This window comes from Pseudomonadota bacterium (assembly GCA_039028155.1).
Taxonomy (GTDB): Bacteria; Pseudomonadota; Alphaproteobacteria; order SP197; family SP197; genus JANQGO01.
This window is the reverse complement of the sequence record JBCCIS010000025.1, coordinates 1-57,298: the sequence shown is the minus strand read 5'-3', so window position 1 is coordinate 57,298 and position 57,298 is coordinate 1. Positions and strand designations below refer to the sequence as shown.

The 57,298-nt window shown below is 63.1% G+C and carries 52 protein-coding genes (1 of these 52 cut by a window edge); 26 read left to right on the top strand and 26 right to left on the bottom strand.

From position 1 onward, the window contains the following. Nucleotides 1-347: the 5' portion of a TetR/AcrR family transcriptional regulator gene (locus tag AAF563_14430; GenBank protein ID MEM7122478.1), read on the bottom strand. It extends 247 nt beyond the left edge of the window; 347 of the gene's 594 nt are visible here — the first part of the coding sequence; the start codon lies at nt 345-347; the stop codon falls past the left edge of the window. 72 nt (nt 348-419) lie between these two features. Here AAF563_14430 and AAF563_14425 point away from each other — a divergent pair, with 72 nt between their 5' ends. The 3 genes from AAF563_14425 to AAF563_14415 all read left to right on the top strand — a co-directional run bounded on the left by AAF563_14425 (nt 420) and on the right by AAF563_14415 (nt 2,728). Continuing rightward, on the top strand, nt 420-866 hold the full coding sequence (locus AAF563_14425; GenBank protein MEM7122477.1) for a VOC family protein: 447 nt from the start codon (nt 420-422) through the stop codon (nt 864-866). A 104-nt stretch (nt 867-970) separates the two neighbouring features. Beyond that, nucleotides 971-1,960: an LpqB family beta-propeller domain-containing protein gene (locus AAF563_14420; GenBank protein ID MEM7122476.1), complete on the top strand. Its 990-nt coding sequence runs from the start codon at nt 971-973 to the stop codon at nt 1,958-1,960. 30 nt (nt 1,961-1,990) lie between these two features. Next, nucleotides 1,991-2,728, top strand: a complete 738-nt coding sequence (locus AAF563_14415; protein MEM7122475.1) for a class I SAM-dependent methyltransferase — start codon at nt 1,991-1,993, stop codon at nt 2,726-2,728. Between the two features lies 1 nt (nt 2,729). Here AAF563_14415 and AAF563_14410 read toward each other — a convergent pair whose 3' ends face one another. Both AAF563_14410 and AAF563_14405 read right to left on the bottom strand, forming a co-directional pair. Continuing rightward, a complete protein-coding gene (locus tag AAF563_14410; protein ID MEM7122474.1) occupies nt 2,730-3,980 on the bottom strand; it encodes a M24 family metallopeptidase in 1,251 nt (416 codons plus the stop codon). Between the two features lie 28 nt (nt 3,981-4,008). Further along, nucleotides 4,009-4,869 carry a phytanoyl-CoA dioxygenase family protein gene (locus AAF563_14405; protein MEM7122473.1) on the bottom strand — a complete coding sequence of 287 codons (861 nt, stop codon included), beginning with the start codon at nt 4,867-4,869 and terminating at the stop codon, nt 4,009-4,011. 103 nt (nt 4,870-4,972) lie between these two features. Between AAF563_14405 and AAF563_14400 the strand changes: the two genes are divergently transcribed. The 4 genes from AAF563_14400 to AAF563_14385 all read left to right on the top strand — a co-directional run bounded on the left by AAF563_14400 (nt 4,973) and on the right by AAF563_14385 (nt 8,863). After that, a complete protein-coding gene (locus AAF563_14400) occupies nt 4,973-5,899 on the top strand; it encodes a GNAT family N-acetyltransferase (protein ID MEM7122472.1) in 927 nt (308 codons plus the stop codon). A 90-nt stretch (nt 5,900-5,989) separates the two neighbouring features. Next, nucleotides 5,990-7,078: a Zn-dependent alcohol dehydrogenase gene (locus tag AAF563_14395; protein MEM7122471.1), complete on the top strand. Its 1,089-nt coding sequence runs from the start codon at nt 5,990-5,992 to the stop codon at nt 7,076-7,078. After that, nucleotides 7,075-7,608: an adenylate kinase gene (locus tag AAF563_14390; protein ID MEM7122470.1), complete on the top strand. Its 534-nt coding sequence runs from the start codon at nt 7,075-7,077 to the stop codon at nt 7,606-7,608. Before AAF563_14395 ends, AAF563_14390 begins: the two co-directional genes overlap by 4 nt. A gap of 100 nt (nt 7,609-7,708) precedes the next feature. Further along, nucleotides 7,709-8,863: a dipeptidase gene (locus AAF563_14385; protein MEM7122469.1), complete on the top strand. Its 1,155-nt coding sequence runs from the start codon at nt 7,709-7,711 to the stop codon at nt 8,861-8,863. Nucleotides 8,864-8,866: 3 nt separating this feature from the next. Here AAF563_14385 and AAF563_14380 read toward each other — a convergent pair whose 3' ends face one another. Continuing rightward, entirely contained in the window at nt 8,867-10,645 is a 1,779-nt protein-coding gene (locus AAF563_14380) for an AMP-dependent synthetase/ligase (GenBank protein ID MEM7122468.1), read from the bottom strand. 144 nt (nt 10,646-10,789) lie between these two features. Here AAF563_14380 and AAF563_14375 point away from each other — a divergent pair, with 144 nt between their 5' ends. Next, nucleotides 10,790-12,586: a M3 family oligoendopeptidase gene (locus tag AAF563_14375; protein ID MEM7122467.1), complete on the top strand. Its 1,797-nt coding sequence runs from the start codon at nt 10,790-10,792 to the stop codon at nt 12,584-12,586. A gap of 12 nt (nt 12,587-12,598) precedes the next feature. Beyond that, nucleotides 12,599-13,951: an AarF/ABC1/UbiB kinase family protein gene (locus AAF563_14370; protein MEM7122466.1), complete on the top strand. Its 1,353-nt coding sequence runs from the start codon at nt 12,599-12,601 to the stop codon at nt 13,949-13,951. Nucleotides 13,952-13,956: 5 nt separating this feature from the next. Here AAF563_14370 and AAF563_14365 read toward each other — a convergent pair whose 3' ends face one another. Both AAF563_14365 and AAF563_14360 read right to left on the bottom strand, forming a co-directional pair. Next, complete coding sequence (locus tag AAF563_14365) at nt 13,957-14,745, bottom strand: class I SAM-dependent methyltransferase (GenBank protein ID MEM7122465.1); 789 nt, start codon at nt 14,743-14,745, stop codon at nt 13,957-13,959. A gap of 108 nt (nt 14,746-14,853) precedes the next feature. Continuing rightward, entirely contained in the window at nt 14,854-16,161 is a 1,308-nt protein-coding gene (locus AAF563_14360; GenBank protein ID MEM7122464.1) for an APC family permease, read from the bottom strand. A gap of 189 nt (nt 16,162-16,350) precedes the next feature. On the opposite strand from AAF563_14360, the gene AAF563_14355 reads away from it, so the two are divergent. The 8 genes from AAF563_14355 (at nt 16,351) to AAF563_14320 (ending at nt 23,595) form a co-directional block, all read left to right on the top strand. Then, nucleotides 16,351-16,992, top strand: coding sequence for an MliC family protein (locus AAF563_14355; protein ID MEM7122463.1), 642 nt, complete (start codon nt 16,351-16,353; stop codon nt 16,990-16,992). Nucleotides 16,993-17,065: 73 nt separating this feature from the next. Then, nucleotides 17,066-17,596 (top strand): inorganic diphosphatase, encoded by a 531-nt coding sequence (ppa, locus tag AAF563_14350; GenBank protein MEM7122462.1) that lies wholly within the window; start codon nt 17,066-17,068, stop codon nt 17,594-17,596. 133 nt (nt 17,597-17,729) lie between these two features. Beyond that, nucleotides 17,730-18,176 (top strand): polymer-forming cytoskeletal protein, encoded by a 447-nt coding sequence (locus tag AAF563_14345; GenBank protein ID MEM7122461.1) that lies wholly within the window; start codon nt 17,730-17,732, stop codon nt 18,174-18,176. Continuing rightward, nucleotides 18,148-18,642: a polymer-forming cytoskeletal protein gene (locus AAF563_14340; protein ID MEM7122460.1), complete on the top strand. Its 495-nt coding sequence runs from the start codon at nt 18,148-18,150 to the stop codon at nt 18,640-18,642. The genes AAF563_14345 and AAF563_14340 overlap by 29 nt, the downstream gene beginning before the upstream one ends. A gap of 329 nt (nt 18,643-18,971) precedes the next feature. Continuing rightward, the gene (locus AAF563_14335) at nt 18,972-20,417 is read left to right on the top strand and encodes a sigma-54 dependent transcriptional regulator (GenBank protein ID MEM7122459.1); all 1,446 of its coding nucleotides are present in this window, start codon (nt 18,972-18,974) and stop codon (nt 20,415-20,417) included. A 14-nt stretch (nt 20,418-20,431) separates the two neighbouring features. Next, complete coding sequence (locus AAF563_14330) at nt 20,432-21,184, top strand: DUF1194 domain-containing protein (protein MEM7122458.1); 753 nt, start codon at nt 20,432-20,434, stop codon at nt 21,182-21,184. A 97-nt stretch (nt 21,185-21,281) separates the two neighbouring features. After that, entirely contained in the window at nt 21,282-22,928 is a 1,647-nt protein-coding gene (locus AAF563_14325) for a hypothetical protein (GenBank protein MEM7122457.1), read from the top strand. Then, a complete protein-coding gene (locus tag AAF563_14320; protein MEM7122456.1) occupies nt 22,876-23,595 on the top strand; it encodes a DUF3726 domain-containing protein in 720 nt (239 codons plus the stop codon). Before AAF563_14325 ends, AAF563_14320 begins: the two co-directional genes overlap by 53 nt. 2 nt (nt 23,596-23,597) lie before the next feature. Here AAF563_14320 and AAF563_14315 read toward each other — a convergent pair whose 3' ends face one another. Continuing rightward, nucleotides 23,598-25,343: a tetratricopeptide repeat protein gene (locus AAF563_14315; protein ID MEM7122455.1), complete on the bottom strand. Its 1,746-nt coding sequence runs from the start codon at nt 25,341-25,343 to the stop codon at nt 23,598-23,600. Nucleotides 25,344-25,756: 413 nt separating this feature from the next. On the opposite strand from AAF563_14315, the gene AAF563_14310 reads away from it, so the two are divergent. Beyond that, entirely contained in the window at nt 25,757-27,067 is a 1,311-nt protein-coding gene (locus AAF563_14310) for a DEAD/DEAH box helicase (protein MEM7122454.1), read from the top strand. Between the two features lie 199 nt (nt 27,068-27,266). Here the strand turns inward: AAF563_14310 and AAF563_14305 are convergent, their stop codons facing one another. Both AAF563_14305 and AAF563_14300 read right to left on the bottom strand, forming a co-directional pair. Further along, on the bottom strand, nt 27,267-27,980 hold the full coding sequence (locus AAF563_14305) for a hypothetical protein (protein ID MEM7122453.1): 714 nt from the start codon (nt 27,978-27,980) through the stop codon (nt 27,267-27,269). 342 nt (nt 27,981-28,322) lie between these two features. Continuing rightward, on the bottom strand, nt 28,323-28,892 hold the full coding sequence (locus AAF563_14300; GenBank protein MEM7122452.1) for a hypothetical protein: 570 nt from the start codon (nt 28,890-28,892) through the stop codon (nt 28,323-28,325). Between the two features lie 415 nt (nt 28,893-29,307). Here AAF563_14300 and AAF563_14295 point away from each other — a divergent pair, with 415 nt between their 5' ends. The 3 genes from AAF563_14295 to AAF563_14285 all read left to right on the top strand — a co-directional run bounded on the left by AAF563_14295 (nt 29,308) and on the right by AAF563_14285 (nt 35,726). Continuing rightward, nucleotides 29,308-31,386, top strand: a complete 2,079-nt coding sequence (locus AAF563_14295) for a DUF87 domain-containing protein (GenBank protein ID MEM7122451.1) — start codon at nt 29,308-29,310, stop codon at nt 31,384-31,386. Nucleotides 31,387-31,494: 108 nt separating this feature from the next. Continuing rightward, nucleotides 31,495-34,974 carry an indolepyruvate ferredoxin oxidoreductase family protein gene (locus tag AAF563_14290; GenBank protein MEM7122450.1) on the top strand — a complete coding sequence of 1,160 codons (3,480 nt, stop codon included), beginning with the start codon at nt 31,495-31,497 and terminating at the stop codon, nt 34,972-34,974. A 23-nt stretch (nt 34,975-34,997) separates the two neighbouring features. Beyond that, nucleotides 34,998-35,726 carry an SDR family NAD(P)-dependent oxidoreductase gene (locus AAF563_14285; GenBank protein MEM7122449.1) on the top strand — a complete coding sequence of 243 codons (729 nt, stop codon included), beginning with the start codon at nt 34,998-35,000 and terminating at the stop codon, nt 35,724-35,726. Nucleotides 35,727-35,739: 13 nt separating this feature from the next. On the opposite strand, the gene AAF563_14280 is transcribed toward AAF563_14285, so the two are convergent. Genes AAF563_14280 through AAF563_14270 form a run of 3 tightly spaced genes read right to left on the bottom strand, consistent with a single transcriptional unit; the run spans nt 35,740 to nt 38,099 of the window. Further along, complete coding sequence (locus AAF563_14280; GenBank protein ID MEM7122448.1) at nt 35,740-36,069, bottom strand: DUF1244 domain-containing protein; 330 nt, start codon at nt 36,067-36,069, stop codon at nt 35,740-35,742. Nucleotides 36,070-36,129: 60 nt separating this feature from the next. Beyond that, nucleotides 36,130-37,266, bottom strand: coding sequence for a carboxylate-amine ligase (locus AAF563_14275; protein MEM7122447.1), 1,137 nt, complete (start codon nt 37,264-37,266; stop codon nt 36,130-36,132). A 5-nt stretch (nt 37,267-37,271) separates the two neighbouring features. Next, complete coding sequence (locus AAF563_14270; protein MEM7122446.1) at nt 37,272-38,099, bottom strand: N-formylglutamate amidohydrolase; 828 nt, start codon at nt 38,097-38,099, stop codon at nt 37,272-37,274. 115 nt (nt 38,100-38,214) lie between these two features. Here AAF563_14270 and AAF563_14265 point away from each other — a divergent pair, with 115 nt between their 5' ends. Continuing rightward, complete coding sequence (locus AAF563_14265) at nt 38,215-39,507, top strand: glycerate kinase (GenBank protein ID MEM7122445.1); 1,293 nt, start codon at nt 38,215-38,217, stop codon at nt 39,505-39,507. A gap of 11 nt (nt 39,508-39,518) precedes the next feature. After that, entirely contained in the window at nt 39,519-40,922 is a 1,404-nt protein-coding gene (pyk, locus tag AAF563_14260) for a pyruvate kinase (protein MEM7122444.1), read from the top strand. 20 nt (nt 40,923-40,942) lie between these two features. Here the strand turns inward: pyk and AAF563_14255 are convergent, their stop codons facing one another. After that, on the bottom strand, nt 40,943-41,503 hold the full coding sequence (locus tag AAF563_14255) for a tetratricopeptide repeat protein (protein ID MEM7122443.1): 561 nt from the start codon (nt 41,501-41,503) through the stop codon (nt 40,943-40,945). A 378-nt stretch (nt 41,504-41,881) separates the two neighbouring features. Here AAF563_14255 and AAF563_14250 point away from each other — a divergent pair, with 378 nt between their 5' ends. Beyond that, the gene (locus AAF563_14250) at nt 41,882-42,181 is read left to right on the top strand and encodes a hypothetical protein (protein ID MEM7122442.1); all 300 of its coding nucleotides are present in this window, start codon (nt 41,882-41,884) and stop codon (nt 42,179-42,181) included. 241 nt (nt 42,182-42,422) lie between these two features. Here AAF563_14250 and glcF read toward each other — a convergent pair whose 3' ends face one another. The 9 genes from glcF to AAF563_14205 all read right to left on the bottom strand — a co-directional run bounded on the left by glcF (nt 42,423) and on the right by AAF563_14205 (nt 52,635). After that, the gene (gene glcF, locus AAF563_14245; GenBank protein ID MEM7122441.1) at nt 42,423-43,709 is read right to left on the bottom strand and encodes a glycolate oxidase subunit GlcF; all 1,287 of its coding nucleotides are present in this window, start codon (nt 43,707-43,709) and stop codon (nt 42,423-42,425) included. Nucleotides 43,710-43,715: 6 nt separating this feature from the next. Further along, nucleotides 43,716-44,930: a glycolate oxidase subunit GlcE gene (gene glcE / locus AAF563_14240; protein ID MEM7122440.1), complete on the bottom strand. Its 1,215-nt coding sequence runs from the start codon at nt 44,928-44,930 to the stop codon at nt 43,716-43,718. 15 nt (nt 44,931-44,945) lie between these two features. Beyond that, complete coding sequence (locus AAF563_14235; protein ID MEM7122439.1) at nt 44,946-46,433, bottom strand: FAD-linked oxidase C-terminal domain-containing protein; 1,488 nt, start codon at nt 46,431-46,433, stop codon at nt 44,946-44,948. Between the two features lie 147 nt (nt 46,434-46,580). Then, nucleotides 46,581-46,706, bottom strand: coding sequence for a type B 50S ribosomal protein L36 (gene ykgO, locus AAF563_14230; protein ID MEM7122438.1), 126 nt, complete (start codon nt 46,704-46,706; stop codon nt 46,581-46,583). 106 nt (nt 46,707-46,812) lie between these two features. Further along, a complete protein-coding gene (locus tag AAF563_14225) occupies nt 46,813-47,310 on the bottom strand; it encodes a GreA/GreB family elongation factor (protein MEM7122437.1) in 498 nt (165 codons plus the stop codon). Nucleotides 47,311-47,644: 334 nt separating this feature from the next. Continuing rightward, nucleotides 47,645-48,664, bottom strand: a complete 1,020-nt coding sequence (locus tag AAF563_14220; GenBank protein MEM7122436.1) for an NAD(P)-dependent oxidoreductase — start codon at nt 48,662-48,664, stop codon at nt 47,645-47,647. A 3-nt stretch (nt 48,665-48,667) separates the two neighbouring features. Then, nucleotides 48,668-49,924 (bottom strand): FAD-dependent oxidoreductase, encoded by a 1,257-nt coding sequence (locus AAF563_14215; protein MEM7122435.1) that lies wholly within the window; start codon nt 49,922-49,924, stop codon nt 48,668-48,670. Continuing rightward, complete coding sequence (locus tag AAF563_14210; GenBank protein ID MEM7122434.1) at nt 49,921-51,360, bottom strand: amidase; 1,440 nt, start codon at nt 51,358-51,360, stop codon at nt 49,921-49,923. Before AAF563_14210 ends, AAF563_14215 begins: the two co-directional genes overlap by 4 nt. Before the next feature lie 78 nt (nt 51,361-51,438). After that, a complete protein-coding gene (locus AAF563_14205; protein MEM7122433.1) occupies nt 51,439-52,635 on the bottom strand; it encodes a CinA family nicotinamide mononucleotide deamidase-related protein in 1,197 nt (398 codons plus the stop codon). A gap of 71 nt (nt 52,636-52,706) precedes the next feature. Here AAF563_14205 and AAF563_14200 point away from each other — a divergent pair, with 71 nt between their 5' ends. After that, nucleotides 52,707-53,654, top strand: a complete 948-nt coding sequence (locus AAF563_14200) for a phytanoyl-CoA dioxygenase family protein (GenBank protein ID MEM7122432.1) — start codon at nt 52,707-52,709, stop codon at nt 53,652-53,654. 10 nt (nt 53,655-53,664) lie between these two features. Here AAF563_14200 and AAF563_14195 read toward each other — a convergent pair whose 3' ends face one another. Continuing rightward, complete coding sequence (locus AAF563_14195) at nt 53,665-54,396, bottom strand: peptidase (protein ID MEM7122431.1); 732 nt, start codon at nt 54,394-54,396, stop codon at nt 53,665-53,667. Between the two features lie 145 nt (nt 54,397-54,541). Beyond that, nucleotides 54,542-55,030 (bottom strand): thioesterase family protein, encoded by a 489-nt coding sequence (locus AAF563_14190; protein ID MEM7122430.1) that lies wholly within the window; start codon nt 55,028-55,030, stop codon nt 54,542-54,544. Nucleotides 55,031-55,339: 309 nt separating this feature from the next. On the opposite strand from AAF563_14190, the gene AAF563_14185 reads away from it, so the two are divergent. Then, entirely contained in the window at nt 55,340-56,443 is a 1,104-nt protein-coding gene (locus tag AAF563_14185; protein ID MEM7122429.1) for an FAD-dependent oxidoreductase, read from the top strand. 67 nt (nt 56,444-56,510) lie between these two features. On the opposite strand, the gene AAF563_14180 is transcribed toward AAF563_14185, so the two are convergent. Both AAF563_14180 and AAF563_14175 read right to left on the bottom strand, forming a co-directional pair. Further along, nucleotides 56,511-56,993, bottom strand: coding sequence for an SRPBCC domain-containing protein (locus AAF563_14180; protein ID MEM7122428.1), 483 nt, complete (start codon nt 56,991-56,993; stop codon nt 56,511-56,513). 33 nt (nt 56,994-57,026) lie between these two features. After that, nucleotides 57,027-57,298 (bottom strand): alpha/beta hydrolase (locus tag AAF563_14175; protein MEM7122427.1); only part of this gene is annotated, 272 nt, incomplete at its 5' end.

Here is a 57,298-nt window from a genome sequence, read left to right as displayed (position 1 = left end):
GACGCCAGGATCGAGGTCACGCCGCGCCCGAGCGCGGACCCGAACAGCTTCGCGACCCCGCGCAGTTGCTGCTTCAACGCACGCAGCGGTTCCTGGGCGCGTGGTTTAGCCGATGACGGTTCGGCAGCCTCCATCAGTGCGGTCATGGCGACCTCGTAACGGTTCGCCCAGTAACGATAGATTGTCGGCTTGCCGACACCGGCGCGCTGCGCGATGCCTTCCATGGTGACGGCGGTCAGGCCGCCCTCCTCCATCAGCGTGCGGGTCGCCGACAGGATGGCGCGCCGCGCCTTTTCGCTGCGCGGCCTGCCGCGTTCACGGATGGCACCAGCTTGCGTCGACACCATGTTGACATACCCGCTTAATTACATAACGATACGTAACGTAATTAATTATAACCGGTTCGCGGGAGTAACGCCATGTCATCATCACCGGCACTGTCGCCTTACCTGGCGGTCAAGGACGCCGCCGCCGCGATGGACTTTTATCAGCGCGCGCTGGGCGCGACCGAACGGTTCCGTCTGACCGGCGCGTCCGGTGCGGTCAGCCATGCGGAGATGGCTGTGAACGGCGCGGTCTTCATGCTGGCCGACGAGCACCCTGATTTCGGCGCGCTGTCGCCCCACACCATCGGCGGCTCGCCGATCAAGCTACATCTGACGGTTGACGATGTGGACGCCGCCGCCACACGCGCGGAAGAGGCCGGCGCCACAGTCCTTCGCGCGCCCAAGGACGAGTTCTATGGCGAGCGGGTCGCGCAGATTGCTGATCCCTATGGCTACACCTGGTTCTTGGCACGCCAGATCGAGGATGTGTCGCCCGACGAGATGCAGCGGCGCTGGAGCGAGGCGATGAACGGCGCCTAACAAGGGGCGCTCGTTCTTGGGTTGAACGGTCGACCACACAAATGCAAATCTAAGTCTCGTCTGTCGAGCGCCAGTCCTGTCTTCTTAGGAGTGGAACCATATCAATGCGGATTATCGCAGTCGTCGTCGCCCTGTTGACGCTGACGCTCCCGGCGTTCGCGGACACCCTGATCGTGTGCAACAAGTACGAAGGCACCGTCAGCTTCATCGACCTAGAAACGGGAAAGGAAGTCGCGCGTCCCCAGACGGGACCGTCGCCTCACGAGGTCGCGCTGTCGCCGGATGGCGCGCGGGCGGTTGTCGTCTCCTATCTGGAAGACGGCTATATCGGCCGCGAGCTCAATGTCTTCGATGTCGCGACCGCCGAACTGGTCCAGACGATACCGCTGGTTGACCACCTGGCGCCCCACGGCATCAAATGGATCGGGGACACGGCAAGCGTGCTGGTCACCACCGAAGAGACCCGCGATGTCATCAAGGTGAATGTCGATGAAGGCGTGGTGACAGGCTCGGTGGCGACCGACCAGATTGGCTCGCACCTGCTGGCGCTGTCACCGGACTCCACCACCGCCTACGTCACCAGCCGCGGCTCCGACACCTTCAGCGTCATCGACGTCGCGCCGATGACCCTGGTCGCCACGGTCGACGCCGGCGTCGGACCGGAGGGCGTCGACGTCAGCCCGGATGGAGCCGAACTGTGGGTCGGCAACAATCAGTCGGAGAACATCATGGTCTTCGACACCGGCACGCTGGACCAGACGGCCGTCATTGATGTCGGGTTCTTGCCGATCCGCGTGCTGTTCCACCCCGACGGCATGGTGGTCGCGGTCGCCGACCTGCGCGGCGATCGTGTCGTGCTGCTCGATCCGGAAAGCCACAACGAGATCGCGGCGGTGGACCTGGCCCCGGTCAAGGCTTCCGCGCCGGCCTCGCTCCTGTTCTCACCCGACGGCGCCTTTCTCTACGCCGGCGCGCAGGACGGTGCCATGGTTGCCGAGATCGACACGGCCACATGGCAGGTCACCCGCACCTTCGAGGCCGGCGCAGGCTCCGACGGGTTGGCGATCAGCCCGGTCAATGTTGCCACGCCGTGACGCGGTCTTGAGGCGGCGAACGCCACCCTGATGGCCGAACAAGACGACATCTATGATCCGGCGTTCGTAAAGGGCGTGTTCGACCGTTGCTCGGAACGATACATCGCCTTCAGCTACGTCTGTTCCATGGGATTCACGGAGCGCTGGCGAAAGCAATGTGTCGGCTCGATGCCGATACCGGCCCTCGAGGCGCCGCAGGGTTACGACCTCATGGCCGGAACCGGAGAGGTGTGGCCTCACCTTCTAAAGCGGTTCCCCAAGATAGGCGCGATTACAGCCGTCGACATCTCCTCAGGCATGCACGTGCGCGCCATGGACCGCCTTCATCATCACCGTGCGCACAAGATTAGGTTTATCGAAGACGACGTGCTCGCAAGCGCGTTGCCAAAGGAAAGCGCGGAGTTCGTGATTTCGACCTTCGGCCTAAAGACCTTCGACCGGGAACAGCACGCTCGGCTCGCCCGCCTGATTTCCCACGTCCTGAAACCCGGAGGCGTCTTTTCCATGATCGAGGCCTCTGATCCCAAAGGTTGGGTTCTTCGTCCACTCTACCTGTTTCACCTGCGCGTCGTTCTTCCCATTGTCGAGCGCCTCCTTTTGCGTGGCGCTCAGGACTTCGCGATGATCGGCCGATACAGCATGAATTTCGGCGACGCTTCGGACTTCGCGCGGATGCTTCGGGACCATGGAATGGATGTCTCGTTCAAGCGCTACTTCTTCGGGTGTGCGACCGGCGTGGTCGGACGAAAGCCGGTCGATCACGCGTAGACTAACCCACCGCGATCAGCTCCAGCGGCGTCTTCGACAGGATCTTCGTCCCGTCCTTGCCGTAGATCAACGTGTCGATCAGGGCGGTGTTGAACAGGCTCTCGTAGTTGGTGACCATGTTCTCCTCGAACACACGGTCGAGATACTTGTCGTCGCCCAGGTGGAAATAGAAGTCGCCGACCCAGTCCGGCGGCAGCGACCAGCCGAGCTCGTAGCCCAGCCCCCAACCTTCGGTCTCCGACCAGATGCCGACCTCCTGGTAGTACGCGCGTAACAGGCGAATGACCTCCGCCACCGTCATGCCGGCCTTGACCTCGGTCTTGATCACGTCGAACACGCCGGCAGATTTCTTGTACTGCTCGACCAGGCTTTGCGGCGGGTTGTCGCCGACGAAGTAACCACGCAGCGCGTTGGCGTGGTAGCGGTTGTAGACGCCGCACAAATCGGCGGTCAGCATTTCGCCGGCCTCGATCACCTTGCGCGAGGCCATCGCGTGGCCGTTAGACATCGGCACCTCGCCCGCCATCGGCGAGGTATTGAAAATCGGGATCAGCGCCGAGAACTCGCCGCCCGCCTCCATCATCGCGCCCATCACCTTGCCGAACAGGGCAAGTTCGGTGATGCCCGGTTTCAGATGCTCCATGATGGCCTGGTGGCCGATGTCGCAGATCGCCATCGCTTTCTCGACATAGGCGAGCTCCTCGGGCGACTTCACCCGGCGGGCGCGACGCACCATCTCGCTCATGTCGGCGACCCGGCAGCCATGTGTCAAAAACGCACCTTCGAACATCGTGCTGATGGCGCGGTTCGGCAGATAGCTCCAGAACTCCATGCCGACGGTGCCTTCGAGCCAACCCTCCTTCTTCAATTCATCCATGGTGAAGCGGATATTGGGTTCGGCCTCGCGGTCGGGCGTAAAACGGTTGTCCTTGGAGACGGAGGTGCGCGCCAGCACCGGTTCCTCTGTCGGGTTGTCGAAGTGCATGTAGCGGCCCGACGCCACATGAACGGCGGTGCCGTAACACTGCGGGTACCGCATCGGCGCCTGGCCCTTGTACCAGGACGCGGTGAAGCCATGGATCCAGGCGACGCCTTCCGGCGACGTTACCCAGAGCAGATCCAGGTCCTCCTCTTTCGCCATGGCGATCAGCTTGTCGAGGCGCGCCTGAAACTCCTCTTCGGTGAACGGCAGCTGGACCGCCTCCATCTTCGAGGCGTCGAAATGGCCCGGCTGCAAGCCGACATTCGTCATGGCGCTCTCCTTTGATTGGCGTGTTTGGTTATCGCGACGCTGGCCCGGCCTCGACAACCGGACATATGGCGCATGCCGGGTAATCGCCGACGCCGAGACCGTGTTCGGCAAGCTCCGGCAGCCAGTCGGGATCGGCGCCACCCGGCGGGTCAGTGATGCGCGCATCCTCGCCCAGCCATTGGATCGAGATCGAGCGGCGGCCAAGATCCGGCGGTAGATCGCCCGACCCGCCGTGCACGGTCATGCCGTGAAACACCAGGATGTCGCCAGGTTCCATCGGCCAGGCCGCGATATCGTACTGGTCACGGTCGGCGCCGGAGAAATCCGGTATGGGGATGCCGTCCAGGCCGTCGATCTCCATGGTGCCGCCCAGTTGGTTCTGCCCGAAGTGAGGGCGCTTCATGGGTTGCTCCCACAGGTGCGAGCCCTTGACGATCTCCAGCGCCGTGCCGTCGGGCACCGGATCGAGCGACGTCCAGATGCTCAATGCATGCCGGCCCTTGGCGCTCCATGATGTCTGGTCCTGGTGCCACGGCGTGCGCGCCTTGGTTCCGGGCGAGCGCAGGAAGACGGTGACATAGAAGGCAAGCGCGCGCTCCAACCCCATCATCTGCGCGGCGACATGGCCGATCGGCGAATGGGTGATGTAGTCCTCGTAGTATAGATTGCCGGTCACGATCGACGCATCGTGGAAGAACCTCTCCCCGGTCGCATCGTCTCGTGCGTAATCAACCGTTCGTTTGGTCGGGTGCTTGCGGTTCAGGTCCATGCCGGCGGCAATGACGTCGCGCCAGGACGTATCGACAACGCCCTTCACCACCACGGCGCCATCGCGCTGGAACGCGCGGACCAATTCGTCGGGCACATCGAAGCGTTGGCATGCGATCATCACGTCCTCCCGAACGAGAGAGCGAAAAGTAGATCACCGCTTGAACCGGGCGACAAGACAGAAGCCGCTCGACAGAACGGGGCGGCCTTGCAACGGTGCGGGCATGGCAGATCTGGGACCAGACGACCTCCGGCGGATGCAAGGCCTGGCGCAGGAGGTCACCGCGATCAGGCCGGAACTCCTGAACGGCGACGCGACCGTCGGCGAACTGGCCTGGGTCTGGGCCAAGGATGTCCATGTGCTCGCTCCGTATTGGCGCCACCGCTTGTGGTTTGTCGACGACAAGTTGGTCGCCTGGGGCTGGGTGTGCCTGCCTTTCCGCATTCCGCGCGGCGATGGGACGTTTCGGGAATCGAAGGTTGCCCACCTGACGTGGCAGACACATCCAGACCGGCCCGTGCTGCTCAATGAGATCCTCGACTGGTATGACGACGTGGCGGGCGACAGCAATCGGCTGGTGATCGTCCAGTCGGCGGACGATGCGGCGCAAACAATCGCCGCCGAACACGGCTTTATGGTCGATGCGGACGATGACGACTGGATCCAGTTCAACATGCGGGACATGACCGATTTGCCCGATCCGATGCTGCCGGAAGATTTCCGGCTTCTGTGCGCCGATGACGTTACGCCGGCGGACGCGGTGCAGGCGCATCGCGACGCGTGGTATCCCTCCGTCTTCTCCGAAGCGGCGTTTGAGCAAGTCCAACGGACGTGGCCCTACCGCGCCGACCTACATCTGCTGATCGCCACCCCGGACGGCACGATGGCCGCAACAGCGATCGTCTGGCTCGATGAGGCGACACAGATGGCGGAGTTTGAGCCCGTGGGAACACACCGCGACTATCGGAGGCGCGGCCTGGGCACAGCCCTACAGATCCACGGCATGCATCGGGCCAGGGCGGCGGGCGCGACCCGCATGCTGGTCGCCTGCCTTGGATCGCCGGCGCAGCCGGCCGCGCGTGCGATGTATGAGGGCGTCGGCTTTCGCCCGATTACCCGTGACCTCCCGCACTTCAAGGCCGCGAGCTAACAAGCCGTCCGGGCATCGCCGTGCGGGCTTGCTTGGCAGGGGTGGCAAAGTGCGTAGACTATCATCCCATAACGTCTGGGGAGATCCGTCATGAAAGCCGCCGTCCTGCGCGAAGTGCACCAGCCGTTGTCGATCGAGGAAGTCCAGATCGACAACCCGAAATCCCACGAGGTTCTGGTCCGCACCGCCGCGTGCGGCGTCTGCCATAGTGATCTTCACTATATCGAGGGCAAGTACGCCTGCCCGAAGCCGACGATTCTGGGGCACGAGTCCGCGGGTGTCGTCGAGAAGGTCGGCTCGGAGGTGCGATACGTCAAACCGGGCGACCACGTCATCACCTGCCTCTCGGTCTTCTGCGGCCACTGCGAATACTGCACCACCGGACGCCCGTTCAGCTGCCAGAACGACGAGTTCGTCGACCGTGACGACGACGAGCCCCAGCGCATCACCCAGAACGGTGGCGTCATGCACCAGTTCTACAGCCTCTCCTCGTTCGCCGAGCAGATGCTGATCCACGAGCATGCACTGGTGAAGGTGCGCAAGGACATGCCGCTCGACCGCGCCGCGCTGATCGGCTGCGGCGTCACCACCGGCTTCGGCGCCGTCATCAACACCGCCGATATCGAGGTCGGCAGCACGGTCGCTGTCATCGGTTGCGGCGGCATCGGTTTGTCCGCCATCAACGGCGCGGCGATCGCCGGCGCCGGGCGCATCATCGCCGTCGACATCCTGGGCTCGAAGCTGAACCTCGCCAAACACTTCGGCGCGACCGATGTGGTCAACGCCGCCGACACCGATCCGGTCGAGGCGGTTAAGGAGATGACCTCCGGCGGCGTCGAGTACTCCTTCGAGGCGCTTGGCCACGCCAAGACGGCAGAACAGGCGTTCCAAATGCTGCGTCCCTCCGGCGCCGCAACGGTCATCGGCATGGTGCCCGAGGGCGAGACGCTGCAAATTCACGGCGCTGACTTGCTCGACGACAAGAAGCTGCAGGGCTCCAACATGGGGTCCAACGCGTTCCGCGTCGACATGCCGCGCTTCTGCGACTTCTACCTCGACGGAAAGCTGAAGCTGGACGACATGATCTCCGCACGCATTCCGTTGGAAGGCATCAACGACGCCTTCGACGAAATGAAACGCGGCGAGGTCGCGCGCAGCGTCATCGTCTTCGACACATGACGGAAGCCCGCATCGTCATCATTGGCAATGCGGGCGGTGGCAAGTCGACGCTGGCGCGGGCCATGGCGGCCCGTCGCGATCTGCCGCTCGTCGAGGTCGACAAGCTGCTCTGGCAGCCCGATTGGTCGGAAACGCCGGATGCCGAGTACGAGGCCCAGCACGCGCCGCTAATCGCGAGCGACAAGTGGATGATGGAGGGCCTCGGCAAGCTCGAGACGATCCGCGACCGGATGCTGCGCGCGACATGGATCATCCTGATCGACATGCCGATCTGGATGCACTTCTGGCTCGCCGCCGAACGCCAGATCGCCTGGGCCAAGGGCGAGCTCGAACACCCGCCCGCCGGTAACCACACGTTCATCACCACGCGCGACATGTTCGAGACCCTGTGGGAGACCGAACAGGACATGATGCCGGCCATCCGCGCCAACGTGGACGAAGCCGAAGCCGCCGGCATCAAGGTGACGCGGATTTCGTCGGTGGAAGAGCTCAACGCATTCACCGAAGAGATGACCGGAAACGCGGCCTGAACGCCATTCGCGCGAGGCCAGCCGTTTTGGTAGTGCGCGGCCAAGGATCGGCCTAACGTTTCTATCTTGGCCGCAACAGGACGGCCGGAAGGGGCACATCATGGAAGTTAGCGACGAGGCACGGCGCATACATGACTCCGCGATCGTGATCGACACCCATGTCGACACGGTGGTCCGCTGGCTCGATCTCGACGAGGATCTGGGAACCGAGACGGGTAACGGCTACATGGACTTGCCCTTGATGAAGCAGGGCAACCTGACGGCGTCGTTCTTCGCCTGCTGCGTCGGGTTCCACCACGCCAAGGAGGGAACGGCGATCCGCCGCTGTCTCGACATGATCGACGGCGTCAAGGAGATCTGCCGCGCCTATCCCGAGGAGATCGAGCTGGCATTGAGCGCGGGCGATGTCAGACGCATCGCGGACGCCGGTAAACGCGCCGCCATCATCGCGATCGAGGGCGGACACGCCATCGACGACGACATCCGCGTCCTCCGACAATACTTCGAACTCGGCGTGCGTTACATGTCGCTCACCCATTTCAACACCCACAACTGGGCGGACTCGTCGACGGACGCCGCGCGCCATGACGGGCTCAACGACTTCGGCCGCGAGGTCGTCGCGGAGATGAACCGGCTTGGCATGATGGTCGACGTCTCGCATGCCTCCGACAAGGTGTTCTGGGACGTCATCGCGCTGACCGAGAAGCCGGTCATGGCATCCCACTCATCGATGCGCACCCTGGTCGACCATCCCCGCAACATGACCGACGACATGGTGAAAGCCGTCGCCGACAACAACGGCGTCGTCTGCGTCACCGCATGGCCGGAGTACATCTCGCGAGACTACTGGCGGGGGCTGGAGAACCTCGCCGACCGCCTGTCCGATCGCGGCGACGGCGCCAACCGGCGCGAAAGCGCGTCGGGCACGACCTCTGCGATCTTCGATCTGATGGCGCTGGTGCGCGGGGACCGCACCAAGGGCTACAACGTCCTGGCCGACGCCGACATTCCCTTCCCCACGCTCGAAGACCTGCTCGACCACATCGACCATGCGGTCGGTGTCGCCGGCATCGATCATGTCGGCGTCGGCACCGATCACGGCGCCATCCGCTTCGACATCGTCGGCATGGAGGATTGCACCAAGCTTCCGGTCCTGACCGAAAGCCTGCTGCGGCGCGGTTACGGCGAAGACGACGTCCGCAAGATCCTGGGCGAAAACGTCCTGCGCGTCATGGCGGATGCGATTGGGGAATAGACCTCAGCCGTAGAGCGCTTCCAGCCGGTCGCCGTAGATGTCCTTCACCACGTGGCGGCGGACCTTCAGTGTCGGGGTCATCTGGTTGTTCTCGACCGTGAACGGTTCGGCCGCGACCATATAGCGTTTGACCTTTTCGATCTGGGAGAGCTTCTGGTTGGCACGGTCAACCGCGTCGCGCAGCGCGGCGTGGAGACCTTTGTCGTCGGCGAGCGCCGCGAGATCCCTTTTGGCCCCCTCCGCTTTGGCGTAATCCTTGATGAACGCCTCGTCGGGCACCAGCAGCGCAACCAGATGGGGGCGCTTGTCGCCGACGACCATGGCCTGGGCGATCTCCGGCTCCAGCGTCAGGATGCCCTCGACGCGCTGGGGCGCCAGATTGTCGCCGCCGGAGTTGACGATGATGTCCTTCTTGCGGTCGGTGATCTGCAGATAACCGTCCGCGTCGATCACCCCGATATCGCCGGTGTGAAGCCAGCCGTCCTGGATCGTCTCGGCCGTGGTCTCCGGGTTGTTCCAGTAGCCGTCCATGACCAGGCCGCCACGCACCAGGATCTCGCCGTCATCGGCGATCTTCACCTCGACCTCCGGCAGGGCCGTGCCAACGGTGTGCATCTTGACGCCGCCCGGCGGATTGCAGCTCACCACCGGCGCCGACTCGGTCTGGCCGTAACCCTGCAGCAGGGTGACGCCGAGCGCGTTGAAGAACTTGCCGACATCGGGGTTGAGCGGCGCGCCGCCGCTGACCATGGCTTTCAACCGGCCGCCGAAACGCTGGCGCACCTTCTCGCGCACCAGCCGCTCCATGAGCATATCCGTCAGCTTTTCGCCAAGGCCCAGACTCTGTTCCGGATCGACTTTTTTGAGGCCGAGGGTAAGCGTCTTGTTGAAGAGCTTTTCCTTGCTGCCGCCCTGGCGCGCCACGCCGGCCAGGATGCGCTGGCGCATGACCTCATAGAGCCTGGGCACGCAGGTCATGATCGTGGGACTGACCTCGACCATGTTATTGGTCAGCGTGTCCGCACCCTCGGCGTAGTAGATCTCGGCACCGATCGAGATCGGGAACAGGAAACCGCAGGTGTGCTCGTAGGAATGCGACAGCGGCAGGAAGGAGAGAAAAATCTCCGTGCCCGACAGGATCGGTTCGAACGCGATGCGAATGCTGCGGATGTTCGAGAGCAGCGCGTGGTGCGACAGGATGACGCCCTTGGGCAGGCCGCCGGTGCCCGAGGTGTAGATGAAGCAGGCGGGATGACCCCGCTCGACCGTCGCCGCGACCTCCTCGACATCGTCGGGTTCGGCCTCCCCTCTTTCTTTCAGCGCCTCCCATGTCATGACGTCAATGCCATCATGGGGCTCGACCGGTTCCATGGCGACGACATGGGCAGCGCCGGTGGTCTTGGCCGCCGGCAAGAGCCTTGCGGCCAGCGCCGCGGTCGAGACGATCGCGACCTTGGCGCCGCTGTCTGTGATGATGTGCTCGTGCAGTGCCTCGGTGTTGGTCGTATAGGCCGGCACGGTGATGGCGCCCGCCGCCATGATGGCGAGGTCGGCGACCACCCAGTTAGGCCGGTTTTCCGACACCAGCATGACCCGGTGGCCCGGTTTGACTCCCAGCGCCCTGAGCCCGCGCGACACGGCCTTCACCTCATCGGCCACCTCGGTCCAGGTTTGCGGGCGGTATTGGCCGTCATGTTTCGACCACATAAAAGGCCGATCACCGAGCTTGGCCGCCTGTTCAAAGAACAGACTGGCCAGATTCGGCCAAGGATCCTGCGCCATCTCTTCGTAAACCATTGTGCCCCCGACCGTGAAGCCTGCCCTGACCTAGATAGTGACCCAGGTGCCGTGTGACAATTCGTTTGGCAGGTGGGCGATCCGTCCCCCATATGCTGACGTAGCAAAAATGCAGATTGAGTGAGTTGAATGGCCGATACCGCTGAACAGAGCAAACTGGGCGATCTGCCCGAATGGGACCTCTCCGACCTCTATGCTGGGCCCGACGACCCTGCGATCAATGTCGACATGGATGAGGCGAATGCGGAGGCCCAGGCATTCGAGAAAGACCTCAAAGGCAAGCTAGACGGGCTGGACGGCGCCGAAATGGCCGCCGCGCTCGGGCGCTATGAGGCCATGCAGGATCGGCTGGGCCGGGTCGGCAGCTATGCCCAACTGCTCTATGCCGGCAACTTGACGGACCCGGACATCGGCCGCTTCGCCCAGTCGGTGCAGGAGCGCCTGACCGATATCTCCAGCCACCTGCTGTTCTTCGCGCTGGAAATCAACAAGCTCGACGACACCACGTTCGACAAGCTGCTCACCTCGCCGGCGCTCGCCCATTATGTGCCGTGGCTGAAGGAAGCGCGCCTGTTCCGCCCGCACCAGCTCTCCGACGAGGCCGAGGCCATGCTGCACGAGATGAGCGTGGTCGGCGACGCCGCCTGGAACCGGCTGTTCGACGAGACGATCGCCGGCCTTCGCTTCGACATCGGCGGCGAGAGCTTGACCGAATCCGAGGCTCTCGATTTTCTCTCGTCCCAGGACGGCGACAAACGCCGGGAAGCCGCCAAGGAACTCGCGCGCGTTTTCAAGGCGAACGAGAAGCTCTTCGCGCTGATCACCAATACGCTGGCGAAATCAAAGGCGATCGACGACGGCTGGCGCCAATTCGCCCGGCCGATCTCCTACCGGAACCTCTCGAACCAGGTCGAGGACGAGGTGGTCGACGCGCTCATCGCCGCGGTCCAAGCCGCTTATCCCAAGCTGTCGCACCGCTATTACGCCATGAAGGCCAAGTGGATGGGCGGCGAGAAGCTCGACTGGTGGGACCGCAACGCGCCCCTGCCCGATGACGACGACCGCCAGATCCCGTGGGACGAGGCGCGCGCTACGGTGCTCGGCGCCTATGGCGACTTCGCCCCGGAAATGGCCGAGATCGCGGAAGGTTTCTTCGACCGCCGCTGGATCGACGCGCCGGCACGCCCCGGCAAGGCCGGCGGCGCCTTTGCCCATCCGACCGTGCCCAGCGCGCATCCCTTTGTGCTGTTGAACTATCAGGGAAAGACCCGCGATGTCATGACGCTGGCGCATGAGCTCGGCCACGGCGTTCATCAGGTGCTCGCCGCCGAACAGGGCCCGCTGCTGGCCTCAACGCCGCTGACCTTGGCCGAGACCGCGTCGGTGTTCGGCGAGCAGCTGACCTTCCGGCGCCTCTTGAACGCGGAGACCGACGCGAAGCGGCGGCGCACGATCCTCGCCGCCAAGGTCGAGGACATGCTGAACACCGTCGTCCGCCAGATCGCGTTCTGCGAGTTCGAGCGGCGCGTCCACGATGCCCGGCGCGACGGCGAACTGACGCCCGAGGCGATCGGCGATCTCTGGATGTCCGTCCAGACCGAAAGCCTGGGCCCGGCGCTCGTCTTCGACGACGATTACCGGAGTTACTGGAGCTACATCCCCCACTTCATCCACTCGCCGTTCTACGTCTACGCCTATGCCTTCGGTGATTGCCTGGTGAACGCGCTCTACGCCCACTATCAGGAGGCCGAAGAGGGCTTCCAGGCGCGTTTCTTCGAGATGCTGAAGGCCGGCGGTTCCAAGCGGCATAAGGAGCTTCTGGCGCCGTTCGGCCTGGATGCCTCGGACCCCGGATTCTGGTCGAAGGGGCTCGGCATCATCGCCGGCTTCATCGACGAGCTGGAAGCCGCCGATGCGGCGGCCTGAGGTCAGGCATCCATGAGCGAGGGGGAACGCAGCGAGTCCAATCGGCTGACCGGCCGCGTGTCGCGCTATGCCCGCGTTGGCACGTCGGTCGGCAAGGTCGCCGCGCGCATGGGCGCCGAACGTCTGTTCGGCCTGCAGACCGACAGCGCTGAAGCCGCCGCAGCCCTGCGCACCGCGCTCGGCGGGCTGAAGGGACCGCTGATGAAAGTCGCCCAGCTACTGGCGACCATCCCCGACGCGCTGCCGGCCGAGTACGCCGGCGAACTAGCGCAGCTTCAGTCGAACGCGCCGGCCATGGGCTGGCCCTTTGTGCGCCGGCGAATGGCGAGCGAACTCGGGCCCGACTGGCAGGACAAGTACAAGAGCTTCGAGCATGAGGCCGCCGCCGCCGCCTCGCTCGGCCAAGTCCACCGCGCGGTCTCCCACGACGGCAAGAACCTCGCCTGCAAGCTGCAGTATCCGGACATGCAGTCGGCGGTCGAGGCCGACCTGAACCAGCTCAAGATCATCTTCGCCGTCTACCGCCGCTATGACCGCGCCATTGATCCCCGGCGCATCCATGACGAGATCGCCGCGCGCCTGCGCGAGGAACTCGACTACGAGCGCGAGGCGCGCCACCAGTCGCTCTACCGAATGATGCTGAAGGACCAGACGATGGTCCATGTGCCCGATGTCGTGCCGGAACTCTCGACCAAGCGCCTCCTGACCATGGACTGGATGGATGGCGAGCCCTTGATGAACTTCCTGGGCGAGACGCCGGAGCACCGCGCCCAGCTCGCCATGGCGATGTTCCATGCCTGGTACGTGCCGTTCTACGGCTACGGCGTCATCCACGGCGACCCGCATCTGGGCAACTACAAGGTCCGCCCCGACATGTCGGTCAGCCTGCTCGACTTCGGCTGCGTGCGCGTCTTCCATGCCCGCTTCGTCAAGGGCGTCATCGATCTCTACAACGCGCTGGAGACCGACGACCGCGACCTCGCCGTCCACGCCTATGAGACCTGGGGTTTCACCGGGCTCTCCAACGAGGTCATCGACACGCTGCACCTGTGGGCGGAGTTCATCTACGCGCCGCTTCTGGAAGACAAACCGCGCGCCATCCACGACGAGGGCAGCATGTACGGAGCGCGTATCGCGTCAAAGGTCCACGGCCGCCTGCGCGAACTGGGCGGCGTCACCGTGCCGCGCGAGTTCGTCTTCATGGACCGCGCGGCCATCGGGCTCGGCTCCGTCTTCATGCACCTGGAAGCCGAGGTCAACTGGCACCGCCTGTTCAAGGACCTGATCGCCGACTTCGACGAAGACAAGTTGCTGAAACGGCAGGCCGCGGCGATGAAAGAGGTCGGGCTCAGCGCGCCGGAGTAGGTCGCCTAGGCAACCCCGCCTTGCTCCGCCTTACGCGCGATAACAAGCAGAAACTCCGGCAACCCCGCCATCGGTGCGCCTTCCCAGTCCCCCACGTGCTCGCCGTATTCGTCGATGTTTACCAAGACACAGCCAGCATCAAGCACCGCATTGATGTAGTCGGAGACCGTCCAGCGAAACTCGAACGACACCAAGTTGCCGCCCTTCGGCCGTAGGATATCGTCATCAAGGTGATACTCGAACGGGCCACGTTCGTAGTAAGATGCCTCAACCTCAAGGGTATCTATCGAATCTCGCCAGATACGTCGAAATGGATGATACTCGTTCACGATGAACAAGCCATTTGTCCGCAAGACCCGCGCCGCCTCTGCGTAATAGGCCACAAGATCCGCCACCCAAACAGCAACATGCCCACCGGTGTAGACGACGTCGAAGCTGCCGGGGCTGAGCTCAGACAGGTCGACGACATCGGCTTGCATAAACGAGATCGTCAGACCGAGCGCTTGCGCACGTTCCCGTGCAACATCGAGTTGGCGTTCGGATACATCGACCGACGTCACATCGGCGCCCAACCCTGCTAATGCAAACACAACTTGGTTGTCGCCGCTTCCCAGAACACAAACACTCTTTCCTGAAACGTCGTCTAGATACTCAAGCTCGTTGGGACACAAAACGAGCTCGGGTTCCGCTACGCACCGCCGCCAAGAGCCACGCTGTTCCGCGAGCTTTGCCCACCGCTCGGCGCCCGCGTCCCATCGCGCCTTGTTCGCAGCGTGTATTTTGTGTTTGTCCATGGTGTGGGTGTCCTCGTCTCATCGTCGGACCTTGACTTGAAATCCAATCGGCAGCAAAGGCACCCGTCAACACCTGCCGGGCCAACAGAAACCTTGGCACGCCGACGCTTACCCTGGCTTGCGCCCCAGATGAATGCCGCGCTTGGTCGCGGTCCGATAGATCACCTCCAGCACCAGAGACCCGACGATCATGGCGACCAGGATCCACAGGTGGTCGCGGGTCGCCGGGACCTTCCAGACCTGCCAGCACAACGCCGCCAGCGCGATCGCGCAGGCCAGCATGCCGGCGATGGAGATCCAGGCGCGGCTTTCGGTCTTTCGGGCCAGGCGCACGTTGGCCAGGTTGACGGCCAGGAAGATCAACAGGAAGCCGGCGCTGCCCATGGTGGCGATGGCGTTGAGTGGCAGGAAGTTGACGAGGTAGAGCGCCAGCAACGCGAAGATGAACATGCCCTCCAAGGGCTGGCCGCGAATGCTGCGCTCCAACTCCTTGGGCAATTCGCCAGACTTCGCGATGACATAGGTCAGCCGTCCGGCGCCATAGAACGTCGCGTTGATCGCCGACGACGTCGCCAGCAGCGCGGCAGCCGTCACGATGAGATAACCGCTGGTGCCCATGAAGGTCTGGGCGGCGGCCGAGAGCGCGTAGTCGGAATGGGACGCGACTTCGGCGAAGGTCATGTGGCCGAGGACGACGATGGTAATGAGGACATAAAGCGCGATGGCGATCAGGACGCCGCCGATATAGGCGACCGGCAAAGCGCGCTTCGGATTCTTGATGTCGGGCGCGGCGTTGGCGATCAGCTCGAAGCCTTCGTAGTTCAGGAAGATGATCATGGCGCCGGCGATGATCTCGAACGGCGGCACATAGGCTGACGGGGTAAAGCGCTCCCATTCGATCGGTGAGGCCAGGCCGACGATGACGAAGAGCACCAGAAGCGCCATCTTGCCAAGGTTGAAGGCGTTCTCGGAGCGGATGACGAGATCGATGCTGTACGTGTTGACCGCGACCAGCAGGATGATCAGCCCGCTGGCGAAGACGTGGTTCCAGAAAAAATAGTCTTCGGCCGGGAAGAAACTCGCGACATAGCCGCCGAAGGCATAGGCATAGACGGCGAGCAGCACGACATAGCTGAACGACAGGAGGATGTTCAGCGCGCCCGTAAAGACACCGGAGCCGAAGCCGCGGTTCAGGAACTCCACCGTGCCGCCCTCGCTGGGGAAGGCCAGTGTCAGCTTCAGATAGGAATAGCTGGTCAAAAGCGCGACGATGCCGGCGACGACAAAGGCGATCGGCGCCGCGCCTTGTGTCAACTGGATGGTCAGCCCGGTGACGGCGAAGATGCCGCCGCCGACCATGCCGCCGATGCCGATCGAAAGCGCCGAGAAGGTGCCGATCTTCGGATCCGATGCCATAAAACGCAGCCCGCCCCCTGAAGGTGCCCAACCCTGCCTCAGATCCCCGCGATTTGCGAGGTCGGGTCTTTCCTGGGCTTTCCGCCGTGATACGCTCGCGTGTGTCACGATCAAGCGGCCACAACCGACATGAAATCGACCGTGTTCAGCGCCTAGATTGACCGGCAGCAACAAACCGAAAGGCAGCCCATGTTCTTGTCGACCTCTCGAATCTGCGGTCTGGCCGTGACGGCCCTGACGCTCACCGCCCTGCCCGGCCACGCCGCGAACCCCAGTTTCGACTGTGCGAACGCGTCCTCGTCGGCGGAAAAGATGATCTGCGGCGATGATCAACTGGCCGCGTTCGATGTCGAACTGGCACGACTCTATGGACTGGCGCGCGACGACGCCGGCCTCTCCGACGAAAAAAGCGATACGCTGGTGGCCGGTCAGCGCGACTGGATCAGTGAACGCGATGCCTGCGCCAAAGCCGCCGACGAGCGTGCTTGTATCGAAGACGCCTATGTCTCGCGTATCGCTACCCTTCGCGTGGACTACCCGGCGACGCGGGCCAGCGACAACAAGGGCATCAGCCTTGGACCGTTCGATACCGAATGCAAAGGCCTGGGCGCACCGGCGACACTGACCTTCATCAACAGCGATCCGGCCGTCGCCTATCTGACCTGGTCCGACCAGGCGTTGCTGCTGACCCAGGGCCGATCCGGATCGGGCGCGCGCTATGTCGCCGAGACCAAGGAGGGCGAGATCGTTTTTTGGAACAAGGGCAACCAGGCGACGTTTCAGCGCCCCGGCGAAGACGAGCTGACATGTACGATCGCCAAGCGCAAATAGCCCGGCTCGCCCTTGCCCGCCGCCGGAAATTGCGCCACACCCTTCAGACGCCGCCCGGAGGGACCAGAGAACCATGCTGATCGACGCTATACCCATCGGCGACAACCCGCCCGACGACGTCAACGCGATCATCGAGGTCTCGGTCGGCGGTCAGCCGATCAAGTACGAGATGGACAAGGACGCCGGCACCCTGGTGGTCGACCGCTTCCTCTACACGCCGATGAGCTATCCCGGCAATTACGGCTTCGTGCCCCATACACTGGCCGAGGACGGCGACCCGATCGACGTGCTGGTCTGCAACACCCGCGAGTTGCTGCCGGGCTGCGTCATCAACGTGCGCCCGATCGGCGCCTTAATGATGGAGGACGATTCGGGCCGCGACGAGAAGATCATCGCCGTGCCGTCCGCGCGCCTGACCAAGCGCTACGAGGGCATCTTCCACTTCTATGACCTGCCGACCATCACGCTGCAGCAGATCCAGCACTTCTTCGAACACTATAAGGACCTGGAACCCGGCAAGTGGGTCAAGATCGGCGACTGGATGGACGCGACCCAGGCCCGCCAAATGATCACCGACGCCATCGAACGCGCCAAAACCGGCTGATTTAAGCCGTTTCCGAGGAGCCCACACCGCCCCGGAGCAGGGCCCACCAGCTTTCTTCAAGACGGCACCGACGAAAGGTTGTGTGGGGCCTTGCCGAGCCATTAAGCTGCCCGAAAGAAACGCGGAGGAATCGATGAGGTTGGGCCGCACCCGACACAACCCCGCGAGCGCACAGGAAGGGATGGGACCAGGCGGCGATACGTCCGTCCTGGGGCCGGACCTTGTCGTTGACGGCCATCTGGAGTCGTCCGGCGAGGTCCATGTCCACGGTTCGATCACCGGGGACATTCACGCCCCCAAGGTGACCGTGTGCCCCGACGGCAAGATCGAGGGCAACGTGGTCGCCAAGGAGGCTTGTATCGGGGGACGGCTCGATGGACGCGTGATCGCGCCCTTCGTGGTCGTCGAGGAAACGGGTGCCGTCGTGGGACGAGTCTTTCATCATCAGATTACCGTCGCCAAAGGCGCCTTTGTGGACGGCCGCATGCCATGGCGGCCGCTCAACCATTTTGACGAGAGCGCTTCACTTCTGGAGGATTTAACCAGTGAGCATGTTCACAAAGAACGAACAGGGGACTGACCAGTCCCGTCCGGCGGCCGAGTCCCAGCAGGCGGCGCCGGCGGCGAGCTCGGTCCCCGGCACCCACCAAGTGGTGTCGGTAATCAGCCCCGGCCTGACCGTGACCGGCAATCTGGAAAGCGAAGGCTCGATCCAGGTCGACGGCACGATCGAAGGCGATGTGCGCGGCCAGTCCGTCGTCGTCGGCGAAGGCGCGTCCATCAAAGGCGCGGTCTATGGCGATACGGTGAAGGTCGCCGGCAAGATTGACGGCAAAATTGAAGCCCAGTCGGTTTCCGTCACCCGTTCGGGCCATATGAAAGGCGACATCATCCACGAACGGCTCGAGATCGAGGCCGGCGCCCATGTCGACGGCCACTGCCAGCCGACCTACAAAAAAGACGCCGGCAAGGTGACACAGCTCAAGCCGGCCGCCGACACGGCCAAGGCATCGGATAGCGGCAAGACGGCCAACGCCGACACCTAGTCTATTTCTTGCCCTGATGGGGACGGCGCCAGCCCACTCCCCCTCCTCCGGGTAAAGACGCCGAGAGGCGTTTTCGCTGAGGCCACCCATGGCAGCATCCTTGGGGTGGCCGGGAGGGGGAGTGGGCTGGTGATGCCAACAGATCAGAAAGTTAACTCCCGCGCGCCGCGACAGGTCGCGATCCCTGAGCCCGCCCCCGGGCGCAGACTGAACACAAAGAGCCTTACCGTGCGTGGCGACCGTCACGCATGCCCCACCTACTGGTTGCGCCCAATTGTCCCGACATGATACAGATTGCGCCGTTTCGTACCGATTCGGCACAGGGGATCATGGCAAAACGCGTACTTATCGTCGACGACGACCCCATCCAACGACGGCTCTACAGCGACATCGTGGGATCGATGGGCTACCAGGCCTCGACGGCCGATGACGGCGAAGAAGCCATTGGCGTGCTGTTGGGCGGCCAGGGCAACGGCGGCACCGATGCCGTGCTGCTCGATCTCAACATGCCAGGCGTCGACGGCATGGCCGTCCTGGAACGGTTGTCGCCGGCCCTGCCCGAATTGCCCATCGTCGTTCTGACTGGTCACGGCGGCGTCGACACCGCCGTCAAGGCGATGCGCGCCGGCGCGGTTGATTTCGTCGTCAAGCCGGTCAGCCCCGAACGGCTCGCGGTCACCCTCGACAACGCGATGAAGCTGGGCTCTTTGAGGGGCGAGGTATCCCGCCTGGAACGTCAGGCCGAGGAAGGCATTTCCTCCGTCGACATCATCGGCTCCAGCGCCGGGCTGACCGCCACGGTCGATCTGGCGGGCCGCGCGGCGCAGTCGCAGATCCCGGTCTTGATCGAAGGCGAAAGCGGCGTCGGCAAGGAACTCTTCGCCCGTTACATCCAGAGCTGCGGGCCGCGCTCCGACATGGCGATGGTCACCGTCAACTGTGGTGCGATCCCGGAGAACCTGATCGAAAGCCTGCTGTTTGGTCACGAGAAAGGCTCGTTCACCGGCGCCTCGTCCAAACACATCGGCAAGTTTCAGGAGGCCAGCGGCGGCACGCTCTTCCTGGATGAGATTGGCGAGCTCAGGACGGACATGCAGGTCAAGCTGCTGCGCGCGCTTCAGGAAGGCCAGATTGATCCAATTGGCAGCAAAAAGTCGATCGACGTGGATGTCCGCCTGATCGCCGCCACCAACCGCGACCTCTTCCAGATGGTCGAGGAAGGTTCGTTCCGCGAAGATCTCTATTACCGCATCAACGTCTTCCCGCTTCACGTGCCGCCGCTAAGGGAACGCGGCGAAGACGTCCCGTCGTTGATCGAGCACTTCATCCAGCGCTTCGCACTGCGCGAGGGCAAGCAGGTCACCGGTATCGACGAAGCCGCACTTGCCATGCTGGTCGACTATCCCTGGCCCGGCAACGTCAGGCAGTTGGAGAACGCCGTCTTCCGCGCCGTCGTGCTGTGCGACGGCACGGCGCTGACGCCGGCCGACTTCCCCCACATCGCGCGCGCCCAGGGCGTGCCGGTGGCAAGCGATTCGGGCACCGGCACACGGCCCGCGCCCGGCGGTCCGGGCAACAGCACGCAATTGGGCCTGATCACCGGCGACGGCAGCTTGCGCCCGCTGGCCGAGGTCGAGGCGGATGTCATCCGCTTCGCGCTCGATCACCACAAGGGACAGATGTCCAAGGTCGCCCGCCAGCTCGGCATCGGCCGCTCGACACTCTACCGCAAGGTCCGAGAACTCGGTCTCGACGCACCCGCCGGCGACGACTAGGCACGGGTGGCCATGTGGCCATAACACGCGCCTTCACGACCATCGGCGTTGTCGCCACCGTTGCGCTGCTGTGGGCGGCGCCGGCCCGGACCGAGGAAACACCTGTCGCGCTGGAGCTGGTCCTGTTGGCCGATGCGTCGTCGTCGATACGCGGGTCCGAGTTTGATCTTCAGATCAGCGGCTATGCGCTTGCGTTTCAGGATCCCGGCGTCATCGGCGCCATCATGGAGCTTGGCGAAGGCGGCTTGGCCGTCACCTTCGTCCAGTGGAGCGCAACGTTCCAGCAGTACGACTCCGTTGGCTGGACCCATATCCAAACGCCGGTCGACGCCGTTGCATTCGGCCAGGCGATCGAAAGCCAGGCGCGAAGTTTCACCGGTTTCGGCACCGCGACCGGTTCAGCCATCGCGCACGGCATCGCGCTGTTCGATGCCAATGGCTTCGATGGACGGCGCCGCGTCATCGATCTCTCCTCGGACGAGCATTCGAACCAGGGACCGCATCCCGGCGGGCTGCGCAACGATGTCATCGCCAACGGTATCACCTTGAACGGCCTCGCCATCCTGGACGATGACTTCGCGCTGGAGCAGTACTTCCGCCAATACGTCATCGCCGGTCCCGGCGCCTTCGTCATGGCGGTGGCGAGCTATGACGACTTCGCCGACGCCATCAAGCTGAAGCTGATCCGAGAGATCTCAGACGAGCCGTTCGCATCGCTGCCCGACAGTCATGGCCCTGGCGAAGTGATCCAGGTACGCTATCGCTAGCGTAGGGCTCTAATGCGCGGCCTGAGCCGGAGAACAAGCGATCGAAACCAAGCGCCAACCATTGCCGGATGTGAAGCTGCGACGGCCGGAAACCGTCATGCGGCTGGCGCGCCTTGGCGCCTTTCACCAGTCGCGCCTCTCCTTCATGCGCGTATTGCTGCGCCGGTTGAAACGCGACGCCTGGACCTTCGAACGCCCGGTCTTCGAGATCAACGAGCGTGCCGTCGGGAGGGCGCTCTACACCGCGCGCGGGCCCGATCGCGCCTATAGCCTGATCTGCTTCGCCCATGACCTGCCGGCCGACCAACGCTCCGACCGCGTCATCGCGCACGCCTGGGACGCGACCTTCACACTCTTCGACGGCGAGCCCACAGCCGACGACATAGCGCGGCTTGCCACGAACGTGCCGAAACAAGAGGCAGGCCGGGTCAGCGACCGCGAGCTCAGCCTGTCGCGGGCCAACCGTTCGGTGCGCCTGTTCGATTACGTCGTCGATTGCCTGGCCGCCGGGCGCCAGCCCGATGCCCAGAAGGTCGAGGCCGTCGGCTACCTGATGCGCACGACCGCCGTCTACGGCTCCGGCAAGTTCGGCGCCGCCGACCGCGAGCTGATCGCCGATCGGCCGGAGTTCGCCGGACCGTTTCAGGCCGAGATGCTGTCGGTCTATCTGACTCGCGCCTTCGTCCTGGACCTGGTCGAACATCTCGCCCAGTTGCGCGCGCCCGACACCGCCGCTCCTCTTGACCCGGCCCTGCGCCGCCGGTTCGGCGTCGGCAACTCGACCGGGCTGGGCCTGGCGCCCTTCATCGTCAACCACCCGGTGCTGCTGAACAACTGGATCGCCGCGCGCGAGACAGCCCTGGCGCGGGTGCGCGCCCTGCCTGCCGCAACGCCGGACGAGATCACATGCTTCCGGGCCATCCTGGCCCGCGCGGTGATCAATGCGCGGACGTGGCGTTCCGAACACCCGCTGCAGTTGGAGAAGCTGGCCGACCTCAAGGCCGATCTCGCCAAACTCAAGGACTATGTCGACGGTGGCACTCTGGACGGTGACGCGCCGTGGGACCGCTTGTACCGCTGGGCCGAGGACAATCTGTCATGCGAGGGACAAGAGCAGCTGGTCTCGCTTTTGCTGGAACCCTATGGCGACCTGGTCGACGACCTCGCCGACACCATGGGCGCGGATGAAGGCGCGGCGTTCCGTATCGACGGCGCCATGATGATCAGCCGGCTGCGTGAGATTGCCGAGGATATCTATGGCTGGACGCGCGCTGTCGACTGGCAGGCGGCGGAGAATCGCGCCCGCGTCTGGTATGTCTCCCAGGAAAAACTGGAGCCGCGCCTGGGCGAACGTTTCGAGGAGCCGATCGAGCCTTATGAACAACCGCTGGCGCCGGGCCGTGACGCCGCCGCCATGATGCGCGATCTCGACACGTGGACCGGCGACGACACGGTCGCGGCTTTCCTGCTGGCCCATCCCGAGCACCGCCACATCGCGCGCCGCGCCCAGATCACAGCGCATTTCCCCTACGCGGAGATCCGCGACAACACGATCTCGGCCAAACTGCTGCCGATCGATCTGCTGCGCTGCAAGCTCTCCTACTTCGGCGCGACGCACTTTGATCCGCGTTCGGACCGTTGGCTGCGCATCAACATGTTCCAGAACGCGCCCTTCCCGCACGAACTCGCCGATGGCGACGCCGACGACTGGGCCTATCCGCCGCTTCAGGAACCGGTTCCCTAGAGACCGGCGCCGGGCGTTGACGTTCTCCTTCAACGAGATCGAGTCCATGGGCAAACGCGCCGCGCGCGGCGCGGGGCTTTCCTGGGGCTTGGCCGAAGAGGCCGGCAAGGCCGCGCGCTGGCTGACCGAGCACGGCGAACCCGGTGCGGACCTGCTTGCCAAGCGTTTGGGCGACATTGATCGTTTGGCCTACGCCGATCTAGCCCCGGTCGACCAGGACGGCGTCTGGCGTGCGCCGCGCGGTCAACTCTGTCCGTTGATCGCCGGACCGATGCTGTCGGACCAGGCTGCCGCTATCACCGCCGGCGACGAGCTTGTACTGGGCGCGATCGCCGATCCCGTCTTCCTGGCGCCCTATGCGGCCGCAATCGCCAAACAAACGGGCAAAGCGATCGTGCTGCGCTGGGAAGGCGCCGTCTTGACCGTAACGGCGGATGGGTTGGCCTTTGAGGGCCGGCGCGATCAGCGCGACGTCGCCGTTGCCGAAACGGTGACGTGCGCCCTTGCCGCAACAACACCGATGGTGTCGCCGGCGTGCATTCAACGTCAGCCAGTCGATGCGGAGGCGTGGCGGCGGCTTGATGCGTTTGCCCAACGCACGTTTGCGCCCGCCACCGAGGAGTCGCGGCTGGCTGGTGCCGGCGCCGGGCTGGACGACAACGACTGACGTTAAGCGGGCTTTCCCGCCTTTGTCTTCAGGTACGCGACGGTCCGATCGTTGAGCTTCTGATAGAGATCGGCGAGATAGGGCAAGGCCTGCGCGTCGTTCAGGTTGAACAAGTTCATCGCGGCGTTGATCTCGAAGACGACGGGCACACCGTCCCGCGTCACACTGAAGTCGAAGCCATAGATATCCAAGGGCGTCTTCTCGATGATCGGCGCGAAAACGCTTTTCCAGTCGAAGCCAAGAGCACCATCGGGATCGGCAAGGAAAGCCTGTTCGACCTTGTCGAACCCGCGCTCCTGCCACGCCGGCGTTTGGCGCAGGGTATCGTCGGTGATGAACCCTTCCTGCGAATTCGCCCGTTCGACAAACGGTTCGCCGTCGATCACCACGATCCGGTACTGGCGGCTGACGCCTTCGTCGTCGCGGCACTCGTGAAACTGGGTGACCAGGTATTCGGGCATGGTCATGTCGATGATCGCTTCGCGCAACGCATCCGGTCCGTCGAACTTGCGTGTGCCCTGGGCCAGGCTGGTCTTCGGATGGTGGACCAGGACCGGCCACGTGAACTTGGATTCGATGTCGGCGATGATGCCGTCGGCCGGCGCCATGGCGGGCGCGATTTTGTGCAGCCTCGGCATGATGAAGCCGGTCTCGGCCTCGAACCGGTGGCTGTTCTGCTCGCGGCCGCTGGCATCGACGGCGTCCAGACCGTTGACCACCGGCACGCCGGCGTCCTGATAGTGAGACTTGAAGGCGCCGTAGAACTCACGCTGCTTGTCGGCCAGGGCCTCTGGCATGACGGCGTTGTTCAGCACGACATCCGGGCGAATGCCGGCGCGATCCAGGTAGTGCGGCGCGACCGGCGTCAACGGCGTGTGCACCATGCGCATGTCGGACGCGGTCAGGTAACCGGCGAAGTTGCGGTCGTTGTAGTTCAGGATATTGGGGCGTCTGAAGAACGACGGATCGCAGTTCTCAACGACCACCACGGTCAAAGACGCGGTCGTCCCGGCATCGGGTCCGCGCACGCTGAACGGCCTCTGCTCGATCGCCTGGCCGACGGCTTCCAGGGCGCCCATGCCATTGCCATGGGCATGACGCACGACCGAGAGATAGGCCAGCGTCGCGAAATTCTCCGGCGCGGCCCGGTTGCTGTGCTCCAACACCTCCGAGGCCTCGTCGTAACGCTCCAGGCGGCACAGGACCTGGCCCAGAAGCTGGTCGTTGGCGACCGAGGCCAGACCCAGCGCGCGCGCCTTCGCGGCGTGGTCGACGGCAGCCTCAAGCTGGCCGTCTTGCGCATGGAGCGTGGCCATGGTCGCGTGATAGCGGGGTGTATCCGGCCGGCGGCTCAAGAGGTCCTGAAGGCAGGCGATGGCCTCGACCGCGCCTGACTGCCGGTGATGGATCTCCGCCAGCAACAGGCCCAGATCCACCGCGTCCGGTTGTTCGGCCAGCCGCGCCTCGGTCTCGGTACGCGCGGCATCCAGCCGGCCGGCGCACACGTGCGCATAACAGGCCGCATAACCGGCCGCCGGGCTGCCGGCGTGATCCTTCGCCATGGTTTGGGCGATGCCGTCCGGGCCCTGAGGCCCGTGCACGCGCAGGCCCAGATCCATCGCAAGGCGCGTCGCATCGACCGTATCCGTATGCTGGCCGGCAAGGGCGCAAGCCGCGAGAAACGCCTCCGACATCTTGCCCGTCCGCGCAAGCTGGTGAATCCGGCCGATTTCCTCAAGTGGCGCCACGCGCTCTCTCCTCGTTTGACTTCGTCTACTTTACCGCCGCGGGCCGCCTGGCGACGCATCTGGCGCGATTGTGAACGCCCGGTTTACCCGATATTCGCCCCTGGGGCCGTGCCAGGCGTCACATCCGTTAACCTTTCTCGCTGGCCGTCTAACAAACTGATTTGCTTGACAGTCCGGCCACGAGACCCCATGTGAGCGTCGTACATTGTCTCGCGATCGCGCGAAGCGCCGTTTCTTAGTGCCCCGGCTTCCAGCCACCGGGCCCCAGGACATCGCAGGAGAAAATCACCGGCACCACGGACAACATCGTCCGCGGGCGGTCTTCTCCGGGCGGCACACCATCCCGGGAACAATCATAAAAACACCGCCGCACCGGCACGCGCCCGGGGCAGGCAACAAGCCGGGATAGCCGCGTGCGCAACAGCCGCCCGCGCCACCCGGTCATTAAGGAATCTCTTTTGAACACCCCAAGTTTCTCGGAGCTCGGCCTGGCCGATCCGATCCAACGTGCTTTGACCGCCAACAACCACGTGACGCCGACGCCGATCCAGGCCGGCGCCATCCCCGAATTTCTCGCCGGCCGCGACATGCTGGGCATCGCCCAGACCGGCACCGGCAAGACCGCGGCCTTTTTGCTGCCGATCCTCCATAAGCTCTACCGTAAGCGCGCGAAGACGACGCCGCGCCGTCCGCGGGCGCTGATCCTGGCGCCGACCCGCGAGCTCGCGATCCAGATCGGCGACGCCTGCCGCGCCTATGGCAAGAACCTCCCCCTGCGCCACACCGTCATCTTCGGCGGCGTCGGCCAGCGGCCCCAGACGGCGGCGCTCTCACGCGGCGTCGATATCGTCATCGCCACGCCGGGCCGCCTGCTCGACCTGATGAACCAGGGCGAGGTGAGCCTGGAGGCCGTGCGCTCCTTCGTCCTCGACGAGGCCGACCGCATGCTCGACATGGGCTTCGTGCGCGATGTCCGCAAAATCGTCCAGGCGCTGCCCGATGAACGCCAGTCGCTGCTCTTCTCGGCCACCATGCCGGGCGAGATCGCGCGCCTGTCCGGCGACCTCCTGAACGACCCCGCGCGGGTCGAGGTGGCGCCCCAGGCGACCCCGGTCGAGCGCATCGACCAGAGCCTCTATCACGTGCCCGCCGCCGGCAAGGGCGCGCTGCTCGCCGATATCCTGGACAACCCGGACCTCGAACGCGTCATCGTCTTCGCGCGCACCAAACACCGCGCCGACCGCGTCGCGCGCCAGTTGGGCAAGCGCGGGCACAGCGCCGAGGCGATCCACGGCAACAAGTCCCAGAACGCGCGCCAGCGCGCGCTCAAGCGTTTCCGCAGCGGCGACGCCCGCGTGCTCGTCGCGACCGACATCGCCGCGCGCGGCATCGACGTCGACGGCATCACCCACGTCATCAACTTCGAACTGCCCAACGAGCCCGAAAGCTACGTCCACCGCATCGGCCGCACCGCCCGCGCCGGCGCCACCGGCGCCGCCCTCTCGTTCTGCGACCCGTCGGAGCGCGCGTATCTCCGCGACATCGAACGGCTGATCAAGAAGCGCCTGACGGTGATCGGTGAGGAGCCGGTTGCGGAGGATGAAGAGACGCGTCCGGCGAAGGCGGAGAAGGTGCGAGGCGGCGGCCGCCCCAAGCGGCGGCCGCGACGGCGCGGGCAGCGGCAGTGGAAGAACGGTGATGAGCGAGCGGCGGTGGGCGGTTAAGGCAGCAGATGCGGCCAGCGCACGTATCGGCGGTGATCGTCCGATGACTCGTCAATGCGCTGCTAGTAGATGGCGTTGCCTCATTAAGACAAACGATTCTTGACTGCATGTGTTTAGCTAAACACACGAGACTGTTTAAGCTCGCACCGCATCATGTTGGAAGTCATTAAGAGGATGAAACCTAAGCACTTATTTGATCCTATGTATCTGCCTCGGTGTAGCCGGTGGGCGCAGGAACATTGGGCCAGCGCTGTACGATTTCATGGCAAGCCTCTTGTATGTATTGGCGCCGACGCTTGTAAGTCTTGGGCGGTTGAAACACGGTTGAAGTGGGCACATCGACCGCATAGCAGAGACGCATGTCAGATCTACCCAGTGTGCTCAGATGTTCCTCACAATGCCAATGAACTAGGGTCGAAAGGAATTCCGCTGAAGTCTCTTTTAGCGGATGAGATTTTGGAAAGCTGAACTTAACTCCTCCAACCACCTTTTCACCCTTTCGGGTCATGCTCTCAAGGATGATCTGAGGCAACACGCTAACCACAACTCCATTGATCGCGATTGGCATACTCTGTCTCGTCGGACCGACAGAACGTTTGAAGTCAGTCAGCAGAAGTTGATTTGAAAGCTGCTTAAACGTCTCCAGAGCTTCAACACACAAATCCCGATTTTGAGTCTTGAACTCTGTATCCGGATCGGTTGCCTGTAGCTTCTCTATTTCTCGATCAAGGAAACCAAGTTCAGAGCTTCCTTCCGCAACGTATTGAGCGATAGGTCGCTCGGCCTGAGTCCACCGGACCATCGCAACTTCCTGCGGGAATTTGTTCTCTTGAAGGATTGCTCTTTTTCGGGCGAACGACGCGCACATATACTCTGCGAGTTTCGTCGCAGAAATTCGAGGCTTTTCGCGCATGGTTACCTCCAGGCAGTTGAATGATAGCGATGGTGACCGCTACTTTAGCGGGCAGGTTGCTGGCGGGCCAATGATCTATATTGGCCCTATCACTCGTGACCAACTACAGGATGCTGGGATCAAAGGACGGTCAACAGGGTATTATTTGTGCGAGTATGATGCGAATGATCCGATAGGTGGTTTAGATGTTCTGGCATCATTTACATCCGTAGAATCGGCCTATCGGCTCGCAGAAGCCCTCGGGCTCTACGAGATTGACACACCCGTTAGCGAACTTGAGGATCCGCTTGAACCGACGGAACACTTCTCGTTCGAAAGAGAATAAATAAATCCGTCTGATTTCTAAATGAAGTAGTTGTACGCAAGCGCCACCAAAAATACTGAAGCTTGCAGCAAGCCCGCTACAATTAGAATTAACATCATCCCTATGGGTAGTCTTACTAGCATTCGAAGATTCCAATACTTCTTTGCCATCTCTCCTCTCTGTCCATTCTTGATGAGTTCGACGAGTGGCAGTAAAAACGGCCCAAAGATCGCCGCAAGCACAATTATGGGCCAAACAACATATGCCAATCTCCATACAACTCGTGCGAACCTGGTCTCACCTTTTCGCCCACCCATAAGATTGTGATAAATCAAAATAGTGCAGATCCCGCCACCAAACAAAAAATAGACTACGATAACGTCACTTACGTAGTCGGGAATATCTACACCTAGAATATAGTAGAGCCATCTAAATGGCGGATAAACAATATCTCTATAAACATCTGCTATTTGGAGAAACCATTCACTCCAATCGATCAGGTATAAACGCTGAGTAAGAGAAACAAGACCGATCGCAAGAAGAAAGGCTGACGATATTCGCCAAGCGATACGAATAATAAGAAAGCGCTTTCCTTTTAAATCTTCCATTTGAACGCAATTGCGATCTCTGAAAAAATTTTCGGGTACAATACATAAATTTCATTAGCGATGCACATCTAACCAAAATCAAACATAGGCAATCGGGCCCAAATCAAACTGAGTTGCAGTTTGGTCCAATTGTATTTGGTCTGAGACCGTGGCCAGGTGGACGTTCGGAGGTCTCGGCTGGCCAACGCCCGCGATGTAAGTCTGCACCATCCCAACGACAGCACTTCCATGTATCTCAAAATATCCTCCGGACAAGGCTGAATGGACACCAACCGGCAACTGGACAACGATCATGACATTTGCGCTCTTTGACCAAAGGGTAAGCAAATGTACTTGTGCGCTATGTTTTGCAATCGAGTTTCGAGCGATCATGGATTGAATCAACTCACACGTGCCAAAGGGAAGGCGATCGAACATGAGAAAACGTCATAGGATTGCGCTCTTCCTCACCACTCTCATTGCCTTGATGGCAATCTTTTATCTGTGGCAAGGCGCAATGGTACCAAGTTCCAGCACAGGCACCGTCATTTTCACATCTTTGATAATGATCTCTTTTGTAGCACTGTTCGTGGAACACTGGTTTACGAAGCCCACTGATGTTCTCGCCGCATCAACATCAATTCTCTTGGTCCTTGCGCCATTACGGCAGGAACTAGAAGGCCTTGGGATTTGGTATGTGATTTTCTTCTGTTACAACCTACTAATGGCTGCAGCAGCGTTGGTCGCATTGCTTTTGTTGGACAACGAAAAGTCCACCGCCAGCCCGCAAAACAGAGTTTCAAATTATCTGAGAGGGTTTGCAACGACCTTCGGCAACGGGCGGCTGCTGTACTTCGCACTGTTCATACTGACAATGCTCTTCTACGTAGATAGCCAGTCGACGTTCTTTATCATCTTGTTCGTGTACAGTGCGATAATACTATTAGCCGACCCAAAGCGATTCTTTTTGGGATTGTTCAAGCGCGAACAGTCGCACTCTAGCGATATTGGGGAGATATTCGGCGTCCAGTCTAAGAACACCTTTCTGGTAAAGCTTTACAAGGAGAGGAAACCCGTCCGGCGTTTCGACTTTGTGGAGTTTCGCTATTCAATGGATGAGTCGGGAAAAGTTCGAAAAGGCCTTATCTTCGATAACTACCTGCTAAATCGAGAACAGTGGATTAAGGTACTCACCACTCCTGACATTGCGAACTCAGTCGGCGAGGAACCCAGTCACGACGCAATCCAAGACAACGTCGTGTACAAGGTGACGCCCGAGGATGCCGAAGACCTGCTCGACAGGTTCGTCGGAGTAGCAGTCGAAAAAAGCAGCATTCTGAAACTGCGATTTCAGTACGGGTCCAGGGTTCCCGTTGCAGAAGGGACGTTGCTAGAAATTCCTATCGGCGAGGAGCGGGTACTCTACCAAATCGTTCAAGGCACAACGAACATTGAACTGCTCGAAAGCAAAAACGAGGCGGGTCTCGTCATTGGGGAGGCCGTGCAACTTGGCATCTGGAACAACGAAACACTCTCGTTCGACCGATTCGGCTGGGTACCGGAAGTAAACTCGCCAGTCTATTTGGCTAGGCGCACAGCACCTGTGGTACCTCCACCTGACGAACTGCTAGTCGGGCAGATTCCAGAGACAAACTTTCCGATACTCCTTAACAAGAAAGAGGCGATTAGCCACCACCTTGCAATCTTGGGAGTAACTGGCTCTGGCAAGTCAGTCTTTGCGAGAGACTTAATCCGTCGCTTCGCCCAAGATGGTACAAAGGTTATCTGTGTAGACTTCACGAATGAGTATGGTCAACGGTTTGCCGATCTGAATGTTGCATCAATTATCGAGTCTAATCAGGCAGAGATTCTATTCAGAGCGATAGACTCAATCTCAGAAGAAATGGCAAAGTTTGCGAACCAAAGAGATCAAAGAGTTATCGACGAAAACGAAGAGACTCTAAAGAATCAGTTTCAAATAGATATCGAAACATTTCTAAACTCCGAAGACCCAATATCAATTTTTGAACTTCCTGATGTTTCAAATACGACTGGCATACTAGATTACACCCGATGGTTCTTTCGGACCCTCTTTCATATTGCCAAGACCGAAAACGACTTCGGTCACCAAGTCTGTGTCGTACTCGAAGAAGCTCACACCGTCGTCCCTGAGTGGAATTTCATTGGCTCTGATGACAGGGGCGCACAGGCGCTCGTCAACAGCATTGGTCAGATCGCCTTACAGGGACGTAAGTATGGTATCGGCTTCATGGTAATCGCGCAGCGAACAGCAAATGTATCAAAGACGATCTTGACGCAGTGCAATTCGATTGTCGCCTTTCAGCAGTTCGATAAGACTAGCACTGATTTTCTGACGAACTACATGGGCAGCGACATGGTGGCAGCATTGCCTATGCTCCGGCCACGACAAGCAATAGCAGTTGGCAAAGCATTTAGGTCAGGATCGCCTTCAATTTTCCAGGTGCCCGATATTGAAGAACCTGCCGCAAACTAAATTGCATCAACATCGCAAACGTGCCTCTGGTTTGTCCGGCATGCACTACCCTCGCCCCTCGCCCCCCATTTCCACTAACCTCACCGTGACCACATCACGGGACACCCCATGACCCTCGCCGACGTCGCGTTGGACGACCGTTACGCCCTCGACAAGGGGCGCGTCTTGATGTCGGGCACCCATGCGCTGGTGCGCCTGCCCATGCTGCAGCATGCGCGCGATCGCGCGGCCGGGCTCAACACCGGGGCCTATGTCACGGGCTATCGCGGCTCGCCCTTGGGCGCGATCGACATGGCGTTGTGGCAGGCCGGGCGCTTTGCCGACGACGCCGGCATCCGGTTCAATCCCGGGGTCAACGAGGATCTGGCGGCGACGGCGGTCTGGGGGACGCAGCAGACGCATCTGTTCGACGACGCCACCGTCGACGGCGTCTTCGCCCTATTCTACGCCAAGGGGCCGGGCATCGACCGGTCGGGCGATGCGCTGAAGCACGGCAACACGGCGGGCACCTCGCCCCATGGCGGCGTCCTGGTGCTGGCCGGCGACGACCATACCTGCAAGTCCTCGACCTCGGCGCACCAAAGCGAGTTTGCGCTGGTCGACGCCATGATCCCGATCCTACACCCAGCGGGCGTCCAGGAGTTCCTGGATCTCGGCCTGCACGGCTGGGCGATGTCGCGGTTCTCAGGGCTCTGGACCGGCTTCATGCTGGTGTCGGAGACGGTCGACACGACGGCGACGGTCGAGATCGACCCCGCGCGGGTCCAGGTCACCCTGCCGCGTGATGTGGCCCTGCCGCCGGAAGGCGTCCACCTGCGCCTGCCCGACGACGCGCTCGCCAAGGAAGAACGCTTGCACCGCTATAAGCTCGACCTGGCGACCGCCTATGTGCGCGCCAACGGGCTCGACCAGAAGATCTTCGGGCGGGCCGACGCCCGGCTCGGCATCGTGACGACGGGGAAGTCCTATCTGGACGTCCGCCAGGCGCTCGACGAGATCGGGCTCACGCCGGGGCTCGCCGAGGAGATGGGCCTGGCGCTCTACAAGGTCGCCATGCCGTGGCCGCTGGAGCCCGACGGGATCGCGGCGTTTGCCGCCGGCCTCGACACGGTCCTGGTGGTCGAGGAGAAACGCGCGCTGATCGAACCGCAGATCCGCGACCAGCTCTATCACCTGCCCGACGGCAAACGCCCGCTCGTCATCGGCAAGAAGGACGAGGCGGGCGCCACCATCCTGCCGTCCTGGGACGAGCTGTCGCCGGCCATGATCGGCGATGTCATCGCCGGGCGGCTGGCGCGCTTCGGCATCGGCGGCGAACTCGCCGAACGCGCGGCGCGGCTCAACCAGAAACTCAGCGCCGGCCGGGGCGACGCCGCGCCGATTTCGCGCATCCCCTATTTCTGTTCGGGCTGCCCGCATTCGTCCTCGACCCGGGTGCCCGACGGCAGCCAGGCCTTTGCCGGCATCGGCTGCCACTATCTCGTCCAGTCCATGGACCGCGAGACCCTGACCTTCACCCAGATGGGCGCGGAGGGCGCCAACTGGAACGGGCTCTTCCCGTTCCGCGAAACCAACCACGTCTTCGTCAATATCGGCGACGGCACCTATGTGCATTCCGGCTCGCTCGCGATCCGCGCGGCGGTCTCGGCCGGCGTCAATGTCACCTACAAGATCCTCTATAACGACGCCGTCGCCATGACCGGCGGCCAGGCGCCCGAGGGCCACCCGACGGTGCCGCAGATCACGCATCAGCTTTATGGCGAGGGCGTCCGGCGCATCGCCGTCGTCACCGACGAGCCCGGCAAGTACCCGGCCGACGCCGGCTTCGCCAAGGGCGTTAGCGTGCACGACAGGAAGGAGCTCGACGCCGTGCAGCGCGGCCTGCGCGAGGTGAAGGGCGTCTCGGCGCTGATTTACGATCAGGTCTGCGCGACGGAGAAACGCCGGCGGCGCAAGCGCGGGCTGATGGCCGACCCGGACAAGCGCGTCTTCATCAACGAAGCGGTGTGCGAGGGCTGCGGCGATTGCGGCCTCACCTCCAACTGCCTATCGGTCCAGCCGGTCGAGACGGCGTTCGGCCGGAAGCGCCAGATCGACCAGTCCTCGTGCAACAAGGACTTCACCTGCGTCGACGGCTTCTGCCCCAGCTTCGTGACGGTCGAAGGCGCCGCCGTCCGTAAACCCGCCGCCGCCACCATCGACCCCGCGCTCTTCGAAAACCTGCCCGAGCCCGAGCTGCCGGACCTCGCGCGGCCGTGGTCGATCCTGATCGCCGGTGTCGGCGGCACCGGCGTTGTCACCATCGCGCAGGTGCTGGGCATGGCGGCCCACCTGGAAGGCAAAGGCGTCGCCGTGCTCGATCAGATCGGGCTGGCGCAGAAATACGGCGGCGTCACCAGCAACGTGCGCATCGCCGCCGAACCGGGCGGTCTCTTTGCCTCGAAGATCGGCGTCGGCGGCACGGACCTCCTGCTCGGCTGCGACCTCGTGCAGGCAGCCAGCGCCGATGTCATCGCGCGCTTAGGCGACGACCGCAGCAACGCCATCGTCAACAGCCACGAAACGCCGACCGGCGACTTCACCCGCCAGCCCGACGCCCCGCTCTACGGCGACCTCCTGCGCGCGCGCATCGAAAAAGCGTGCGGCGGCGACCACACCCGCTTCGACGATACGGCCGCGCTGGGCACCGCGCTCTTCGGCGACAGCATTGTCAGCAACATCATGCTGCTGGGGCTCGCCTATCAGATGGGTGTGGTGCCGCTGTCGGCCGAGGCGATCGAGCGCGCGGTGGCGCTCAACGGCACGGCGATCGATCTCAACATCGCCGCGTTCCGCACCGGACGTCTGTTGGGCCACGCGCCCGAGAAGGTCATGAAACTTGCCGAGGCCGCGCGCCCGGCGCTGCCCCACCGCCACGTGCCGGATACCTTGGACGAGCTGATGGCGCTCCATAAGCGCCACCTATCCGCCTATCAGAACGCCGCCTATGCGGAGCGCTATGCCGAACTCGTCCAGAAGGTCCGTGCCGCCGAGGCGAAGGCCCTGCCCGGCCACGACGATCTGACCCAGGCGGTCGCCAGCAGCTACGCCAAGTTGCTCGCCTATAAGGACGAGTATGAGGTCGCGCGGCTTTATGGCGACCGCGCTTTCGCGCGCCAACTCGCCCAGACGTTCGACGGCGACGCGAAGCTTCACGTCCATCTGGCGCCGCCGCTTCTGGCGCGCACGGACACGGCGACCGGCCGACCCGAAAAGCGCAAGTTCGGGCCGTGGATCCTGCCGGTCTTCGGCGTGCTGGCACGGATGAAGGGCCTGCGCGGCACCGCCCTCGACCCCTTCGGCCACAGCGCGGAGCGCAAGATGGAGCGCCGGCTTATCAGCGACTTCGAGGCCGACATCGCGCTGATCCTGGACCGGCTTGACGCCGGCAACCACGCGCTTGCCGCCGAACTTGCCGCCCTGCCCCTGACCATGCGCGGTTTCGGTCCAGTCAAGCAGGCCAATGTTGAAAAGGCGGAAGCGCGCCGGCCGGCCTTGCGCGACGCGCTCGCTCATGGTGGTGTTGCAGCAGCGGAAGCCGCGCAATAACACCAAAGCGGGAGGGGTTTTAGATGGCGGATGAAACGAACGGCGTCGCGTTGATCGTCGGCGCGGGCGCCGGTTTAGGTGGCGGCCTGGGCCGGCGGTTTGCCGCCGCCGACATGGGCGTGGCGTTGGCGTCGCGCAACGAGGATAACGCGACACGGCTGGCCGGCGAAGTCGCCAAGGTCGCCGGCAGCACCGTGCGCGGTTATGGCTGCGACGCGACCAATGCCGAGGATGTCACCGACCTCTTCGACAGCGTGACGAACGATCTCGGCGATCCCGATGTCGTCGTCTACAACGCCAGCGGTTTCCTGATGAAGTCGGTGTTGGAGATCGATCCCGACGAACTCGCCGAACAGTGGGAGGTCACCTGTCTGGGCGGGTTCCTGATCGGGCGCGAAGCCGCGCGCCGCATGGTCGAACGCGAGAACGGCGGCACGATCATCTTCACCGGCGCAACCGCCTGCTACAAAGGCTCAGCCAACTTTGCCGGCTTCGCCGTCGGCAAGTTCGGCCTGCGCGCGCTCGCCCAAAGCATGGCGCGGGAGTTGGGACCGCGTGGCGTGCACGTGGCGCTGGTCAACATCGACGGCGAGATCAACGGCCCGCACCACGCCCACGAGATCGAGGACCGCGGCGTCGATGCCTTCCTGGATACGGATGCGATCGCGGAGACGTACTACGCGCTTCACCGCCAGCATCCGACCGCGTGGACCCACGAACTGGATCTGAGGCCCGCGATCGAAAAATGGTGATCGTCGCGGTTCACTAATACTCCTCGCCGCGGGCGGCGGCTTCGGCGGCGCGGCGTTTCTCGCCTTCCTGGAACGTCGCCATCGCCTCCTCGGACGCTTTCTCCTGATACTTCGCCTTGTAGTCGCCATAGGGCATGCCATAGACGACCTCGCGCGCCTGGTCGTAATCAATTTCCACACCGCGCTCCTCGGCGGCGGCGCGGTACCACTTGGACAGACAGTTGCGGCAGAAATCGGCGAGGTTCATGAGCTCGATGTTCTGCACCTCCGGATGGCGCTGAAAATGATCGCGCAGGCGCCGGAACACGGCAGCCTCGATCTCGGTTTGTGTCTTCTCATCCATGGTCGTCTCCTCGGAAACTGGCGTTGTCATCCCAGCATGTAGGCACGGCCGCCGCGCGCCTCAAGCACAACCGGCAAGCGTTTCCACCCGCAGCTGGTCCACGACGGCATGGAACGCGCGGTCGGGATCGTCATAGCCGCCATTGGCGGCAAAACAGGCGAGTTGGCGGTCGGCGCTGGTGCCTTCGCGGGTGATCTGGCGCGCGCGTTCGATCTCGGCGATGCAGTCCAAGGCCTCCGCGTCCTCGCTGACCAACTCCGCCAGTTCGTCGACCAGGTCCGCCAACGGCACCAGGCTTCGCTTGCCGAAATCGACCAGCTTGGCCTCGGCACCATAACGTTGCGCCAGCCAGCGGTTCTCCTGGATCAGCATGTTCGAGTACTCGCGCCAGCGCTGGTTGGTGGCGCGTAGCCGGTAGAGCAGACTGACGATGCAGCGGAACAGCGCCGCGACCGCGATCGCGTCTTCAAGCAACGAACAGGTGTCGCAGATTCTCATTTCGACTGTCGGGTAGCGCGCGCTGGGGCGCAGGTCCCACCAGATCTTGGTGCCGTCCTGCACGAGGCCGGCACTAGTCATCTGGTCGATCATGCGCTGATACTCGCCCCAGCTTGGAATTGGATCGGGCAAACCGGTGCGCGGCAGACTATCGAACACGGCGAGGCGATAGACCTTCAGCCCCATGTCGCGGCCCTGCCAAAACGGCGACGACGCGGTCAGGCACAACAGGTGCGGCAGGAAATAGCGCGCCTGATTGATCACATCGACGCGGAAATCCTCGTCTTCGACCCCGATGTGCACATGCATGCCACAGATCAGCATGCGCTGTATCACGCCCTGCAGGTCATGCACCATGCCGTCATAGCGATCGACATGGGTGTGCACCTGGTTCTGCCAGTCGGCATAGGGGTGTGTCGACGCGGCGATCGGCGCCAGGCCGAAGCGCGCGGCGACATCGGCGACGCCGCCGCGCAGCCGCTTGAGGTCCTCGCGCACCTCCTCCATGGAGCCACAGACCTTGGTGCCGACTTCGATCTGCGCGCGCAAAAACTCATGGCTGACGCAATCGCCAAGTTCCGCCACGCAGGTCTCGAGCAGTTCCTCCGGCGGGTCGGTCGCCAGATCGCCGGTCTCGATGTCGATCAAGAGATACTCCTCTTCGACACCGATCGTCAGGCTAGGCGGTTGCGGGCTCATGGCGGCTATCCGTGGCGGCGGTAGAGATCCTGGTCTGCCAGTATAGGCTCGAAACCCTCGATCATGATCTCGGTCCAACGCGCCAGGCCCGCCTTGTCGCTGACCAGATCCTGGCGCAGCTCGATCTGCACGTTCGGCCGGCCCTGGCCGGCGGCATGCACCGGCAGGGAATAACCGTGGGGCGAGGCAGCCGTGTAGGGCTCGTTGTCGCCGACCACCAGATCGCCACGTGCGTGCAGGTAGTGCATCAAGGGCGCGGAGATACGGTCGTCGCGGTCCCACAGGATGCCGATATGCCACGGGCGGGGCGCGTGCCCCATCGCTGGTGTGAAGCTGTGCATCATGATTACCGGCGGCGTCGCCCCGCGCGCCTCGACCCCCTCGATCACCGCTGCCGCAGCCTGATGATAAGGCCAAAAGCAGGCCTCCGTCCTGAGCGCTCTCTCCGCCTCCGTGAGGCTCTGGTTACCGGGGATGTCGATGCCGTCGCTGACGGGCAGAATCGATTCGAAATCATCGAGCTGGCGGTTGCAGTCGATCACCAGCCGCGAGTAACCGGCCATCACTGCCGGCGCGTCAAAATGCGCGGACAGCCGGCGCGTAACTTCGGCCGCGCCGATATCCCAGCCAATATGGCCATCAAGCTGTTCCTGGCTGAGCCCAAGGTTATCGAGTGCCAAGGGCACACGATTGCTGGCATGGTCGCACAGGAAGACGACCGGCGCCTTTCCCCTGGGATTCAGGATCTCATAGGCTGGCGGGTCATCGGGGCCAAGTAGCGGATCGCCGGCTTCCCCGGCGTCGGTGAAACCGTCGCGAATAACTGTGCTCATGGGTGGCGACTATAGTCACAGGCCGCGCCGTGCCAAGGGGCTTCAGCCCCCATCTCCCTGCCACCTGCAGGCTTTTCCTTTGACCTCACCCACGCCTGTGGCAGCTTCGCGCGCCATGGACCTCGGCCAACCCCGCCAATTGCTGCTCGACCTCTTCCAGACCGCGGTCGACGCGGCCGATCCCGCTCATTGTCTGACCGGGCGGCTGCCCGACCCGCCGTCGGGCCGCACCATCGTCGTCGGCGCCGGCAAAGCGGCCGCCGCCATGGCGGCCGAAGTCGAACGCCAGTGGTCCGGCCCCCTGGAAGGCCTCGTCATCACCCCCTACGGCCACGGCATGGCGACGGAACGGATCGAGGTTGTCGAGGCGGCCCATCCCGTGCCCGATCAGGCCGGACAGGACGCCGCCGGACGCATCCTTGCGCTGGCTGCGGGTGCGGGCGAAAACGATCTCGTGCTGTGTCTGATTTCAGGCGGTGGTTCGTCGCTGATGGCTCTGCCGGCGCCGGGACTCAGCCTGGACGACAAACGTGAGGTCAATACGCAGCTTCTGAAATCCGGCGCAACGATCCATGAGATCAATTGCGTGCGCAAACATCTCTCGGCGATCAAGGGCGGACGTTTGGCCGCCGCCGCTTACCCGGCGCGCACGGTATCGCTGGCGATCTCGGACGTCACCGGCGACGACCCCTCCTCCATCGCGTCAGGCCCTACGGTCGGCGATCCCACCCGCTTCGATGACGCGCGCGCGATCCTGGCAAAGTACGGTATTGAACCGCCGGCCTCAGTCGTTCGCCAACTGGCGGACGCCGCTGACGAGACACCCAAGCCCGGCGATCCTCGCTTGGCAGAGAGCCACTACACGGTCATCGCAACACCACAGGATTCCTTGCAGGCTGCCGCGGAAAAAGCTCGTGCCGCCGGTCTCAATACTCTGATCCTGGGTGACACCATCGAGGGAGAGTCCCGCGACGTCGCGCTGGTTCATGCCGCGATCGTGCGCCAGATCGTGCAGCACGGCGAACCGGTCGCTCCGCCCTGCGTCATCCTCTCCGGCGGCGAGACCACGGTCACCATGCGCCACGATGGCGGTTCAGGCGGGCGCAACCGCGTGTTCGCCCTGGCGCTCGCCGCCGCGCTTCAAGGACTGGCCGGCGTCCATGGTCTGGCGGCCGATACGGACGGCATCGACGGTTCGCCCAATGGCGCCGGCGCTGTCTTCGGACCGGATACCTTGGCGCGCGCGGCGGAAGCCGGGCTCGATGCACGCCAAGCGCTCGATCATGACGACAGCGGCGGGTTCTTCGCCGCGCTTGACGACGCCATCGTCACAGGCCCGACACGTACCAACGTTAATGATTTCCGCGCCATTGTGGTCGCCATTGGCGATACGCCCAACACAACCTAGAATGGGGTTCTATGCGTCGTAATCGCCAAGCTAAAATCCTCGCCACCCTGGGCCCCGGCACCTCTAGCCGGGAAGCCATCGCCGCGCTGTTCGAGGCGGGCGCCGATGTCTTCCGACTCAACATGAGCCACGGCAAGCGGGAAAAACATAAAGAGAACTTCGATACGATCCGCGAGCTCGAAGGTGTCTATGGCCGGCCGATTGGTGTTTTGTTGGACCTGCAGGGACCCAAGTTGCGGATCGCGACCTTTGTTGATGACGCGATCGCCATCGAGACAGGCGACAAGATCCGCTTCGACCTCGATGAAACGCCCGGCGACAAGGCCCGTGTCGGCCTGCCGCACCCCGAAGTGTTTCAGGCGCTCAAACCCGGTACCGTCGTGCTGCTCGACGACGGACGTGTCAGCCTGAGGGTTATTGATTGCGGCTCCGACTATGCCAACGCCGAGGTCATCGCCGGCGACGAACTCTCCAACCATAAAGGCCTCAACCTGCCGGGTGTCCAATTGCCGATCGCCGCGCTGACCGAGAAGGACCGTGACGACCTGGCGTTCGGTCTCGACCTCGGCGTCGACTGGGTCGCGCTGTCGTTTGTGCAACGGCCCGAAGACATGGCCGAGGCGCGCGAGCTTGTCGCCGGCCGCGCGGCGGTCATGGCGAAGCTGGAAAAACCGTCGGCCATCGACAGGCTGGACGACATCATTGCACTCTCCGACGGCTTGATGGTGGCGCGCGGTGACTTGGGTGTCGAACTGCCGCCGGAGGAAGTGCCGGGCCTGCAAAAGCGCATCGTTCGGGCGTGCCGCGCGGCGGGCAAACCGGTCGTGGTGGCGACCCAGATGCTCGATTCCATGGTCGACGCACCGACGCCGACAAGGGCCGAAGCCTCAGACGTCGCGACCGCCGTCTATGACGGCGCCGACTGCCTGATGCTGTCGGCCGAAACCGCGGTTGGCGATTATCCGAGCGAGGCGGTCGCGATGATGGACCGCATCATGTCGACGGTTGAGAACGACCCGCTCTACGATCCCATGGCCGCCGATGCCGAAGCGACCAGCGCCGATGCCATATCGGCCGCCGCGCGCCAGGTCGTACACACCATCGGCGCGTCGGCGATCGTCGCCTATTCGGTCAGCGGTGCGACAACCTTGCGCGCCGCGCGCGTCCGTCCCGAGGTACCAATTGTCGGCATCACGCCAAAGATTACCTCGGCACGGCGGTTGACCATGACCTGGGGTGTTCACTCCGTACGCACGGAAGACGCCCGTGACTTCGTCGACATGGTGAACCGCGCCTGTTCGATTTCGAAGGACGCCGGCTTCGCGGAGGCCGGCGACCGTATTGTCATCACCGCCGGCGTTCCCTTCGGCACGCCGGGCGCCACGAATACGCTCAGGATCGCCTGGGTCGACTGAACCGGCGCGTTCAGCGCTCTTCAGATCGCTTTGCCGTGCAGTTTTTCTTCGAGCACGTCGACCTGGTCGCGTATCGACGGCATATGCGGGTTCTGATCCAGCGCCGCCTTGAACCACTCAAGCGCTTTCTCGTCTTCCTCGCGCGCCGTATAGATCAGGCCCAAACCGGATAGCGCCCCGAAGTGGCGCGGCTCCAGGTCCAGCACGGCCATGCAATCGGCGATCGATTCATCATAGGACCCGACCATGTAGTAAACCGTCGCGCGCTTGTTCCAGGCTTCAGCAAACTTGGGCGCGATGTCGATGACGTCGGAGAACATCTTGATCGCCAGATCCAGATCGCCGACCTGCATGGCGCGGGTGCCCTCGTACATCAGCCGATTGAGCTGATCGTCGTTGGCCTCGGTCCAGATCGACCAGATGTAGCTCTGAATGACTTGCGCCTCCGCCTGATCACCGGTCGCGTGCAAGCGGGTGAAGAGATCGTCGAGCCGGGGATCGTCCTGGGCCGCCATGCTCTGAACCGGTAGGATCAAGGCGCAGGCGGCAAGTGCTGCGAAGCAAAGGCGTCTAAAAGTCATGCGGCGAATCTAAGCTTGCGGCTTTCGTCTGCCAAGCAATGCGCCTACACAGCCGCGTGAAGTTTCGGATCATATTCCGTTCACATGACCTCATCACCCCACACCGCGAAAACGGCACATGCTCATGCCGCCTTCTCTTGGACGTGTCACCCATGGGACTCATGTCCCTCACCCGCGCCGGTTAGCACCATCGGAGTAGATATAGACTCATGAACCCGCCAAGCCGTCGCAAGTCCATGGTACCTTTAGGCGAATTTTCTTCGTCGTTCACAACCATGTGGAAAAGGAACCAGGACGATGTCACGGATCATGAAGTCCCATACCAAGCACCCGGCAGGACGGCTCTGTCGCGCTCTGCTCGTTACGATGGCGGCTGCGATGGTCTTTGCGCGGATCGATGGGCCAGCTGCCCAGTCCCCCGCCGATACCGACAAACTCGTTACCTGCATGGTCGAGAACACCACCGATTGGGATCGCGACCAGTTGTATCCCGTGTTCTTCGCCGATAAGCCAACCGAAGCCCAGACCAACACCGTGGGCCTGATCGTCATTCAGAAGATGCTCGACTGCGGCATGACGGCGCGCGATCTGCAGGGTGATCTCGACTACTTTGTCGAGGTCTCGGAACTCTACGGTATGCAGCTCGCATTTGAGTGGCTGAAGAGCGCCAACAAATAGGCGCGCTTATCCGGCATCTCTCGCGTCGTCGGCATAGTTATCAAAGAAGAAAGGCCGCTGTCCTGGGGACGGCGGCCTTTGCGCGTGTAGATCTTGCGGTTTCTGACGATCCGTTGCCGGTAGCGCCCCTTGGCCAAGGCCTTGGCGGCGGCATTCCGGCGGCTCGCCCGCTTTGTCGGACGTTTCATGTCGCACCTCCATCGATACGAGAGTTGAGCCGGAACGGCTTGGAGATAGAGATTTAGCGGGCGTCTGACAAGGCCGGCGGCTTCGGTCCGCCCTGGGCCCAGTCGAGCAGCTCGACGGGATGCACGACCGGTTTGTCGAGGCCGCCGGCGATCTGGACGATACAGCCGACATTGCCGGCGGCGACGACCTGGGCGCCGGTTTGACGGATGTTGCCGACCTTGCGCTCGCGCAGCCGCGCCGAGAGCTCCGGCTGAACGAGGTTGTAGGTCCCGGCCGAACCGCAGCAGATATGGCCCTCCGGCACATCGCGCACCTCGAACCCCGCGCGCTTCAGAAGGTCGCCAGGCAGCGATGGGATCTGCTGACCGTGCTGCAGGGAGCACGCGCTGTGATAGGCGAGCACCGGCAGGCCCGACAGCCGTGTCGGCGGCAGATCGAGTTCGGCGAGGACCTCGCTGACGTCGCGCGCCTTCTCAGAAAACGCGGCGGCGCGATCGGCCCACTCGGGGTCGTCGCGCAACAAAAAGCCGTACTCCTTCAACTGTGTGCCGCAGCCCGACGCATTGGCGATGACGGCATCGACCGGTCCAGTGGCGTCCCACGCTTCGATGTTGCGCCGGGCCGCCGCCTGAGCATCGCCCTCGCGCCCCATGTGATGGACAAGCGCGCCACAGCACCCGGACTTACGCGCGACGATAACCTCGCAGCCAAGCCGGGTCAGCAAGCGGATCGTCGCCGCGTTGATCGCCGGCGTCAGGACCTGTTGCGCGCAACCAGACAACAGCACGACGCGTTTCCGGCGCTCGCCCTGGGCAGGATGAACCGCGGGCCGGTCATAGGCCGACGGCTCGGCCAGCCGGCGCGGCGCCATGGCCAACAGATGACGCACCTTTGGCGGCATGAGCGCGGCGAACGGGCGCGCCAACACCGCGCCGACAAGGGCGAGACGGAATCGTCCGGGATGGGGCAAGAGCCACGCGAGCAATCGGCGCAGTGCCTTTTCACTGACGGGGCGTTGATAGGTCTCCTGAATGTGCAGGCGCGCGTGGTCGACCAGGTGCATGTAGTTGACGCCCGACGGGCACGTCGTCATGCAGGAGAGACACGACAGGCAGCGGTCGACATGACGCACGGTCGATGCGTCGGCTGGACGGTCTTTCTCCAGCATGTCCTTGATCATGTAGATTCGGCCGCGCGGGCTATCGCGCTCGTCGCCCAGCAACAAATAGGTCGGGCAGGTCGCCAGGCAGAAACCGCAGTGCACGCACGTACGCAAGATGCGTTCGGCCTCCTTGACGTGCGGGTCGGCGAGCCTGACAAGATCGAAGCGTGTTTCCATCGCCCGTCAGACCCCCGGATACATGCGGCCGGGATTCAAGACCGCGCGCGGGTCGAACCCTTCCTTGATCCGCCGCGTCAAACGGAAACGCTCGGCTGGCTGTGGATGAAACACCGGGATCTCGGCCTTCAGCGCGTCCGGAGCGACCATCAGGGTCGCGTGGCCGCCCGCTTCGTTCGCCGCCGACCGGATCGCGAGTGCCATGTCGCGGTCGGCCGCACCCACCAGCCAGATCAAGCCACCGCCCCAATCGAGGAATCCGGACAAGCGCCCATCTCGCGTCATCGTATCAAACAGTGAGCCGCCGCCGGCCGGCGGCACCGAGAGGCGCCAAACCATGTCGCCGCCCAACAAGCGTGCGGCGTCGCGGATCTCGCGCCACAAGGTGCCGGAGTTCATGCCGTGCAGCTCCTCGATCGCACCGTGGTCCGCGACCATATCCTTGATTGCCGCCATACGCGTGGCCGTCGACGCGGGCGGTCCTTCAAGCCTTATGGCGGTCACCGATGCACCGGAGCCGGAGACGTAGGAAACGGATGAGCGCTGGGCATGTGCCGCCGGCAGGAAGGCTGCTGCGGATACATCGTGGGGACTGGAAAGGGTAGCGCCGAGAACATCGACAGCGGTCGGCGCATCAAGGCCAGCGACCAGAACCGTGCGTGTCTTCTCGGCCGCGGGCAGCACCTTGACGGAGATCTCGGTCAGAACCGCGAGCGTGCCGTAGGAACCAGCCAGAAGTTTCATCACGTCGTAGCCGGTGACGTTCTTGACGACGCGGCCACCGGCCTTGACCGCCTCGCCCCTGCCCGTTACCGCCTGGAGCCCCAGAAAGTTGTCGCGCGCGGCGCCGGCCTTAATGCGGCGCGGTCCCGACAGATTGGCCGCGATGACACCGCCCAGGGTCGCGTGTTCCGCGGGCGCGCCCAAGAGCGGGCCAAAATCCGGCGGCTCGAAGGAAAGCTGCTGGTTCTTCTGGCGCAGCATCGCTTCGATCTCGGCGATCGGGGTCTGCGCCGCGGCGGTCAGCACCAGTTCTTCGGGCTCGTAATCGGTTATGCCGGAAAGGCCCGTCAGATCGAGCACGCGCGGCGCGGCGATACCATGCCCGAGGCCGCGTTTCGTGCCGGCGCCGACCACTTCCATCGGTTCGCCTTCGGCCGCCGCCCAGGCGAGCGCGTCGGCGACGCCCTGTGCATCGCGCGGCCGGACGATCTCAGCCATCAGCAGACACGTTCATCAGAACCGCGGAAGATCGGGAAACGGCAGCTCGCCATGATGCACATGCATGCGGCCGAGCTCGGCGCAGCGGTGCAGGGTCGGGAAGACCTTGCCGGGGTTCAAGAGACCGTCGGGATCGAAGGCGCACTTCACCCGCTGCTGCTGCTTCAGGTCGGTTTCGTCGAACATGGTGCCCATCAGGTCGCGCTTCTCGACACCGATCCCGTGCTCGCCCGACAACACGCCACCAACCTCGACACACAAGGTCAGGATGGCCGCACCCAGTTCCTCGGCGCGCTCCAGGTCGCCCTCCTTGCCGGCGTCGTACATGATGAGGGGATGCAGGTTGCCGTCGCCGGCGTGAAAGACGTTGACGACACCCAGGCCGAACTCATCCGACAGCTGGCCCATGCGCTCCAAAACCTCGGCCAGGCGGCCGCGCGGGATCGTTCCGTCCATGCAGAAGTAGTCGGGCGACAGCTTGCCGACAGCGGGGAACGCCGACTTGCGGCCAAGCCAGAAGCGCTGGCGTTCGTCTTCCGAGGTGCTCTGACGGATCGTGGTGGCGTTGCAAGCCCTGGCGATCTCGCCGACGCGGGCCGTCAACTCGTCGACCTCCGCTGCCGGTCCGTCGAGTTCGCAGATAAGCAGTCCCTCGGCATCCAACGGATAGCCCGCCTTGCAGAAATCCTCAGTGGCTTGCACGCAGGCGCGATCCATCAGCTCGAGGCCCGCCGGAATAATGCCCGCCGCGATGATGTCTGCGACACAACGCCCGGCATCGGTCATCGCGCCGAAACCCAGCAGCAGCGCCGTCGCGGTCGGTGGCTTGGGCAGGATGCGCACGGTCACCTCGGTGATGACGCCCAACAGACCTTCCGATCCCGTCATGATGCCCAGCATGTCGTAGCCGTCGGCATCAAAGTGTTTGCCGCCTATGCGCACGACATCGCCATTCATCAAGACGACCTCGAGACCCAACAGGTTGTTGGTGGTGACGCCATACTTCAGGCAGTGCACGCCGCCGGAGTTCTCGGCCACATTGCCGCCGATAGAGCAGGCGATCTGGCTCGACGGGTCGGGCGCGTAGTAGAAACCAGCCGCGTCCACGGCCTGCGAGATCGCCAGATTGGTCACGCCCGGTTGTACGACCACCGCCCGGTTGGGATAGTCGATCTCAAGAATGCGATTGAACTTGCCGAGCGCCAGGATGATGCCGTCTTCGAGCGGCAGCGCGCCGCCGGAGAGACCGGTGCCGGAACCACGTGGCACAACCTTCACCTTGTGCTCGGCACAAAGTTTCAGGACCTCAGAGACTTCGTCCGTGGTTTCCGGCAACACGACGGCCAGCGGCAGGGTGCGATAGGCCGACAGGCCATCGCATTCGAAGGCGCGCAGGCCGGCTTCGTCGGCGACGACCTTTTCGCCGGGCAAGAGATTGGTGAGCGCCGCGACAAAGGTCGCGCGCCCGGCCAATACGTTCTGATCGGGTTCGGGCATCAACATCGTCTTGCCTACGTCATACGGTGGTCCAGGCGGCCTAGATTGCCTGCCCGAACTGTCACGTCAACGCATACGGATGCCAGAAACAGCAACGCCGGGCAGGGCCCGGCGCGAAAACTCCTCAATAAGCCGCCCGAAAGCGGCTCCTGATCAGCCCTGGCGGGCCTTGAAGCGGGGATTTTGCTTGTTGATGACGTAGACGCGGCCCTTGCGCCGGATCACCCGGCACTTCTGGTGGCGTGTCTTCATCGACTTGATCGAATTGACAACTTTCATGGTCTTTCCTCCAGCGCTGCCAGCGGGCGCGCCGCTTCGTTCCGAAATTCAAGGCGCGGACCATACTGATCCGGCTCCGCCGCGTCAACGGGCGGCGGGAGACGATTCACGAATAGGAAATCGCCAGGACCTCCAGGTCCAGATCCCCGGCCGGGCGCTTCCACGTGACGATATCACCGACGCCGGCGCCATCCAGCGCGCGCGCCAGCGGCGAGACCCAGCTGACCTTGCCGGCGTCGAAATCCGCCTCGTCCTCGCCGACGATAGAGTACGTGTGCTTTTTGCCATCCTCGCCGGCAACCTGCACAGCCGCGCCAAACGCGACCTTGTCAGCGGGTTGATCGGCGGGTTCGATCAACTCGGCATAGTAGAGCCGACCCTCGATATAGCGGAGATCCCGCTCGACGTGGGCGAGCTGGCTTTTTTCGACGATGTCCTCGGAACCTGCGAGTTTCTCGCGTTCCTTCTCAAGCTTGGCCTGACGCGCCTCCAGATCCTTCAAACCCTGGGGCGTGACGCGGTTGGGAATCGGCTCCTGCGGCAATTCCGGCAGATCGTCGGCGACCGCGTCGCCGTCCGGCTCCCTGACAAAGGCTCTGCTCATCGAACATCTCCCACAATCCGGCGCCAGAAAGCGCCGGTTTTTCAGGAACTTATCACAGTTAGCGCGGCCGCCGCCGCCCACGGCACCCGCGCAGTACCGATTATTATATGGCGTCGGTGCCGCCCGTGGCCAAGGGCCATTAGGGGCTCTCGTAGGTGGTGCGCTCCCGCCCAATTTTGGCGCAGAAAGGCTGACCTCTAGAGCGGATCGCGTCCATACGGAACCGGTCTACGGTTCCATATGGACGCGTGAATTCGCTCTGCGTCTCATAGTTAGAGCGGATTCACCCACTTGGTTTGGATCGCCAAGCGATTCAGCCCAAGTGGGATCTGCTCTAAGCGATTCGGCCCGCAGGTGGATCGCCGCGCAGGTGATCCTCGAGCGCCGTGAACATCAACCGGTAGTCCGCCCACGGATCTTCCGGCGCGCCGCCGGCAACATGGGGCGTCAGAATGACGTTGGCGCCGTCGCGCGCCAGGGTGACCAGCGGATTGCCAGCCTCGATCGGCTCAACCGCGAAGGTATCAATCGCCGCGCCCGCCAGATGCCCGCTCGCGATCACGTCCGCCAGCGCCGCCTCTTCAATGACGCCGCCACTGCCAGCGCTGACCAGATAGGCTCCCTGCTTCATCGACGCCAGTCGGCGGCCATCCAGGAAGCCGACCGTCTGATCGTTATAGGGCAACAGACAAACGACGACGTCGCTTTCCGCCAACAAAGTCTCGTCGTCGCGATAGCCAATGTGCAGCTCCGCTTCGACGGCGTCAGGCAGCCGACGCCGCCGGGCGTAAAGCAGTGTCACATCCCACGGCAGCAATCGCGCCGCCAGCACCGCGCCAATCTCGCCCATGCCCAGGATGCCGATTGTCATGCCGTCGAGGGTTCGGTGGTCGCGCCGTTTCGACCAGTTGAAGGCGAACGTGTCTTCGTCGGTCCGGCGCCGCTCTGCCCAGTCATCGCCGGCCGCTTCGGCGATCGCCTGGACCGCCGGCAGGCGGTGCAGCAGGGCGAGGACTTGCAGCAACGTGAACTCCGCCACCGCGACAGTGCCTTCCTGAAAGCGCTGGCAGACGATCACCCCTCGCGCTTTCGCCGCCGCCAAATCGATATCGTGGGACAGGGAACCGAGCCGCAGGATGAGCTTCAGGTGTGGAGCGGCATCCAACAGCGCGCCGTCGATACGCCCTACCCGTTCACTCACCATATAGGTCGCGTCCACCAGTGCCGCTTTCAATTCGTCGTCCGAGGGCGAACGCAGCACGACGAGATCGACGCCTTCGGGCACGACCTTGGCCGTCTGTTCCTGGTGATAGGCGCTGCGCTCGGTCACCAGGAGAAGCCGCGGTTTCGCCATGCCCTAGAACCGGTCGGCGCGGAACGGTGTGAGATCAAGGCCGGGATCGCGGCCGGCGATCAGATCGGCGACGATCTGGCCGCTGCGCGCCGCCATAGTGAGCCCCAGGTGCTGGTGCCCAAAGTCGAACCAGACGTTGTTGAAACCCGACGCCGCGCCCAGCGCCGGCAGATAGTCCGGCATGGTCGGACGGCAGCCCATCCAGCGCGTCGTTTCCGTCGCCGCCGACGGGTCGAGGTCGCGAAAGACGGTGCGACCAAGCTGATAGACGTTGTCGGCGCGCGCCAGGTTTTCCGGCGCGTCGACGCTCGCCAGCTCGACCGTCCCGGCAAAGCGGATGCCGTCGTCCATCTGGTTGATGCCGCAATGACGCTCGCCGTGCAGCACCGGCCGCGTCAGACCGGTGTCGATGCCATGGAACACCGTGTGATAGCCGCGCTCGGTATCCAGCAAGACCTTCAGGCCCATCATCTTGGCGACCCGCGCCGACCAGGCGCCCGCGGCGACGACAAGCCGATTGACGGCGATGTCGTCCTGGTCGGTTTCCAACGCCGTCACCTTGCCGTTGCCGTGCTGCAGGCCGGTGACCTCGGCCTGAACGATCGTGCCGCCATTGGCGACAAAGTCGTCGGCCAGACCGCGCGTCAGCTTATAGGGGTTCACAGTGCTGTAGCTCTGCGGCAGATAGGTCGCGTGCTTCAGCTTCGGGGTCAGCACCGGCTCCATCTGACGCAGTTCGTCGGCGCCCAATTCCTCAAGTGTCGCGCCCATACTTGTCAGGATGCCGCGCACCTTGGCATCACCAGCAAAACCCTCATCGGTTTCATAGACCAACAGCATGCCGTTGCGCCGTATCAGCGACGTGACCGGACTGTTGGCCGCCAGCTCGTCATAGGCGGCGGTCGTACCATCCAACAGGTCATAGAGCGCACGGGCGCCAGCCATGCGGCGGTCATGGGGCGCCGCACGCATGAAGTGGAAGAGCCACGGCGCCAGACGCGGCAGGTAACGCCAGCGAATGATGAGCGGACTGCTGCTATCGAACAGCATGTGCGGGAGGTCGCGCAGGACACCGAACGATGGCAAGGGTATCGCCGAATCCGTTGTGCAGATCATGCCGGCGTTACCAAACGAGCATGACATGCCGGGCTCGACTCGGTCGACGATGGTGACTGTCAGCCCGTCGCGCTGCAGGAAGAGACCGGCGCAAACACCGACAATGCCGGCGCCGATGATGGTGACGTCCGAATTCTCGGTCATGCGCGGCTCACGTGAACCGGTGGTGTACGACCCTGCCACGACGACGCCTCTTCGATCTGCGCGGCGAGGGCGAACAACAGGCCATCGGCGTTTTTCGCTCCGCCAAGCTGACTGCCAAGCGGCAGCCTGTCCTCGTGCCAGATGGACGGGATGGCCAGTGCAGGCAGGCCAGTGATGTTGTGCATGGGACTGATCGCAAAGTATGGCATCTCGTCCTGCCAATAGGCCGGACCATAGGGTCGCTCGCGATCGGGGTTGGCATAACCGATTTCGAACGGCGCGCCGGTTACGGCGGGCATCAGCAGGATGTCGTAGTCGGCCATGAAACGATCCAGCGTGACCGTCATCGCCTCCATCTCCTTCAGGGCGTTGAAAAGGCGCTCCATGGTCATGTCGTTGCCGGCCTCGATGGCGGCCAGTGTCATGGCTTCCAGAACGTCCGGCCCGGGCTTGCGGCCCATCGAGCTTTCGAGGCCGCTTATCAGCGCGGCCACGCGCGACAAGAAGAGCTCGTAACCGATACGATGGGTTGTCAGAACGTCGATGTCGGGTACCGCTTCCTCGACATGATGGCCGAGCTCCTCACAAAGGCGCGCGGTCGCCTCGACCGCCGCGATGCACTCAGGTGCGGTGACCATGTCACCGGGCAGTTGCCGGCAAAGAGCGATGCGAAGACCCTGGGGCGGACGCTTCATCATCTCCAAATAGCCGGGATCGGGGCGGTTAACGGCGACATAATCACCGGGTCCGGGACCGGCCATGGCATCCAGCATGGCGGCGGAATCGCGCACCGAGCGCGACAGGACGAAATGCATGGAAAGCCACACGGTCGCGTCGCTGGCGTCAGGCCCCTTCGGCACCAAACCTCGCGACGGCTTGAGTCCGACCAGTCCCGTCCAACCGGCGGGAATGCGGATCGAACCGCCGGCATCGCTGCCATGGGCCATGGGCACGATGCCTGCCGCAATCGCCGCTGAGGCGCCGCCGCTCGACCCGCCCGACGAAACACTGAGGTCCCATGGGTTTCGGCTCGGGCCATGCAGAAGCGGCTCGGTGGTGCCGCTCAGGCCGAACTCCGGCGTGTTGGTGCGTCCGACCGCGACGACGCCGCTGGCACGAAATCGGCGCGCCAGTTCGCTTTCACGCGGCGTCACAAATCCCTCGCCCATGCGACTACCCATGTCGCAGGCAACGCCCTGATACCCGTGACCAAGGTCCTTGAGCAGAAACGGGACACCGTGAAACGACGCCTCGGTCCCGGTTTCCGCGGCAGCCAACGCGCTCGGCACGTCGCCGATTACCGCGTTGATCTCGGGGTTGACCGCATCGATCGCCTGGCGGGCGAGGGCCTCCAGTTCCGCCGGCGTGATTTCGCCGCGGCGGACCAGATCGGCCAACCCCATGGCGTCATAGGACGCATACTCACCGAGATTCATGAAGGGCTTCCAAGGAGTAAGAGCAACACGAACACCACCATTGTCACATCACCAGCGACGTCTTGGGAAGGTATCGGTTCAGGTGTCTCTGGCGAGGCTCTTGCGCAGGAATTCCAACGCGCTGATGACCGCGTAGTTGCGCAGGCGGCGCCGGTCGCCGGGCAGCGCGACGGTCGTCGCCCAGCCGCCCGCAGACGAGGCGATCGCCGCGAACACGGTGCCGGGCGCGAAGTCGTCGTGATGGCTGGGCGTCACGGCGGCAAGGCCATAGGCCGCACCAAAATGCGCGCGGGCCTCCTCCGCCATGGCAATCGCATCATCCTCCTGCGCCACATGGTCCTGCACGCCCTTGGCAAGTGATCCGGCGAAGACCGCAAGTTTCGGGTCGACCGCTGTCATGCGGGTTGCCATCAAGCCGCCTGTCAGGCTTTCGTGAAGTGCGAGCGTTTCGCCGCGACGACGCAGCCTCTGCAGCACGACCGACTCCATCGTCTCGTCGTCTACCGCGAAGATAATGTCGCCCAGCGCCTCCCTGACTAACGCTTCCTCGGCTGACAAGACGGCATCGGCCGCGGCCTCGTCAGCCGCCTTGACAGTCAGCCGGACCTTGAGCCCTTCGATACCGCTTGCCTGAAAGGCGATGGTCGCGTGGCCAGTCTCGTCGAGCTTGTCGAGATGGGGCTCCAGCGTTTCGGCCAGACCGGATTCGCTCATGCCCCATGTCTTCAGAATGCGGCTGCGGATCACCGCGGTCTCGCCGCTGCGTCGTCTGAGGTCGGGCAGGATGGTGCCCTCCATCATCTCATGCATTTCATAGGGAACGCCCGGGACCGCGTAGATCACCTTGTCGCCCACCGGACAGACCAGGCCCGGGGCGGTGCCCGGCATCTCGGCGATCACGGACGCGCCTTCCGGCACATCAGCCTGGCGTTTGTTGTTGTCCGTCATCACCCGGCCACGCGCCTCGAACATCGCGCGGATCTTATCCACGATCGCCTCGTCACGCATGAGCGCGACACCCATGACGTCGGCGATGACGTCTCGGGTGATGTCGTCTTGCGTCGGGCCCAGGCCGCCGCAGCAAATGACCGCATCGGCGCGATCAAGCGCCTGGCGAAGGCAGAATGCGATACGCTCGGGATTGTCTCCGACCTTGACCTGGAAGTGGCAATCGATGCCGGCCAAAGCGAGTTGCTCGCCGATCCACGACGAGTTGCTGTCGACAATTTGGCCCAACAGCAGCTCAGTGCCGATGGCAACGACCTCACAACGCATAGAAGCTACCTCGCAGAACAGAAGAACGGAGATATACTGAACCATCGACCCGACGACGATGGAGACCCAGCATGGCAGGCAACCTGAACGTCGTAGCGCCGGACCTGGCCCACGATGCCATGGCCGAGGCGCTTCTGGAACACGGCTATATCGTTATCGAGGATCTGGCGCCGGACCTGACCACGCGCGCGCTTGCCGAGCTGGCCCCGCAGATCGAGGCCGCACCCTTCGGCAGCACCGAGTTTCTAGGCCTGCGCACCAAACGGCTCGGCAGCCTGTTTCGCCGTTCGAAGGCGGCGCAAGAGATGGTCATCCATCCGACAGTCATGGCGCTGTGCGACAGTCTGCTGCTGCCCCATTGCGCCCGCTATCAGCTTAACTTTTCGGGCGTCATGCACCTGGAACCGGGTGCCGAGGGGCAGACCCTGCACCGCGACGGCGTGCTCTATCCCCTGCTCCATCCACACCCGCCGATGGTCATGCCCGTCATGTGGGCGCTTTCCGACTTTACCGCGGAGAATGGCGGCACACAGATCGCGCCGGGCAGCCACATGTGGGAGCACGATCGCGTACCCTTCACCGACGAAGTAGTCAGCGCCGAAATGCCGGCCGGCTCGGCCCTGATCTACACCGGTGGCCTCTATCACGGTGGCGGTCCCAACAGGGGCAACAGCACGCGCACCGGCATGGCGCTGCAGTATTCCTTGGGCTGGTTGCGCCAGGAAGAAAACCAGTATCTCGCCAACCCGCCGGAGGTCGCGAGAGACTACCCGGAGCGACTGCAACGGCTGATCGGCTATGACTTCGGCGGCCCCTATTTGGGTTTTGTCGACGGTGACAATCCGCATCGGCTTCTGGAAGGCGATCGCGACGGCGTCGCCGAGCGCACCAACGCGGAACTCGACGCAGCGGCCGACAAAATCGAATGGCTTCGCTGGGGTGATATGGCGGCCGTTGCGACGCCCGATCGTGTTGGCGAGATGGCCGACGCCGCAACGAAGCGGCCCAACAACACCTAGATCCGCTCTGCTATGACGTTAGCCATGGTGGTTGCGGCAAGTCGTGGAAGAGCTCGCCGAGACCGGTGCTGTAGCCCTCCCGCAAGCTGATCAGATAGGCGTCGTCGGCCTCGATACGCCGATAGGTCTCAGGCATCAGCGTGTCCTTGCGATAGCACAGAAGATCGATCGGCGGCGCGACCGAGAGGTTGCTGCGGATCGTCGCGTCCATCGACAGCACGGCACACTTGCAGGCATCCACCAGATTGGTGTCGTGGCGGATCATGCGCACCAGGATCGGTTTGCCGTACTTCGTCTCACCGATCTGCAGAAACGGCGTATCGTCGCTCGCCTCGACAAAGTTTCCGGCGGCGTAGATCTCGAACAGCCGGTGGGACTCACCGGCGATCTGCCCGCCTAGAATGAAACTGGCGTTTGGGTCGCCATAGGGTTGGACATAGCTGGCGTCGCGCGCCAGAACCTTCCTCAGCGTGTCACCCACCAGTTGCGCGGCATCGAACAGCGTCTTGACCGACATCATGGTCGGTCCTTCGCAATCGTCACACTCCTGCTGCAGCATCGTCACGACGGCCTGTGTCGTCGCCAGATTGCCTGACGACATCAGACCGAGCACGCGGTCGCCTTCGCGATGGAAGAATGTCAGCTTGCGGGCAAGCGCAATCTGGTCAACGCCGGCATTGGTTCTGGAATCGGCCGCCAAAACCAGACCGTCATCAAGAAGGATGCCCACACAGTACGTCATAACGGCATTCTAGAGTAGTTCCTGCTTTGATGGCATCGCTTCGCGAGGGAGCCGAGGCATGTGAATCTGCTCTACTCATAGATGAAGAGCGGATTCACATGGTTAAGTGGAAGCGCGCGGCGCCCCCACTTAACCATGATCCGCTCTAACCGGGCTTTCGCTTGATACCGACTCCCTGGCCCGATTCCGGTGGGCGGCCCAGTTTCTCGTGGGCCGCGTGCACCGTTTCCATGTGCTGGCGCGTCGCGTCGGGGAATACAGCCGATCTGCGTTGTTCCATGTCGATCTGAATCTCGATTATCTCATAAAGCGCGGCCACGTAGTCATCGCGTGTCTGGTGCATGTGATGAAAGGTGACGAGTTTATTGTGGTCGCAGTCGACCAGTTGCGATGTCACCAGCAGGGGATCGCCCAGCATCACCTCACGGCGGAACCACGACGTCTCCTGCAACGCGAAGATCGTGTGGCCCCGCACCTTCAGCGCCTCCCTCGTCAAACCGAGATACTGATAGAACGCTGTCACGGCCTGGTCGAAAACATGGGTGTATGAACGGATCCCCATGTGCCCGTTGTGATCGACCCAGTCCGGTTGAACGGTGGCGCAGAACTCGGCGAAGGGTGCCGGTACACTCATACGAAATTCCTCAACAATGTCGGTGATGGATTAGACGCGCCGGTGACCATGCGCCAGATGGTGTGTCGACTGCAACCGGCTTCATGCATCGCCGAAAGGCGGCCGAAGGGATGGCTTAGCAGGCACCTAGTGGTCTTTCTGGTTTCGACAACACACGCACTTTGTTAGCCTTGTGTCACCACATGACACTTTCTCTCTCCTTGATGTCTTTCTTGGCTTCAAGGAGACCACGTTTGAAACCGAAAGCCCGCGAGCACACGAAGATGTCCATCATCCGTGTCGCGGTGTGTATGGGGAGGGCTGACATCAATGCACACGATCGTTGTCGGTGCGGGCATTGTTGGTTTGTCGGCGGCTTACGCGCTCCGCAAACGCCAGGTCGACGTGACACTGGTCGAACGCGGCGCGATCCCCTATCACCTGGCCTCCTCCAGCGATCATCATCGGCTCATCCGGTCTCTTTATGGCGAAGATGCAGGGTACTGCGCGCGCATGGGCGACGCGTATGCCGCATGGCATGCGATGTGGCGCGACCTGCGCCAGCCGTCCGAGCGCTACTTCGCGGATACGGGCACACTCGCCGTCTGCCGTGAGCCCGGCGACTATACGGATCTCTCCCGCGAGACCATGGAACGTTTGGGCTTGCCCTTTGAGCGGATCGACGACCCCGGCGAGATCGCCAAACGTTTTCCGTTTGTGGAAGTCGATGGCATTGCCTATGCCGTTATGTCTGACGGCGGCGCTCTCAGAGCAGATCGAGTCATGATCGATCTGGTTGAGTGGCTACGCGAAAACGGCACAGCGGTGCGCGAACACTCTCCCGTCGCCTCTGTCGATGTATTCGCTGGTCGCGTGACGCTCGCGTCAGGTGAAATCCTGGAAGCCGATAGGGTTCTCGTGTGCGCCGGTGTCGAGACCGCCAAACTGGTTCCAGACGTCTCTGTCCCTCTCGCGCCGGTGCGCAGCATCATCGCTTACGTCGAACCGCCGGCCGACATCCAACAGGCGTGGACCAACGCACCCTGCTGGGCCGACCTCGGCGGCGACACCATTCTGTGGGGCATGCCCGCCATCGAGGGCCTGCCCATGAAGCTCGGGAATGGCGCTCTGGGCTCGACAGACCCTGACGACAGTAACCGGACGGTAACCCCTGCCGAGGCGCAAGCCCTCCTGAACGGCTATGTCGGGCACTTCAAGGGTGCCGACCGGTTCCGCATCCTCTGGGCACAGGCGAACTACTGGACCCTCGCGCCCCGTTCGACGTTCTTTCTCGAACAGATCGATCGTGTCTTGGTTGTCTCGGCCTGTTCCGGTCATGGTTTCAAGTTCGGCGCGTTGACCGGCCAGGACATGGCCGATGCGATAACGGGGAAAGACTCCGTAGAGACCATCGCCGCGCGGCTCGCCGGCTAGATCATCGCGACGTGCCGGGGACGATCGCAAGACGGTGCCGCTGAACAAGGCGACTTAACGTCGGCTCTTAGTTTGTGTCGGTTGGCAAGTCACGAGCCCGAACCCGTTCGGCGAGCGCGTCGAGAACATCGGCGTATGACGGCTCGATCCACTCTGAGTCCCAGAACCAAAGCCACAGTCCGCGGTCCACTTCATGCTGGACGACCCTTGTGCCGCCGTCGACCGGCTCCAGAAGCCACTGATGGTCGAATGTCAGGAGACCCGGAACACCGCCTGTCTGCCGGATTTCCTTGTGCTCGATCAGCGTCTCGATGGTTGCCGCCATGTCGACACGCGAACCATCCGGAAAACGGACCGTGTTGGTGAGCGTCTCGCCCTCGGCATAGTCACCGGCAACAGCGACGAAGACGGGGTTCCAGTCCGGATATCGGCTGGTGTCCACCAAGACGGCCCAGATCGCGTCCGGCGGCGCCGCAATGACCTTTTCGACATGAAAGGTCTTTTCGGTAAACACCGCCACGGCCACGATGATGACAAGCAGGGCCGGCACGCCCCATTTCACGATAGACCAGCGCATCATCGCCTACACATGCTTGTCGAACCAGGACAGGATATCAGCGGGCTGCCTGCCGATGAAATCGTAGGCGGCAAAGCGGTTCTTTTCGATCTCCAGCCAGCGCATCTCTTTTTCCACGGTCAGTTCGTCAAAGTAGGCCTGGACCATGTCCAGGTTGGTCCATGGATCCTTCTTGTTCTGGACCAGCAGCGTCGGCACGACGATCTTTGCGGCGTCGGGAAGAAAGGACCTGTCTTTGAGATCGAAGCCGAGCCGGCTCGTCGTCAACTTCGCGCCGG

Excerpts from the sequence above, each read along its gene's own strand:
- AAF563_14380 (MEM7122468.1), bottom strand. The coding sequence starts at position 10,645 with ATGGCGCAGGATCCTTGGCCGAATCTGGCCAGTCTGTTCTTTGAACAG.
- AAF563_14405 (MEM7122473.1), bottom strand. The coding sequence starts at position 4,869 with ATGATCGCATGCCAACGCTTCGATGTGCCCGACGAATTGGTCCGCGCG.
- AAF563_14305 (MEM7122453.1), bottom strand. The coding sequence starts at position 27,980 with ATGCGCGAAAAGCCTCGAATTTCTGCGACGAAACTCGCAGAGTATATG.
- AAF563_14205 (MEM7122433.1), bottom strand. The coding sequence starts at position 52,635 with ATGCGTTGTGAGGTCGTTGCCATCGGCACTGAGCTGCTGTTGGGCCAA.
- glcF (MEM7122441.1), bottom strand. The coding sequence starts at position 43,709 with ATGGAAACACGCTTCGATCTTGTCAGGCTCGCCGACCCGCACGTCAAG.
- AAF563_14290 (MEM7122450.1), top strand. The coding sequence starts at position 31,495 with ATGACCCTCGCCGACGTCGCGTTGGACGACCGTTACGCCCTCGACAAG.
- AAF563_14225 (MEM7122437.1), bottom strand. The coding sequence starts at position 47,310 with ATGAGCAGAGCCTTTGTCAGGGAGCCGGACGGCGACGCGGTCGCCGAC.
- AAF563_14220 (MEM7122436.1), bottom strand. The coding sequence starts at position 48,664 with ATGGCGAAACCGCGGCTTCTCCTGGTGACCGAGCGCAGCGCCTATCAC.
- AAF563_14375 (MEM7122467.1), top strand. The coding sequence starts at position 10,790 with ATGGCCGATACCGCTGAACAGAGCAAACTGGGCGATCTGCCCGAATGG.
- AAF563_14285 (MEM7122449.1), top strand. The coding sequence starts at position 34,998 with ATGGCGGATGAAACGAACGGCGTCGCGTTGATCGTCGGCGCGGGCGCC.
- AAF563_14270 (MEM7122446.1), bottom strand. The coding sequence starts at position 38,099 with ATGAGCACAGTTATTCGCGACGGTTTCACCGACGCCGGGGAAGCCGGC.
- AAF563_14390 (MEM7122470.1), top strand. The coding sequence starts at position 7,075 with ATGACGGAAGCCCGCATCGTCATCATTGGCAATGCGGGCGGTGGCAAG.
- AAF563_14415 (MEM7122475.1), top strand. The coding sequence starts at position 1,991 with ATGGCCGAACAAGACGACATCTATGATCCGGCGTTCGTAAAGGGCGTG.
- AAF563_14185 (MEM7122429.1), top strand. The coding sequence starts at position 55,340 with ATGCACACGATCGTTGTCGGTGCGGGCATTGTTGGTTTGTCGGCGGCT.
- pyk (MEM7122444.1), top strand. The coding sequence starts at position 39,519 with ATGCGTCGTAATCGCCAAGCTAAAATCCTCGCCACCCTGGGCCCCGGC.
- AAF563_14385 (MEM7122469.1), top strand. The coding sequence starts at position 7,709 with ATGGAAGTTAGCGACGAGGCACGGCGCATACATGACTCCGCGATCGTG.
- AAF563_14370 (MEM7122466.1), top strand. The coding sequence starts at position 12,599 with ATGAGCGAGGGGGAACGCAGCGAGTCCAATCGGCTGACCGGCCGCGTG.
- AAF563_14320 (MEM7122456.1), top strand. The coding sequence starts at position 22,876 with ATGGCGACGCCGACGACTGGGCCTATCCGCCGCTTCAGGAACCGGTTC.
- AAF563_14255 (MEM7122443.1), bottom strand. The coding sequence starts at position 41,503 with ATGACTTTTAGACGCCTTTGCTTCGCAGCACTTGCCGCCTGCGCCTTG.
- AAF563_14280 (MEM7122448.1), bottom strand. The coding sequence starts at position 36,069 with ATGGATGAGAAGACACAAACCGAGATCGAGGCTGCCGTGTTCCGGCGC.
- AAF563_14325 (MEM7122457.1), top strand. The coding sequence starts at position 21,282 with ATGCGGCTGGCGCGCCTTGGCGCCTTTCACCAGTCGCGCCTCTCCTTC.
- AAF563_14425 (MEM7122477.1), top strand. The coding sequence starts at position 420 with ATGTCATCATCACCGGCACTGTCGCCTTACCTGGCGGTCAAGGACGCC.
- AAF563_14365 (MEM7122465.1), bottom strand. The coding sequence starts at position 14,745 with ATGGACAAACACAAAATACACGCTGCGAACAAGGCGCGATGGGACGCG.
- AAF563_14210 (MEM7122434.1), bottom strand. The coding sequence starts at position 51,360 with ATGAATCTCGGTGAGTATGCGTCCTATGACGCCATGGGGTTGGCCGAT.
- AAF563_14420 (MEM7122476.1), top strand. The coding sequence starts at position 971 with ATGCGGATTATCGCAGTCGTCGTCGCCCTGTTGACGCTGACGCTCCCG.
- AAF563_14410 (MEM7122474.1), bottom strand. The coding sequence starts at position 3,980 with ATGACGAATGTCGGCTTGCAGCCGGGCCATTTCGACGCCTCGAAGATG.
- AAF563_14340 (MEM7122460.1), top strand. The coding sequence starts at position 18,148 with ATGTTCACAAAGAACGAACAGGGGACTGACCAGTCCCGTCCGGCGGCC.
- ykgO (MEM7122438.1), bottom strand. The coding sequence starts at position 46,706 with ATGAAAGTTGTCAATTCGATCAAGTCGATGAAGACACGCCACCAGAAG.
- ppa (MEM7122462.1), top strand. The coding sequence starts at position 17,066 with ATGCTGATCGACGCTATACCCATCGGCGACAACCCGCCCGACGACGTC.
- AAF563_14275 (MEM7122447.1), bottom strand. The coding sequence starts at position 37,266 with ATGAGCCCGCAACCGCCTAGCCTGACGATCGGTGTCGAAGAGGAGTAT.
- AAF563_14335 (MEM7122459.1), top strand. The coding sequence starts at position 18,972 with ATGGCAAAACGCGTACTTATCGTCGACGACGACCCCATCCAACGACGG.
- AAF563_14300 (MEM7122452.1), bottom strand. The coding sequence starts at position 28,892 with ATGGAAGATTTAAAAGGAAAGCGCTTTCTTATTATTCGTATCGCTTGG.
- AAF563_14250 (MEM7122442.1), top strand. The coding sequence starts at position 41,882 with ATGGTCTTTGCGCGGATCGATGGGCCAGCTGCCCAGTCCCCCGCCGAT.
- AAF563_14265 (MEM7122445.1), top strand. The coding sequence starts at position 38,215 with ATGGACCTCGGCCAACCCCGCCAATTGCTGCTCGACCTCTTCCAGACC.
- AAF563_14190 (MEM7122430.1), bottom strand. The coding sequence starts at position 55,030 with ATGAGTGTACCGGCACCCTTCGCCGAGTTCTGCGCCACCGTTCAACCG.
- AAF563_14295 (MEM7122451.1), top strand. The coding sequence starts at position 29,308 with ATGAGAAAACGTCATAGGATTGCGCTCTTCCTCACCACTCTCATTGCC.
- AAF563_14360 (MEM7122464.1), bottom strand. The coding sequence starts at position 16,161 with ATGGCATCGGATCCGAAGATCGGCACCTTCTCGGCGCTTTCGATCGGC.
- AAF563_14345 (MEM7122461.1), top strand. The coding sequence starts at position 17,730 with ATGAGGTTGGGCCGCACCCGACACAACCCCGCGAGCGCACAGGAAGGG.
- AAF563_14215 (MEM7122435.1), bottom strand. The coding sequence starts at position 49,924 with ATGACCGAGAATTCGGACGTCACCATCATCGGCGCCGGCATTGTCGGT.
- AAF563_14235 (MEM7122439.1), bottom strand. The coding sequence starts at position 46,433 with ATGTTGATGCCCGAACCCGATCAGAACGTATTGGCCGGGCGCGCGACC.
- glcE (MEM7122440.1), bottom strand. The coding sequence starts at position 44,930 with ATGGCTGAGATCGTCCGGCCGCGCGATGCACAGGGCGTCGCCGACGCG.
- AAF563_14395 (MEM7122471.1), top strand. The coding sequence starts at position 5,990 with ATGAAAGCCGCCGTCCTGCGCGAAGTGCACCAGCCGTTGTCGATCGAG.
- AAF563_14200 (MEM7122432.1), top strand. The coding sequence starts at position 52,707 with ATGGCAGGCAACCTGAACGTCGTAGCGCCGGACCTGGCCCACGATGCC.
- AAF563_14195 (MEM7122431.1), bottom strand. The coding sequence starts at position 54,396 with ATGACGTACTGTGTGGGCATCCTTCTTGATGACGGTCTGGTTTTGGCG.
- AAF563_14400 (MEM7122472.1), top strand. The coding sequence starts at position 4,973 with ATGGCAGATCTGGGACCAGACGACCTCCGGCGGATGCAAGGCCTGGCG.
- AAF563_14355 (MEM7122463.1), top strand. The coding sequence starts at position 16,351 with ATGTTCTTGTCGACCTCTCGAATCTGCGGTCTGGCCGTGACGGCCCTG.